The 52,453-nt window shown below is 72.6% G+C and carries 54 protein-coding genes and 2 pseudogenes (1 of these 56 running past the window's edge); 30 read left to right on the top strand and 26 right to left on the bottom strand.

The features are described 5' to 3' along the window. The first annotated feature begins 75 nt into the window (after positions 1–75). Positions 76–1,374, top strand: a complete 1,299-nt coding sequence (locus EAD98_RS09070) for a sensor histidine kinase (protein WP_121653600.1) — start codon at positions 76–78, stop codon at positions 1,372–1,374. A 58-nt stretch (positions 1,375–1,432) separates the two neighbouring features. Beyond that, the gene (locus EAD98_RS09065) at positions 1,433–2,086 is read left to right on the top strand and encodes a response regulator transcription factor (RefSeq protein WP_121653599.1); all 654 of its coding nucleotides are present in this window, start codon (positions 1,433–1,435) and stop codon (positions 2,084–2,086) included. Here the strand turns inward: EAD98_RS09065 and EAD98_RS09060 are convergent. The 3 genes from EAD98_RS09060 to EAD98_RS09050 are packed head-to-tail and all read right to left on the bottom strand — an operon-like array spanning position 2,067 to position 4,628. Next, positions 2,067–2,729, bottom strand: coding sequence for an HAD family hydrolase (locus tag EAD98_RS09060; protein WP_121653598.1), 663 nt, complete (start codon positions 2,727–2,729; stop codon positions 2,067–2,069). The genes EAD98_RS09065 and EAD98_RS09060 overlap by 20 nt on opposite strands. 20 nt (positions 2,730–2,749) lie before the next feature. Beyond that, on the bottom strand, positions 2,750–3,004 hold the full coding sequence (locus EAD98_RS09055) for a glutaredoxin family protein (RefSeq protein ID WP_121653597.1): 255 nt from the start codon (positions 3,002–3,004) through the stop codon (positions 2,750–2,752). Next, complete coding sequence (locus EAD98_RS09050) at positions 2,994–4,628, bottom strand: AMP-binding protein (protein WP_121653610.1); 1,635 nt, start codon at positions 4,626–4,628, stop codon at positions 2,994–2,996. The genes EAD98_RS09055 and EAD98_RS09050 overlap by 11 nt, the downstream gene beginning before the upstream one ends. A gap of 587 nt (positions 4,629–5,215) precedes the next feature. Between EAD98_RS09050 and EAD98_RS09045 the strand changes: the two genes are divergently transcribed. From EAD98_RS09045 to EAD98_RS09035, 3 genes are all read left to right on the top strand, one after another. Next, the gene (locus EAD98_RS09045) at positions 5,216–6,166 is read left to right on the top strand and encodes an ECF subfamily RNA polymerase sigma factor, BldN family (RefSeq protein ID WP_121653596.1); all 951 of its coding nucleotides are present in this window, start codon (positions 5,216–5,218) and stop codon (positions 6,164–6,166) included. Between the two features lie 287 nt (positions 6,167–6,453). Then, the gene (locus EAD98_RS09040; protein ID WP_121653595.1) at positions 6,454–7,332 is read left to right on the top strand and encodes a DUF5667 domain-containing protein; all 879 of its coding nucleotides are present in this window, start codon (positions 6,454–6,456) and stop codon (positions 7,330–7,332) included. Between the two features lie 150 nt (positions 7,333–7,482). Continuing rightward, positions 7,483–8,352, top strand: coding sequence for an HAD family phosphatase (locus EAD98_RS09035; RefSeq protein WP_121653594.1), 870 nt, complete (start codon positions 7,483–7,485; stop codon positions 8,350–8,352). 36 nt (positions 8,353–8,388) lie between these two features. Here EAD98_RS09035 and EAD98_RS09030 read toward each other — a convergent pair whose 3' ends face one another. The 10 genes from EAD98_RS09030 to EAD98_RS08985 form a co-directional block, all read right to left on the bottom strand. Then, entirely contained in the window at positions 8,389–9,198 is an 810-nt protein-coding gene (locus tag EAD98_RS09030) for a lysophospholipid acyltransferase family protein (RefSeq protein WP_233578480.1), read from the bottom strand. 302 nt (positions 9,199–9,500) lie between these two features. Next, on the bottom strand, positions 9,501–10,574 hold the full coding sequence (locus tag EAD98_RS09025; RefSeq protein WP_121653593.1) for an NAD-dependent epimerase/dehydratase family protein: 1,074 nt from the start codon (positions 10,572–10,574) through the stop codon (positions 9,501–9,503). Positions 10,575–10,695: 121 nt separating this feature from the next. After that, positions 10,696–10,797: an AURKAIP1/COX24 domain-containing protein gene (locus tag EAD98_RS09020; protein WP_007465623.1), complete on the bottom strand. Its 102-nt coding sequence runs from the start codon at positions 10,795–10,797 to the stop codon at positions 10,696–10,698. Between the two features lie 249 nt (positions 10,798–11,046). Continuing rightward, positions 11,047–11,256, bottom strand: a complete 210-nt coding sequence (locus EAD98_RS09015) for a helix-turn-helix domain-containing protein (protein WP_007465625.1) — start codon at positions 11,254–11,256, stop codon at positions 11,047–11,049. Between the two features lie 224 nt (positions 11,257–11,480). Further along, positions 11,481–12,665, bottom strand: a complete 1,185-nt coding sequence (locus EAD98_RS09010; RefSeq protein ID WP_121653592.1) for an ABC transporter permease — start codon at positions 12,663–12,665, stop codon at positions 11,481–11,483. After that, a complete protein-coding gene (locus EAD98_RS09005; RefSeq protein ID WP_233583762.1) occupies positions 12,662–13,591 on the bottom strand; it encodes an ABC transporter ATP-binding protein in 930 nt (309 codons plus the stop codon). The genes EAD98_RS09010 and EAD98_RS09005 overlap by 4 nt, the downstream gene beginning before the upstream one ends. Further along, on the bottom strand, positions 13,588–14,979 hold the full coding sequence (locus tag EAD98_RS09000; RefSeq protein WP_121653591.1) for an efflux RND transporter periplasmic adaptor subunit: 1,392 nt from the start codon (positions 14,977–14,979) through the stop codon (positions 13,588–13,590). The genes EAD98_RS09005 and EAD98_RS09000 overlap by 4 nt, the downstream gene beginning before the upstream one ends. A 61-nt stretch (positions 14,980–15,040) precedes the next feature. Further along, on the bottom strand, positions 15,041–16,330 hold the full coding sequence (locus EAD98_RS08995; protein WP_121653590.1) for a hypothetical protein: 1,290 nt from the start codon (positions 16,328–16,330) through the stop codon (positions 15,041–15,043). A gap of 59 nt (positions 16,331–16,389) precedes the next feature. Next, positions 16,390–17,187 (bottom strand): alpha/beta fold hydrolase, encoded by a 798-nt coding sequence (locus EAD98_RS08990; RefSeq protein ID WP_121653589.1) that lies wholly within the window; start codon positions 17,185–17,187, stop codon positions 16,390–16,392. A 35-nt stretch (positions 17,188–17,222) separates the two neighbouring features. Further along, a complete protein-coding gene (locus EAD98_RS08985; protein ID WP_121653588.1) occupies positions 17,223–18,143 on the bottom strand; it encodes a proline dehydrogenase family protein in 921 nt (306 codons plus the stop codon). Between the two features lie 159 nt (positions 18,144–18,302). Here EAD98_RS08985 and EAD98_RS08980 point away from each other — a divergent pair, with 159 nt between their 5' ends. Genes EAD98_RS08980 through EAD98_RS08970 form a run of 3 tightly spaced genes read left to right on the top strand, consistent with a single transcriptional unit; the run spans position 18,303 to position 20,347 of the window. Beyond that, entirely contained in the window at positions 18,303–18,572 is a 270-nt protein-coding gene (locus EAD98_RS08980) for a hypothetical protein (RefSeq protein WP_233583761.1), read from the top strand. Between the two features lies 1 nt (position 18,573). Further along, a complete protein-coding gene (locus EAD98_RS08975) occupies positions 18,574–19,740 on the top strand; it encodes a glutathionylspermidine synthase family protein (protein WP_121653587.1) in 1,167 nt (388 codons plus the stop codon). Positions 19,741–19,759: 19 nt separating this feature from the next. Further along, on the top strand, positions 19,760–20,347 hold the full coding sequence (locus EAD98_RS08970; protein WP_121653586.1) for a CGNR zinc finger domain-containing protein: 588 nt from the start codon (positions 19,760–19,762) through the stop codon (positions 20,345–20,347). 21 nt (positions 20,348–20,368) lie between these two features. Here the strand turns inward: EAD98_RS08970 and EAD98_RS08965 are convergent, their stop codons facing one another. Then, positions 20,369–21,175: a sugar phosphate isomerase/epimerase gene (locus EAD98_RS08965; RefSeq protein ID WP_121653585.1), complete on the bottom strand. Its 807-nt coding sequence runs from the start codon at positions 21,173–21,175 to the stop codon at positions 20,369–20,371. 76 nt (positions 21,176–21,251) lie between these two features. Then, complete coding sequence (locus tag EAD98_RS08960; RefSeq protein WP_121653584.1) at positions 21,252–22,196, bottom strand: Ppx/GppA phosphatase family protein; 945 nt, start codon at positions 22,194–22,196, stop codon at positions 21,252–21,254. An 80-nt stretch (positions 22,197–22,276) separates the two neighbouring features. Between EAD98_RS08960 and EAD98_RS08955 the strand changes: the two genes are divergently transcribed. The 3 genes from EAD98_RS08955 to EAD98_RS08945 are packed head-to-tail and all read left to right on the top strand — an operon-like array spanning position 22,277 to position 23,701. Next, positions 22,277–23,074: a hypothetical protein gene (locus EAD98_RS08955; RefSeq protein WP_121653583.1), complete on the top strand. Its 798-nt coding sequence runs from the start codon at positions 22,277–22,279 to the stop codon at positions 23,072–23,074. 43 nt (positions 23,075–23,117) lie between these two features. Further along, positions 23,118–23,318: a hypothetical protein gene (locus EAD98_RS08950; protein WP_074314830.1), complete on the top strand. Its 201-nt coding sequence runs from the start codon at positions 23,118–23,120 to the stop codon at positions 23,316–23,318. Next, a complete protein-coding gene (locus EAD98_RS08945) occupies positions 23,318–23,701 on the top strand; it encodes a type II toxin-antitoxin system death-on-curing family toxin (RefSeq protein ID WP_121653607.1) in 384 nt (127 codons plus the stop codon). Before EAD98_RS08950 ends, EAD98_RS08945 begins: the two co-directional genes overlap by 1 nt. A gap of 91 nt (positions 23,702–23,792) precedes the next feature. On the opposite strand, the gene EAD98_RS08940 is transcribed toward EAD98_RS08945, so the two are convergent. Together EAD98_RS08940 and EAD98_RS08935 are read right to left on the bottom strand one after the other, a co-directional pair. After that, the gene (locus EAD98_RS08940) at positions 23,793–24,476 is read right to left on the bottom strand and encodes a response regulator transcription factor (RefSeq protein WP_074314832.1); all 684 of its coding nucleotides are present in this window, start codon (positions 24,474–24,476) and stop codon (positions 23,793–23,795) included. A 23-nt stretch (positions 24,477–24,499) separates the two neighbouring features. Continuing rightward, positions 24,500–25,783, bottom strand: a complete 1,284-nt coding sequence (locus EAD98_RS08935) for a cell wall metabolism sensor histidine kinase WalK (RefSeq protein WP_121653582.1) — start codon at positions 25,781–25,783, stop codon at positions 24,500–24,502. A gap of 203 nt (positions 25,784–25,986) precedes the next feature. On the opposite strand from EAD98_RS08935, the gene phoU reads away from it, so the two are divergent. After that, positions 25,987–26,640: a phosphate signaling complex protein PhoU gene (phoU, locus tag EAD98_RS08930; RefSeq protein ID WP_121653606.1), complete on the top strand. Its 654-nt coding sequence runs from the start codon at positions 25,987–25,989 to the stop codon at positions 26,638–26,640. A gap of 59 nt (positions 26,641–26,699) precedes the next feature. Here phoU and EAD98_RS08925 read toward each other — a convergent pair whose 3' ends face one another. Beyond that, positions 26,700–27,467 carry a phosphoglyceromutase gene (locus EAD98_RS08925; RefSeq protein WP_074314836.1) on the bottom strand — a complete coding sequence of 256 codons (768 nt, stop codon included), beginning with the start codon at positions 27,465–27,467 and terminating at the stop codon, positions 26,700–26,702. A 152-nt stretch (positions 27,468–27,619) separates the two neighbouring features. Between EAD98_RS08925 and EAD98_RS08920 the strand changes: the two genes are divergently transcribed. After that, positions 27,620–28,915: an MFS transporter gene (locus EAD98_RS08920; protein WP_121653581.1), complete on the top strand. Its 1,296-nt coding sequence runs from the start codon at positions 27,620–27,622 to the stop codon at positions 28,913–28,915. A 117-nt stretch (positions 28,916–29,032) separates the two neighbouring features. Further along, complete coding sequence (locus EAD98_RS08915) at positions 29,033–30,313, top strand: MFS transporter (protein WP_121653580.1); 1,281 nt, start codon at positions 29,033–29,035, stop codon at positions 30,311–30,313. A 387-nt stretch (positions 30,314–30,700) separates the two neighbouring features. On the opposite strand, the pseudogene EAD98_RS31495 reads toward EAD98_RS08915, so the two are convergent. Then, positions 30,701–31,129: pseudogene (locus tag EAD98_RS31495) on the bottom strand (hypothetical protein); the annotation flags it as partial. 22 nt (positions 31,130–31,151) lie between these two features. Between EAD98_RS31495 and EAD98_RS31490 the strand changes: the two are divergent. Then, positions 31,152–31,754 carry a hypothetical protein gene (locus tag EAD98_RS31490; protein WP_233578474.1) on the top strand — a complete coding sequence of 201 codons (603 nt, stop codon included), beginning with the start codon at positions 31,152–31,154 and terminating at the stop codon, positions 31,752–31,754. Positions 31,755–32,040: 286 nt separating this feature from the next. Here EAD98_RS31490 and EAD98_RS08905 read toward each other — a convergent pair whose 3' ends face one another. Beyond that, positions 32,041–32,556 carry a YbjN domain-containing protein gene (locus EAD98_RS08905; RefSeq protein WP_121653605.1) on the bottom strand — a complete coding sequence of 172 codons (516 nt, stop codon included), beginning with the start codon at positions 32,554–32,556 and terminating at the stop codon, positions 32,041–32,043. Positions 32,557–32,615: 59 nt separating this feature from the next. Further along, complete coding sequence (mshA, locus tag EAD98_RS08900) at positions 32,616–33,980, bottom strand: D-inositol-3-phosphate glycosyltransferase (protein WP_121653578.1); 1,365 nt, start codon at positions 33,978–33,980, stop codon at positions 32,616–32,618. Between the two features lie 215 nt (positions 33,981–34,195). Here mshA and EAD98_RS08895 point away from each other — a divergent pair, with 215 nt between their 5' ends. Continuing rightward, on the top strand, positions 34,196–34,963 hold the full coding sequence (locus tag EAD98_RS08895; protein WP_121653577.1) for an SDR family oxidoreductase: 768 nt from the start codon (positions 34,196–34,198) through the stop codon (positions 34,961–34,963). A gap of 69 nt (positions 34,964–35,032) precedes the next feature. Beyond that, on the top strand, positions 35,033–35,833 hold the full coding sequence (locus EAD98_RS08890) for a class I SAM-dependent methyltransferase (RefSeq protein ID WP_121653576.1): 801 nt from the start codon (positions 35,033–35,035) through the stop codon (positions 35,831–35,833). 104 nt (positions 35,834–35,937) lie between these two features. Here the strand turns inward: EAD98_RS08890 and EAD98_RS08885 are convergent, their stop codons facing one another. Beyond that, positions 35,938–37,020: a UDP-N-acetylmuramate dehydrogenase gene (locus tag EAD98_RS08885; protein WP_121653575.1), complete on the bottom strand. Its 1,083-nt coding sequence runs from the start codon at positions 37,018–37,020 to the stop codon at positions 35,938–35,940. Positions 37,021–37,089: 69 nt separating this feature from the next. Between EAD98_RS08885 and EAD98_RS08880 the strand changes: the two genes are divergently transcribed. From EAD98_RS08880 to EAD98_RS08845, 8 genes are all read left to right on the top strand, one after another. Beyond that, positions 37,090–37,848: a maleylpyruvate isomerase family mycothiol-dependent enzyme gene (locus EAD98_RS08880; protein WP_121653574.1), complete on the top strand. Its 759-nt coding sequence runs from the start codon at positions 37,090–37,092 to the stop codon at positions 37,846–37,848. 209 nt (positions 37,849–38,057) lie between these two features. Further along, entirely contained in the window at positions 38,058–39,365 is a 1,308-nt protein-coding gene (locus tag EAD98_RS08875) for an ABC transporter substrate-binding protein (RefSeq protein WP_121653573.1), read from the top strand. Between the two features lie 70 nt (positions 39,366–39,435). Continuing rightward, positions 39,436–40,428 (top strand): carbohydrate ABC transporter permease, encoded by a 993-nt coding sequence (locus EAD98_RS08870; RefSeq protein ID WP_121653572.1) that lies wholly within the window; start codon positions 39,436–39,438, stop codon positions 40,426–40,428. Beyond that, positions 40,425–41,258, top strand: a complete 834-nt coding sequence (locus tag EAD98_RS08865; protein WP_121653571.1) for a carbohydrate ABC transporter permease — start codon at positions 40,425–40,427, stop codon at positions 41,256–41,258. Before EAD98_RS08870 ends, EAD98_RS08865 begins: the two co-directional genes overlap by 4 nt. Further along, positions 41,255–42,667 (top strand): GH1 family beta-glucosidase, encoded by a 1,413-nt coding sequence (locus tag EAD98_RS08860; RefSeq protein WP_121653570.1) that lies wholly within the window; start codon positions 41,255–41,257, stop codon positions 42,665–42,667. Before EAD98_RS08865 ends, EAD98_RS08860 begins: the two co-directional genes overlap by 4 nt. Before the next feature lie 19 nt (positions 42,668–42,686). Then, positions 42,687–43,694 carry a LacI family DNA-binding transcriptional regulator gene (locus tag EAD98_RS08855; protein ID WP_121653569.1) on the top strand — a complete coding sequence of 336 codons (1,008 nt, stop codon included), beginning with the start codon at positions 42,687–42,689 and terminating at the stop codon, positions 43,692–43,694. Positions 43,695–43,751: 57 nt separating this feature from the next. Continuing rightward, on the top strand, positions 43,752–44,165 hold the full coding sequence (locus EAD98_RS08850; RefSeq protein ID WP_121653568.1) for a RidA family protein: 414 nt from the start codon (positions 43,752–43,754) through the stop codon (positions 44,163–44,165). 1 nt (position 44,166) lies between these two features. After that, on the top strand, positions 44,167–45,063 hold the full coding sequence (locus tag EAD98_RS08845; protein ID WP_121653567.1) for a GNAT family N-acetyltransferase: 897 nt from the start codon (positions 44,167–44,169) through the stop codon (positions 45,061–45,063). A gap of 301 nt (positions 45,064–45,364) precedes the next feature. On the opposite strand, the gene EAD98_RS08840 is transcribed toward EAD98_RS08845, so the two are convergent. Both EAD98_RS08840 and EAD98_RS08835 read right to left on the bottom strand, forming a co-directional pair. Further along, positions 45,365–45,880, bottom strand: coding sequence for an O-acetyl-ADP-ribose deacetylase (locus tag EAD98_RS08840; RefSeq protein ID WP_121653566.1), 516 nt, complete (start codon positions 45,878–45,880; stop codon positions 45,365–45,367). Between the two features lies 1 nt (position 45,881). Next, a complete protein-coding gene (locus tag EAD98_RS08835; RefSeq protein WP_121653565.1) occupies positions 45,882–46,673 on the bottom strand; it encodes an EI24 domain-containing protein in 792 nt (263 codons plus the stop codon). 203 nt (positions 46,674–46,876) lie between these two features. Between EAD98_RS08835 and EAD98_RS08830 the strand changes: the two genes are divergently transcribed. The 5 genes and pseudogenes from EAD98_RS08830 to EAD98_RS08810 all read left to right on the top strand — a co-directional run bounded on the left by EAD98_RS08830 (position 46,877) and on the right by EAD98_RS08810 (position 51,442). Then, positions 46,877–47,785, top strand: a complete 909-nt coding sequence (locus EAD98_RS08830) for an ABC transporter ATP-binding protein (RefSeq protein WP_121653564.1) — start codon at positions 46,877–46,879, stop codon at positions 47,783–47,785. Between the two features lie 11 nt (positions 47,786–47,796). Next, complete coding sequence (locus tag EAD98_RS08825) at positions 47,797–48,531, top strand: ABC transporter permease (protein ID WP_121653563.1); 735 nt, start codon at positions 47,797–47,799, stop codon at positions 48,529–48,531. Between the two features lie 10 nt (positions 48,532–48,541). Beyond that, complete coding sequence (locus tag EAD98_RS08820) at positions 48,542–49,813, top strand: sensor histidine kinase (RefSeq protein WP_121653562.1); 1,272 nt, start codon at positions 48,542–48,544, stop codon at positions 49,811–49,813. After that, positions 49,810–50,451: a response regulator transcription factor gene (locus EAD98_RS08815; RefSeq protein ID WP_121653561.1), complete on the top strand. Its 642-nt coding sequence runs from the start codon at positions 49,810–49,812 to the stop codon at positions 50,449–50,451. The genes EAD98_RS08820 and EAD98_RS08815 overlap by 4 nt, the downstream gene beginning before the upstream one ends. 21 nt (positions 50,452–50,472) lie before the next feature. Further along, a pseudogene (locus tag EAD98_RS08810) lies at positions 50,473–51,442 on the top strand (helix-turn-helix transcriptional regulator). Here EAD98_RS08810 and EAD98_RS08805 read toward each other — a convergent pair. Together EAD98_RS08805 and EAD98_RS08800 are read right to left on the bottom strand one after the other, a co-directional pair. Continuing rightward, the gene (locus EAD98_RS08805; protein ID WP_121653560.1) at positions 51,433–52,347 is read right to left on the bottom strand and encodes an SDR family oxidoreductase; all 915 of its coding nucleotides are present in this window, start codon (positions 52,345–52,347) and stop codon (positions 51,433–51,435) included. The pseudogene EAD98_RS08810 and the gene EAD98_RS08805 overlap by 10 nt on opposite strands. A 73-nt stretch (positions 52,348–52,420) precedes the next feature. After that, on the bottom strand, positions 52,421–52,453 hold the final stretch of the coding sequence (locus tag EAD98_RS08800; RefSeq protein WP_121653559.1) for an alanyl-tRNA editing protein. Its footprint extends 705 nt past the window's final position; the window shows 33 of its 738 coding nt (coding positions 706–738); the start codon falls outside the window, past its right edge; it ends in the stop codon at positions 52,421–52,423.

The raw sequence follows: 52,453 nt of genomic DNA, 5'->3' as shown, positions 1-52,453 counted from the left end.
GGTAGGGACAGCACTACGGGGGAGAGGCAGGGCTTCGGGATGGGGTGGCGGACCCGCGCTGCCTAGCCTTTGGGCATGACCGCCGTTGCCGCCCCCAGCGATCAGCCGACGCTGGCACCGAGCATCCCCCGCCAGCTCTTCGTCGACTCCGGGTACGTGCTGCTCGGCCTCCCCCTGGCCCTGACCAGCTTCGTCGTCCTCGTCGTGGGCCTCGCGGTCGGCGTCGGGCTGGTCGTCACGGTGATCGGCCTGCCGATCATCAGCGGCACCCTGTACGCCGCCCGCGGGCTGGCCGACATCGAGCGCCTGCGGCTACCCGCGGTGCTCCGTCAGCCCCGGATCCGGCCGCACTACCGGCTGCCGGAGGCGGGGGCGAACGCCTGGCGGCGGATCTTCGTGCCGATGCGGGACGCCCAGTCCTGGCTCGACGTGGCACACGGCGTGCTGCGTCTGATCGTGTCGGTGATCACGTTCGTGGTGGCGCTGGTCTGGTGGGCCGCCGCCGTCACCGGCTCGCTCTACTGGGCGTACGACTGGACGCTGCCGCGCGGCGAGGGCGACAGCGACCTGGCCCAACTGCTCGGCCTGGGCGACTCCACCACCGCGCGGATCGGGCTGACCACCGCGATCGGGGTGTTCTTCCTGATCACCCTGCCGATCGTGGTCCGGGGCTGCGCGCTGCTCCAGGCCAGCTTCGCCCGGGCCATGCTGACCGGGGTGGCCGAGATGCGGGACCGGATCACCGTGCTGGAGGAGCAGAAACGCGCCGCCGTCTCCGCCGAGGCGTCCGCGCTGCGCCGGCTGGAACGCGACATTCACGACGGCCCCCAGCAGCGCCTGGTCCGGCTGGCGATGGACCTCAGCCGGGCCCGGCAGCAGTTGGCCACCGACCCGGAGGCGGCCGGGCGGACCATCGACGAGGCGGTCGCCCAGACCCGGGACACGTTGGCCGAGCTGCGGGCGTTGTCCCGGGGGATCGCCCCACCGGTCCTGGTCGACCGGGGGCTGCCCAGCGCCCTGGCCGCGCTCGCCGGCCGGGGGCTGATCCCGATCGAGCTCCAGGTGGACCCGCAGCTCGGCACGCCGGGCGGGCGGCTCGACCCCGCCGTGGAGAACACCGCGTACTTCATGGTGGCCGAGGCGTTGACCAACGTCGCCAAGCACAGCCGGGCCACCGAGGCCACCGTCGCCCTCACCCGGCAGGGCAACCATCTCCTCGTGCGGGTGGGCGACGACGGGCAGGGCGGCGCGCACCTTGCCAAGGGGCACGGGCTCGTCGGCATCGCCGACCGGGTACGGGCCGCCGGCGGTGAACTGGCCGTCGTCAGCCCGGTCGGCGGGCCCACCGAGATCCGCGCGGAGCTTCCGCTGTGAGCCGTTGGACGCCGCACCGAGGCCTACCGGCGGGCCGGACGTGGTAGACAACACAGCCATGCGCATCGTGATCGCCGACGACGCCGTCCTGCTCCGGGAGGGGCTGGTACGGCTGCTGACCGAGAGCGGGCACCAGGTGGTGGCCGCCGTGGGGGACGGCGACGCGCTGGTCGAGGCGGTGGTGAACCACCGGCCGGACGTGTCGATCGTCGACGTCCGGATGCCCCCGTCGCACACCGACGAGGGGCTGCGGGCGGCGGTGGAGGCCCGCCGGCTGGTGCCGCGTACCCCGATCCTGGTGTTGTCCCAGTACGTCGAGGTGTCGTACGCCGACGATCTGCTCGCCACCACCGGTGGCGCCGGCGGCGGGATCGGCTACCTGCTCAAGGACCGGGTGGCCGCGATCGACGAGTTCCTGGACGCGCTGCGCCGGGTGGCGGCCGGGGGCACGGTGCTCGACCCGGAGGTGGTCGGCCAGCTCTTCGCCCGACGCCGCCGGGACGACCCGCTGCGCGAGCTGACCCCGCGCGAACGCGAGGTGCTCGCCCTGATGGCCGAGGGGCGCTCGAACACCGCCATCGCCCGCGCCCTGGTGGTCAGCGACGGCGCGGTGGAGAAGCACGTGCGCAACATCTTCACCAAGCTCACCCTGCCACCGGACACCGAACAGCACCGGCGGGTGCTGGCCGTGCTCACCTACCTGCGGAACTGACCTCCCGCGCCAGGGTCACGGCGTCGGTGAGGGTGTCGGCGACCGGGTGGCCGGAGGCGCGCAGCCGGGTCGGGTCGGTGAAGCCGCCGGTGTAGAGCACCGCCCGACCACCCACCGCGAGCGCCGCGTCCGCGTCGTCGATGGAGTCGCCGATCAGCACCACCGAGTTGCCGTCCACGCCCAGCTCGGCCAGGTGCCGCTGGAGCGACTCGGCCTTGCGGTCGCCGCCCACCGCGGCACGCAACCCGTCCACCCGCGTGAAATGGCCGGTCAGCCCGTAGGTGTGCACGGTGGGCACCAGCTCCTCGTGGAACCACATGGAGAGCAGGCTCTGGCTGCCGGGCCACGCCGCCATCGCGGTCCGCGCGTCGGCGGCCAGCTCGCAGGTGGTCAACCCGCTGCGGTACGCGTCGTGAAAGATCCGGTCCAACCGGCCGAACTCATCGTCGTCCACGGCCTGACCGAGCACCTCGGCGTAGTACTCGGCGATCGGTCGGCGGAACCGCACCCGGTGCTCGTCCAGGGTGACCGCCGGCCCGCCCACGCTGGCGAACGCCGCGTTGGTGGCCGCGACCACCAGGCTGAGGTCGTTGAGCAGGGTGCCGTTCCAGTCCCACACGAGGTGGGGGCGCGCAGGGGTCATCAGAGCACCATAGGCACCGCTCAGAGCTGCGGCGTGGTCAGGTCCCGCAGCAGCCGCTCCTCCTCCACCCGCCAGTAGCCGTGCTCCTTGCCGTCGAGCAGCACCACCGGCAGCCGGTCCCCGTACTCCCGCTCCAGCCCCTCGTCGGCGGTGACGTCCCACTCGACCCACTTGTCCCCGGTGACCGCCACCACCCGGTCGAGCGCCGCCTTGGCGTCGTCGCACAGGTGGCAGCCGGGGCGGGTGATCAGGGCGAGCCGGGCGTCAGTGGACATCGGTTACCTCCGTGCGCGTGTCGGCGTTCGCCGGCGGGTCGGCCGGCGTCGCCGACCGGAGCTGGGTCTTGCGTACCTTGCCGATCGCCGAGTGCGGCAGGGCGTCGACGAAGTCGACCACGGTCGGGCACTTGAACCGGGCAAGGTTCCGCGCGCAATGGGCGAGCAGCTCCTCGCCGGTCACCTGCCGCCCCGGCGCCGGCACCACGTACGCCCGGACAGTCTCGCCGGTCCGGGGATGCGGCACACCCAGTACGGCCGACTCGGCCACCCCGGGGTGTCCGGAGAGCACCAGCTCGACCTCGCGCGGATAGACGTTGAACCCGTTGACCAGGATCAGCTCGCCGAGCCGGTCGACCAGGAAGAGGTCGCCGTCCTCGTCGGCGTACGCCACGTCGCCGGTCCCCCACCAGCCGTCGGCGTCCGGGCCGTCCCGGCCGTCGGGCCAGTAGCCGGTGAAGAGGTTGGGCCCGGCTACGACGATCTGCCCCGGGTCGGTGCCCGGCGCCACGTCGGAGATGTCCAGCTCATCCGGGTCCTCGTCGGGGACGGCCAGGCCGTCGCGCCACAGGTCCGTGCCGTCGGCGCCGACCAGGCGCAGCCGCAAACCGGGCAGCGGCCGGCCGATCGAGCCGGCCTTGGCCACGCCGCCGACCAGGGTGGAGGTGAGCACCGGCGCGGTCTCGGTGAGGCCGTACCCGACGTGCACCGGATGACCGGTCACCTCGGCGAAGCGCGCCGCGACCGCCGGCTCCAGCGGCGCCGCGCCGCAGACCGCCACCCGGACGGAAGCGGTCGCCGCCCGCAGCTCCGCCGCGCCGGCCCAGGCCAGGAACATCGACGGTACGCCGACCAGCACGGTGACCCGGTGCCGGGCTATCTCGTCGAGCCCCGCCGTCGGCCCCGGCTCGTCGAGCAGCACGCCGGTCGCGCCATGGTGGACGACCGCGCCGAGCCCCGAGTTGAGCCCGTACGCGTGGAACAGCGGCAGGGCCAGGAGCACGGTGTCCCCCGGGCCGACCACCGGCGGCTCGATCCGGTCGACCTGCTCGTGGTTCGCCAGCAGGGCGCGGTGCGAGAGCATCGCGCCCTTGGGACGGCCCTCGGTGCCTGAGGTGTAGAGCAGTACGGCCAGGTCTGCGCCACCCCGGCGCGGGCGCGTCGGCGGCTCGGGCGCGTCGACGGCGGACCGTGGGGGCGTGCCGTGCACGGCGGTGAGCGCGGGCAGCTCGGCGGCCACCTCGGCGACCAGGCCCCGGACCCGCTCGGTGCCGATCAGCACCGAGGCGCCGGAGTCGGCGAGCACGTGCCGCAGTTCCGGGGCGGTGAAGCCGGGGTTGACCGGCACCGCGACGAGTCCGGCGCGCAGGGCGCCGAGCCAGCTGACCACGAAGTCGATGGTGTTGGGCAGTGCGATCGCGACGCGTGGCGGCGTACCGCCCGGATCGTCGGGCGGCGCGGCGGCGGTCAGCGCGTACGCGGTGGAGGCCACCGCGGCGTCCAGTTCGGACCAGCTCAGGGTCCGGTCGCGCCAGTGCAGCGCGGCCCGATCGCCGTGGTCGAGAGCCGCCCGGTGGACCCGGTCGGCGAGGTTCGGCTCGGTGTTTGCCGATGCGTCCTGCACGGTGATCGAGTCTGGCACAGCGGGCGGCGCCAGGCCACGCCCGACGGTCGGGGCGGCGGACGGTCGGCGGCGCCCGGAAAGGTCCCGCCCACGGGACTGACCACTGTGCCACCGGCGATCCGATCACGTCCCGTCGATGGGACGGGCGACGCCACGCCCCGCCGGTTCGGCCGGGTCGCGCCGACCACCGGACGGGACGGGTCAGCCGAATGGGCAATGCGCCCTCGACCAGGGGTTCCACCCTGGATCACCGCGCCGCTCCAAAGTCAATCGCACACGACGGACAACCGGTCCGCCGACGGTGCGACGGAGGGGGAAATACTTCCGCCCTGTGTAACGGACTTGCCACGCGCGGGTGACGTTGGCCCTATCATCACTCGGGTCGGCTCACCCCATTTGCCGTGAGTCGACACCCCTCAGCCCGAGGAGGCCCCCGTGCCTGTGAGCGCATTGGACCAGCACCTCAAGGGGAACTGCCGCCCGTCGGCACACCCCGGAACCGTCCTGCCCGACCGGAAGCCCGGTCGGTCCGCACCGCCGACCCGCAGACCCGCCCGCCCGGCGACCGACGGGACGGGGGCGACGCGGTGACCACCTTCGGTTATGCGGAGCGCCCGGTCGGCCTGACCGGTCAGACGGCTCGCGCCCAGGTCAACGAGCGGCCAGCGGCCCGCGCCCCGATGGACGAACCGCACGGCGCCGCCGTGCGGGGCGACGGCACGGCGAAGCGGATTCGCAACCGGCCACACCACAACGAGCCGCCACCACGACCGGCGGTGCCCGGCGGAAACGCGAAGCCGGCCGGCGGCCGGGTCGCCGTACCGGCCCGACCGACCATGCCGGCCCAGGGCCGACGGGTCAGCGACACACCGACGGCGCCCGCCGACGCGTCCGCGGGCGAGACGGCGGTGATCCCGGCGGTACCGGCCGCCACCACCCCGACCGGCTTTCCGAGCCGACCGGACCCGTCCGACCCGGCCACCGAGGTCTGGACGCTGATCGAGCGGGCCCAGGCCGGCGAGTCCGAGGCGTTCGGCCTGATCTACGACCGGTACGTGGACACCGTGTTCCGGTTCGTCTACTTCCGGGTCGGCAACCGGCAGCTCGCCGAGGACCTCACCTCGGACACCTTCCTCCGCGCGCTCAAGCGGATCAGCAGCTTCACCTGGCAGGGCCGCGACCTCGGCGCCTGGCTGGTGACCATCGCCCGCAACCTGGTCGCGGACCACTTCAAGTCCGGCCGGTACCGGCTGGAGGTCACCACCGGCGACGTGCTCGACGCCGACCGGGAGGACCGGGGCCCGGAGGGCAGCCCGGAGGCGGCGGTGGTCGAGCACATCACCAACGTCGCCCTGCTCACCGCCGTGAAGCAGCTCAACCCGGAGCAGCAGGAGTGCATCGTGCTCCGGTTCCTCCAGGGCTTCTCGGTCGCCGAGACGGCACGGGCGATGGGCAAGAACGAGGGCGCCATCAAGGCCCTCCAGTACCGGGCGGTCCGCGCCCTGGCCCGGCTCCTGCCCGACGGCTTCCAGCCGTAGTTTCTTCCGGCGGGACCGATGGGCGTCGATCGGCGTCCCGGCAGCTCAGTCGGTCGCGCCTGGTGACGACGATCACTTTCTGTGATTTCCGGCCCGCCAGGCCCGTAACCCGTGCCCGGTCCACGGCGTTTCTCCGGGTGCGACCGGTGGTTGCCCCGGCAGGACCGGGTCAGCGAGGTTCGTCCGGCATGCCGGACCGGCCTCACCTCCGTGGCGTCACACTGCCGCCCGGTCGCTGGCAAGGACCGCGGCCGCCCGGCCGTGACCAGCGAGAGGAGGTGCCTGCGGTGGACAACATCCTCTTCTCCCGCCGGCGCGCGGAGCGCTTCGCGCAGCTTCTCGACGAGGCCAACGGCGGCCGACGGCACCACGTCCGGTCCCGTGCGGATGGCCAGCTCGCGCCGCTCGTCGCGGTGGGCCAGCGGCTCAGCGTCGATCCACCGGCGGTCGAGGTCGACCCCGACTTCCGGACCGGTCTGCGGGCGATGCTGCTCGCCACCGCCGTGCGGGAAGGGCTGGGCACCACACCGCCGGCCGGCGAACCGGCCACCGTGCGTCCCGCCGGCACCACCCGGGGTTCCCTGCTTCCGGCGGTCACCGCCCGCCGGGCCCGCGCCCGGGGCGCGATCCTGATCGGCATCGCGGCCGGCGCCATCGCCGTCTCCGGCATCTCCGCCGCCAGCGAGAACGCGGTCCCCGGCGACGCGCTCTACGGCATGAAGCGCTCGACCGAGCGGGCCCAGCTCGCCCTGGCCAGCTCGGACATCAGCCGCGGTCAGCTCTTCCTGGACTTCGCCCGGACCCGACTCGGGGAGGCCGCCGAGCTGCGCGGCGACCCGATCGGCTACAGCGCGGTCCTCGACGACATGGACGCCGACACCCGGCAGGGTGTCCGCCTGCTCAACGCCGCCGCCGTGCAGCGGGCCGAGCCGGCCAGCCTGGACACCGTCAACACCTTCGTCGCCGGTCAGCGGCGAGCGGTGGGCAACCTGCTCGACGGGGCCACCCGGGCCGACCGGGAGCGGACCCGGCGTTCGCTGGCGCTGCTGGACGGCATCCGGGACCGCTCGGACGCGCTGCGCGCGGCGATCGCCTGTGGCCTGCCGGCGCCGACGGCGAGCGACACGCTCGGCCCCGCCCCGTCCGCCTGCCCCGGCACCCGCTGACCCACCCGGGGCGCCCAGCCGCCCCGGCCACTCCCCTACCGCAGGTCCGGCCGGTTCTGCCACAGTTCGCTCGCTGCCCGGCCGGTCGACCGTGCTTGCCGGCTACCCTCGCTGGAGGCATCCGTCGTACCTGGCGAGGAAGGGAGACGCGTGGCGCGCAGCCGCAAGGTGACGGTCAGCACCGACGCCCATGGTCACACCGCCGGCTGGGCGGACACCGAACTGGCTCCGACGACCGCGCCAGACCCGACCGCAGCGGCCTTCTTCGACGTGGACAACACGATGATGCAGGGCGCCTCGATCTACTGGTTCGCCCGCGGCCTCGCCGCGCGGAACTACTTCACCACCGCCGACCTGGGCCGGTTCGCCTGGCAGCAGCTCCGGTTCCGGTTGCTCGCCCGGGAGCACGCCGGTGACATGTCCCAGGCCAAGGAGGCCGCGCTGGCCTTCGTCGAGGGCTGGCGGGTGGACGACGTGGAACGCCTCACCGAGGAGATCTTCGACGAGCTGATGGCTCCCCGGATCTGGGCCGGTACGCACCAGCTCGCGCAGCGCCACCTGGACGCCGGCCAGCGGGTCTGGCTGGTGAGCGCCGCCCCGGTGGAGATCGGTCGGGTGATCGCCACCCGGCTCGGCCTGACCGGCGCGATCGGCACGGTGGCCGAGGTGGTGGACGGGGCGTACACCGGGCGGCTGGTGGGCGACCTGATGCACGGGCCGGCGAAGGCCGAGGCGGTCACCCAGCTCGCCGCCGTGGAGCGCCTGGACCTGACCCGCTGCGCGGCCTACAGCGACTCGGCCAACGACCTGCCGCTGCTCTCCGCCGTGGGGCGGGCGGTGGCGGTCAATCCGGACGGGACCCTGCTGCGGCAGGCCCGGCAGCGCGGCTGGGAGGTACGGGACTTCCGTACCGGCCGCCGCGCGGTCAAGATCGCCGTGCCGTCGACCGCTGCGGCCGGGCTGGTCGCCGGCGCGGTCGCCGGTGGCCTGGCGTTGCAGCGTCGCCGCCGCAGCGGCTGAGCGGCGGGCTCAGGGGCCGAACGGGTCCGGCCGCACTCAGGGGCCGAACGGGTCCGGCCGTCGCTCCAGCAGCGTGTGCAGGGTCTGCTGGATGGTCTCCCGCACCTGGTCGGCGAGGTTGAAGACCACCAGCGGGTCGTCCGCCGAGTCGGTCAGGTGCGCGGTCGGGATCGGTGGGCAGAACTGGATCAGCCACTTGCTGGGCAGCGGCACCATCCCCAGCGGCCCGAGCCACGGGAAGGTCGGCGTGACCGGGAAATACGGCAGTTTGAGAAGCCGCGCGAGGGGCTTGATGTCGGCGAGCATCGGATAGATCTCCTCGCCACCGACGATGGCGACCGGCACGATCGGGGTGCCGGTGCGCAGCGCCGCCGAGACGAAGCCACCCCGGCCGAACCGTTGCAGCTTGTACCGGTCGGCGTAGAGCTTGCCGATGCCCTTGAAGCCCTCGGGGAAGACACCGACCAGGTCGCCGCCGCCGAGCAGCCGCTCGGCGTCCGGGTTGCAGGCCACCGTGCCACCGGTCTTGCGGGCGATCTCCGACACCACCGGCATCCGGAAGACGAGATCCGCACCGAGCAGGCGCAGGTAGCGATGCGCGGGGTGCTTGTCGTGCAGCGCCGCCGAGAGGATCAACGCGTCCAGCGCCACCGTGCCCGAGTGGTTGCCGACCACCAGGGCGGGCCCGTCGACGGGGACGTGCTCCACCCCGCTGACCTCGGTGCGGAACCAGTCCCGGTAGAGCAGCCGCAGCAGCGGATGGAAGACCGCGTCGGTCAGCTCCGGGTCGAAGCCGAACTCGTCGACCTCGTAGTCGCCGGAGAGCCGCCGGCGCAGGAACGCCAGGCCGTTCGCGACCTTCCGGTCCCAGTGGTCACCCGGCCGGTCCGCGACGGCCGGCTCGGTGCCACCCGTCTCGCCGCCGGTGGCCGGAGCGCGCCCGCCCGCCGGTTCGCCGGGAACCGGGCCGTCGACCGGCTCGTCGGTGGCCGCGGTGTCGACCTCGTCGGCCGGCGCCGGGGTCGGCGCCACCCGGGCCGCCGGTCGGTGTCCGTTGCGCCGCGCCGGGTCCGCGCCCGGCGCGGTCGGCCCCTGCGGTACGTCGAACCGCCCGATGCCCGCCGGGTCACGACCCTCCCCCGCCCCCGTCACGACCGCTCCCGGATCGAGGAGCGGACCTGCCGGATGCCGTCCAGGACGAGCTGCTCAGCGGCGGCCAGGTGGTCCCGGGTGACCACGACCCCTCCGTGGTGGGCGCGGATGAAGTCGTCGAAGGCCGCGGCGGTGGAACGCGGCGTGAAGCCGTACTCCCGCTCCAGCCGGGTCGTGTCGACGACCCGGCCGTGCACGAAGAGGTCGACCTGGTCCAGGCCGTAGCGGCCGAAGCCCATGCTGCGGGCCAGCGCGGCGGCGCCGGAGAGGCCCGGCTCCAGCACCGGGACGGCCACACGACCGGCGCGCCGGATCGCCTGGGACAGCGAGAGCACGCCCGGCCCGGCGACGTTGTAGGTGCCGGGATGATCCTCCACGATCGACCGGTGCAGCACCTCCAGCGCGTCGTCGATGTGCAGGAACTGCAGGCGGGGATCGCGGCCGAAGACGGTGGGCACCAGCGGCTGCGCGAAGTAGCGGGTCAACGTCGTGTCGGCGGTCGAGCCGATGAACGGCGCGAAGCGCAGCACCGTGGCGGTGACGTCGGATCGACGACGCCGGAAGCCGCGGACGTACCCCTCGACGTCGAGGATGTCCCGGCCGAAACCGCCACGCGGCACCTCGCGCGGCTCGGTCTCCTCGGTGAACACCGCCGGGTCCCGGAACGACACGCCGTAGGCGGCGGTCGACGAGCGGACCACCAGCTTGCGCAGCCGGGGCGCCCGTTGGCAGGCGGCGAGCAGTTGCATGGTGCCGATGACGTTCTGGTCCTTCATGGCCGACCGGCCGCCGTGCTGCGGGTCGGCAGAGCTGACCAGCGCGAGGTGCACCACCGCGTCGACGTCGAGGTCGGCGAGGAGCCCGCCGAGCGAGCCGGCGTCGACGCGGATCCGTTCGACGCGGTCCAGTACGTCGGTGAACTCGGCGCCGGGGTCCGGCGCGTCCACCCCGATGACCCGCTCGATACGCGGGTCGGCGGCCAGGCGGGCCGCCACGTGGGCGCCCAGGTAACGACCGACCCCGGTGACGACGACGACCCCCGGAGCACCTGAGGTGCTACCGGGGGTCATCTGACGCACCTACCCCGGCAGGAGTGATCGAGCCGGGACGACCACGGCCTGATCACCTGAGCCTCCGGAGGTCGACAGGTGGCAAGTGACGCCGGATGCCGGGCAGAGTGCCCGGCGGCGATCACTTGCCGAGACGGCGACGCTGGACGCGGGTCTTGCGCAGCAGCTTGCGGTGCTTCTTCTTAGCCATGCGCTTGCGGCGCTTCTTGACCACCGAGCCCATACGACAGCCTTTCGATACAACGTGCGGGGCGGACCGGATGACACCACGCAGGTGGCGACGGCGACCGCTTGCGGACAACGGACCGGACCAGTCTGGGCGGCGGGGCGCACCGGTGGGGTCTCGGTCGGGCTCCAGGGTAGCCGGAGAGCGTCAGCAGGACCAACGCGCCCCCGTCGATGCCGCTTTCCGGGCCTGACCGCGCGGCCCGCCAGCTCCCGCTACGTCGCGTTCGGCGGGCGCGGCGGTGGCTCAGGCGGTCTCCTGAAACGCACCCCGCAGATATTCGTGCACCGCGTGCTCAGGCACCCGGAACGACCGGCCGACCCGGACCGCGGTGAGCTCACCGCTGTGCACCAGGCGATAGACCGTCATCTTCGAGACCCGCATCACCGTCGCCACCTCGGCAACGGTGAGGAACTTGACCTCCGACAGCCGTCCGTCGGACTGCGACCCGGCCATGGCTTCACCGACCCATCCCATGCCCGGCGCGTGCCAACCCGACGGATGCTCCGGGCCGGGCCGGCGACGCGCGTGTTACCAGTACGGTAGCGGGGCGGCTGTGACCGGCGCGATCCCTTCGTACAACTGATCATGTTCGGGCCGCCGGTTCACCCGATCCGCGCTCCCGGTATCTCCCTGCCTGCGTCCGGCGTCCGGTTGGGGCGGCTCGGAACGGCGGTGGCTCACTCGGCGCGCAGCGCCACCACCGGGTCGAGCCGGCCGGCGCGCTGCGCGGGAACCACCCCGAAGACGATGCCCACCGCCGCCGACACGCCGAACGCGAGCGCCAACGACCACCAGGTGATCGCCGCCGGGATCGGGGACAGCGTGTCCACCAGCAGCGCGGTGCCCACGCCGAGCGCCATCCCGGTCAGCCCGCCGATCGTGGTGAGCAGCACCGCCTCCAGCAGGAACTGCACACCGATGTCCCGGGGGCGGGCGCCGACGGCCTTGCGCAGCCCGATCTCCCGCGTCCGCTCCCGCACGCTGACCAGCATGATGTTGGAGACGCCGACCCCGCCGACGAGCAGCGAGATGCCGGCGATGGCGGCCAGTACGCCGGTGAGCACACCGAGGATGTCGCCGAGCACGCCGAGGATCTGCTGCTGGGTGACCGCGCTGAACTCGGTGTCCGGGTGCCGGCGGTTGAGTTCGGCGACGATCCGCTCGCCCAGCTCGTCGATGCGCTCCCGGTCCGGCGCCTTCACCGCGATGCCGTCCACCCGCTGCGTGCCCCAGAGCCGCTGCGCGGCGGTCACCGGCACGTGCACCTCGTCGTCCCGGTCCACGCCGAGGCTCTGCCCGAGCGGCGCGAAGACGCCGATCACGCGGAACCGCACGCCGGCCAGCGTCACCTGCTGCCCGAGCGGGTCCCGGTCGGGGAAGAGAGCGCGGGCCACCTGGTCGCCGAGCACCGCCACCCGCCGGCTGGTGTCCACGTCCGTGCCGGTGAGGTAGCGGCCCCGGGCCAGCGACCGGGTGAACACCGCCGGGGTGGTCTCCAGTACGCCCTGCACGGTGGTGAAGTCGGTGCGGGCGCCGGCTCGCGCGGTCGCGCCGGAGGCGATGGTGACCGCCACCCGGTCGGGGTCCCCCACCACCCGGGTGACGGCGTCCACGTCCTTGAGGGTCAGCGGCGAGACCACCGGCGCGGTGCCCACCTCGATCCTGCCGGGCACGACCAGCAGCAGGTTGGAGCCGAGCCCCTCGACCTGCTGCTCCACCTTCTGTTTGGTGCCGGTGCCGATGGCCACCAGCAGCACCACCGAGGCCACGCCGATGATCACCCCGAGCATCGTCAGCGCGCTGCGCAGGCGATTGGCCCGCAACGCGTCCAGCGCCACCCGCCACGCCTCGGCGACCCTCACGAGTCGCTCCCGTCGCCGGTCGCCGCGTCGGCGTCCTCGGACCCCGGGCCGCGGTCCGGCGGGTGCGGAAGGCGCCCGGTGGCTCCGGCGGCGCCACCAGAGCCACCGGACGGGTGCCCCGGGCCGCTTCCGGACACGGACCGGGGCTCCGCGCTGGGAGCGGGGACCAGTGTCGCAGGTCGACCATGATCAACGGACAGCGGTCGATCATGCAGGTGGGTGGTGCCGTCGTCGGTCGCGCTGTCCGCCACCACCACGCCGTCGCGCATGGTGATCCGACGGCGGGCCCGGGCCGCGACCTCCTGGTCGTGGGTGACCATCACCAGCGCCACCCCGGACTCGACGTTCAGCCGCTCCAGCAGCTCCAGCACCGCCGCGCCGGTGACGCTGTCCAGGTTGCCGGTGGGTTCGTCGGCCAGCAGCACCGTCGGCTCGGTGACCAGCGCGCGGGCGATGGCGACCCGCTGCTGCTCGCCGCCGGACATCTGGTTGGGCCGGTGGCCCAACCGGTGCCCGAGGCCGACCCGGCCGAGCACCGCCGCCGCCCGCTCCCGGCGCTGGCGGGCCGGCACGCCCCGGTAGACCAGCGGCAACGCCACGTTCTCCACCGCCGAGGTACGCGGCAGCAGGTGGAACGCCTGGAAGACGAAGCCGATCGTCTCGTTGCGCAGGGTGGCCATCTCCGGTGGGGACAGGGCGTTGACGTCCCGACCGCCGATCACCAGCCGACCACCGGTGGGCCGGTCGAGCCCGCCGAGGAGATGCATGAGGGTGGACTTGCCCGACCCGGACGGCCCGACCAGCGCCACGTAATCACCCGGCTGCACGGTCAGCGACACGCCGCGCAGCGCCTCGACCGACACCCCGTCCAGCTGGTACGTCCGGGACACGTCCACCGCCTCGATCGCCGGCGGCGAGCCGGTCACCGCACCTCCTGGCCGTCGCGGACCTGGTCGGCGCCGCGGACCACGACCCGGTCGCCGGCCTGCACACCGTCGAGGATCTGCACCAGGTCCGAGCCCTGGACGCCGACGGTCACCGGCGCCCGGTCCGCCCTGCCGTCGCGCACGACCCAGACGGCGTCCCGGCCGTCGGTGGAGAACACCGCCGAGGCGGGGACGGTCACCGCGTCGGCGGCCTCACGCACCCGCAGGTGGACGATCGCGTTCATGCCGGGACGCGGCGTCGGCGCCGGCTCGTCCTCGGCCAGCTTTCCGGCGCCCAGCGCCAGGCGTACCCGGTAGGTGACCCCGCCCTGCGCGGAGCTGGTCGGCAGCACGTCCACCGAGCGGACCATGGCGTCGTAGCTGGCGCCGGTGACCGCGTCCAGCTCGACGGTGGCGGTCACGCCGGCCTTGACCAGCAGCACGTCGGTCTCGTCCACCTCAGCCAGCAGCCCCAACTGCCCGGTGTCGACCACGGTGAGCACCGGCGTGCCGGCGGTGACCCGGCCACCCACCGCCACCGCGTCGTCCACCCCCGCGGGTGGCCCGCCCTGGCTGGGAGCCAGCACCGACGGGTCGATCCCGGCCGCCTGGGCGCCGCCGGCCTGCTCCAGCAGCCCGGCGAGACCACCGGCCGGGCCACCGCCGGCCCGGGTGCCGCCCGGCTGCACCACCCCGCTGACCGGGGCGCGCAGGGTCAGCGCGTCGACGGTCGCCTTCGCCAGGTCGTACGCCTGCTGGGCCTGGAGCCGCTGAGCCGTGGAGAGCGCGCCGACCGCCGAGTTCAGCCCGCTGATCCCCCGCTGCAGCGCGCGGACGGCCTGGTCGGCGGTGCGCGCGGCGGCGGCGTACTGCCGCTGGGCGGACGTCACCTGGGTGCGCAGCGCGTCCCGCAGTTGCGGGTCGGCGATCTTCTCGGCGGCTGTGCGGGCGGCGTCGAACGCCTCGTCGGCGGCCCGGTCGGTGTCGCGCCGGCTGCCGGTCAGGCTGCCGGTGGAGACACCCCGGCCGGCACGCTTCGCGGCGGTGAGCGCCTCCTTCGCCTGGCGGAGCCGCTGCTGAGCGGAGGGCGAATCGACGACGGCGAGGACCTGACCGCGCTTCACCCGCTGTCCAGGCTGGACGCGCAGGCTGGCCAGGGTGCCGTCGGCGGGAGCGGTCAGGGTGGCGGCGGCCCGGGCGGTCACCGTCGCCGGCGCGTCGATCACCTCGGTGACCGGGTTGCGCGCGGCCGAGGCGAGCGCGAGGTCGGGGTCGTCGTCGCCGCACGAGGCGGCGGTGGTGGCGGTGAGGACGACGACGGCGGTCAGGGCGGTGAGCAGGCGGGGCCGCGTGGCGTGGACAGGCCGCGGCGACTGGGGGCGGCGCACCCATCGATGGTACGGCTCACCGCCCAGCTCACCACGGCGTGGCGGCCGCCCCTCGGTCGGGTCAGGCGGCGGCGGCGCGGACGTACGCCACGCACTCGTCGTGCAACGTCGACCACTGCTCGCCGAACGCCTCCTCGGCGGCGACCGCGAACGCCTTGCGCTCGTGCACCACGGCCTTGAAGAAGGCGAGCAGCCGCTGTGGCCCGTAACGGTCGACGAGATGCCGGACGGCGAGGTAGCCGACGCCGTAGCTGCCGCCGACCCGATCCGCGGGAGCGTCGTCGGCGGGGGTGATGCCCTCCAGCCGGCCGTCCCAGGCGCTCCGGACCAGCTTCCGCACCTGGGCGAGCCCCTCGTACCGGTCGACCGGCTGGCCACCGGCGCCCGCGTACTCGGCCAGCCCCTCCACCAGCCACCAGGTCGTCTTGCCCGGGTAGCCGCGTTCCGGCAGCGAGGCGGCGTGGGTCAGCTCGTGCCGGAGCAGATCGTCCGCACCGCTGCTGGGCAGCCCGTCGGCGTTGAGCACCACCTCGTGGTGGCCGCCGCCCACCGTCACCGCGTAGCCGCCGGTCCACTGTGGCCGGCCACCGCCGTACCAGCGCTGCCACTCGCCCCGCCCGGCGTAGAAGATCCGGTACCGGTCCGGTGGTGAGCCGGCCACCACGTACCCGTCGGCGACCGCGGCCGCCGCCTCGGCCTGCGCGAGCAGGCTGGGCAACTTGCCACGCAGTGCAGGGGTGGTGGCCACGATCGTCCGCGGGCCGATCGCCACGGCCAGGTCGCTGATCTCCCAGGGCCGGGTGCCGGTCTCCGCCGACTTGGATTCCTCCATGGCGACCAGCAGGGGCTGGGCGGCGTTCTCCCGCCAGCGGGTGCCGATCAGCACCGGGCTGGGGCGGCAGGCCGGGGCCACGAAGCAGTACTGGAAGCGCACCAGCAGCCGCCACTCACCCGGTTTGCCGACGACCGGCGCCGGCAGGCCGCTCGGCTCGGCGCGCCAGACGGTGACCTTGAGCGCGCGCAGCGCGGCGAAGCGGCGGCGCAGGTCGGCCTGCGCCGCGGGCGCGGCGACGGCGAGGAAGCCGGCCCGGTCGCCGCCGAGCAGCGCCGTGGACTGCCGCTGGAGTTGGGCGGTCATCCGGTCGCCCAGCCCTCGGGCGACCGCGGTGGCCGGGTCATCCGTCGCCGACGCTCCGATGCGTCCGACGGTGGCCTGGCTGCCGGCCTCCCGCACCACTCCCACCACCAGCAGCGCCGGCAGGCCGCAGCCCAGCAGCAGGACGAACACCACGAGCACCGTCCACAGCGGCCAGAGCCGCCGCGGCGCCAGCCGCTGCTCCCCGTCAATCACCCGCCGAAGGGTACGACCATTCCCTGGATCGGGCGAGGCCGCCCCAGGAGCGGAAAGCTCTAGCCGCCGCACACCGTCAGGAACCCGAGCAGTTCGTCGGCGGTGCGCTGCGGGCGGTCGGCGTGCGGGTAGTGCCCGGACTCCTCGATCATCCGAGCCTCGGCGGTGCGGAACAGCCGCCGGGCCGCCCGCGCCTCGGCACCCGGGTTGGGAAAGTCCGGGTCCTTGGCACCCATCAGCACCAGCACCGGTTGCCGGACCTGCGCGGCGCGGGCGGTCCAGTGCGGCTCGGCCGGCGCGACCACGCCGCGCACCGCGGCCATCCGGCCGGGCTCGCGCAGGGTGGCCACCATCGCCCGGCGGTACGACGCGTCGTCGGCGGGCCGGTGCACCGGGAACAGCGTCTTGTGGAACATCCCGAACAGCCGGGGGCTGCGCAGGACGGCCACCGACGTCATCCGCAGCAACGGGTTGAGCTTCGGCCGGCCGACGAACGCGCCGATCTGCACGATGCCGGTGACCAGGTCGGGCGCGCCGGTCGCGGCGAAGACCACCGCCGCCGCGCTCGATGAGCTGCCGACCAGCACGGCCGGGCCGGCGTCGATGTCGCGGACCACGGCCAGCAGGTCGGCGCCGACCTCCGCCGGGGCGTACGTGGGCCAGCCGACGCTGGACTCCCCGTGCCCCCGAACGTCGACCGAGGCGACCCGGTGGCCGGCCGCGACCAGCAGCGGCACCAGATGCCGGAAGCTCCCCCGGTTCTCGCCCATGCCGTGCGAGAGGACGACGAGGGGTCCCTCCCCGTGCACCTCGTACGCGATGCGTCCGCCGTCCCGCCGCACCTGGCTGGTTGTCATGGCCAGAAAGCCAACCCGTCGGCCGGTCCGGTCCGTTACTTCTTGGAGATCAGGGCACGGCCGAAGAAGACCAGGTTGGCCGGGCGCTCGGCGAGCCGGCGCATCAGGTAGCCGTACCACTCGTCGCCGTACGGGACGTAGGTGCGCACGGTGTAACCCTCGCCGGCCAGACGGGCCTGCTCCTCGGGGCGGATGCCGTAGAGCATCTGGAACTCGAAGCGCTCCGGCCCACGGTCGAACCAGCGGGCCCGGTCCTCGCCGATGGCGATCATCCGGGGGTCGTGGGTGGCCAGCATCGGGTAGCCGTCGCCGGACATCAGGATGTTCATGCAGCGGACGTAGGACTTGTCCACCTCACGGGCCGACTGGTACGCCACCGACTCCGGCTCCTTGTAGGCGCCCTTGCACAGCCGCACCCGCGACCCGGCCGAGGACAGCTCGCGGCAGTCCGACTCGGTGCGGCGCAGGTACGCCTGGAGCACCGCGCCCGTCGACGGGAAGTCCTTGCGCAGCTTCGCCAGCACCTCCAGCGTCGAGTCGGTGGTGGTGTGGTCCTCCATGTCCAGGGTGACCGTGGTGCCCACCGCGTCGGCGGCCGCGCAGATCGCCCGCGCGTTGTCGTACGCCAACTGCTCGTCGAACATCTGGCCGAGGGCGGAGAGCTTCACGCTCACCTCGGCGGCCGGGGTCAGCCCGGCGGCGCCGAGCATCTTCAGCAGCTTCAGATATTCGTCCCGGGTGGCGGTGGCCTGCGCGGGGGTGACGGTGTCCTCACCGAGGTGGTCGAGGGTGACCGCCAGACCGTCGTCGACGAGTCCGCGGGTCGCGCGCAACGCGTCGTCGGTGGCGGCGCCGGCGACGAACCGGCGAACGACGTCCCGGGTGAACGGGGCGGTCGCGACGAGCCGCTCGACCTGGGATGACCGGGAGGCGGCGAGGATGACGGAACGGAGCATGAGCCGAGCGTAACGCCCCTGCCAGGGCCCCCGCCGAGGGGCAGCCGGCCACCGGCCTGATGAGTCGGGAAGGGCGCCTTGTACAACAAAATCCGATCACAAGGGGCCCTTCCGCACCTCGGGGCGGCGGCGGTGGCGTGGATCGGCTACAACGATGCCGTGGACCAACGCCCCCGCCGCCTCCGGTCGGCCTCCGTGCAGCTCGGCGCGCTCACCGCTCTCGCGCTCGCCCTCTCCGGCTGCAACATGACCTCGGACGACGATGACGACGACGACTGCGCGCTCGGGCCGGTCGGCGGCGGCGACACGGTCGCCCTCGCGATGCGGGTCCCCGACCCGGCCGCCGGGCGCGCCGCCCCGGAGCCGACGGCCGCGGCCCTGCCCGAGCGCGGAGGGTTCGGCACCCACCTCGCCGCCTGCGGCGGCTGAGGTGCGCCGCGAGCGGGTCACGCCGCGCCCCGACTGGGACGCCACCATCCGGGCCCAAGGGCTGGTCTACGTCGACACCGAGCTGCCCGACGGCGGGATCATGTCGTACTGGGACGAGACCGCCGCGTACGCCTTCGACCTGGACGAGGTGCTGCGGCTGGAGGAGGCCACCGAGGAGCTGCACCGGATGTCGGTCGCCGCCGCCGAGCACGTGGTGGCCCACCGCCGGTACGCCGAGTTCGGCATCCCGGAGTGGGCGGCCGAGGCGGTGGCCCGGTCGCTGCGCGAGGCGCCACCCACCCTCTACGGGCGCTTCGACCTCGCCTACGACGGCACCTGGCCGCCGAAGATGTTGGAGTACAACGCGGACACCCCGACGGCGCTGGTCGAGGCGAGCATCATCCAGTGGTACTGGCTGGAGCAGACCCGGCCGGAGCTGGACCAGTGGAACAGCCTGCACGAGCGGCTGGTCGGCGCCTGGGCCAAGATCGGGTCAGGGCTGCACGACCCCCGGGTGCACGTGCTCTGGTCGAACGAGGAGGAGTCGGGCGAGGACCACATGACCGCCGGCTACCTCGCCGAGACCGCCCGGCAGGCCGGCCTGACCGTCGACCTGCTGCCGATCCAGGACATCGGCTGGGACGGCCGCCGCTTCGTCGACGCCGACGACCGCCCGGTGACCACCTGCTTCAAGCTCTACCCGTGGGAGTGGATGCTGGCCGAGCCGTACGGGCCGCCCGCGCTGGCCCCGGGCACCCCGACCACCTGGATCGAGCCGGCCTGGAAGCTGCTGCTGTCCAACAAGGCGCTGCTCGCGGTCCTGTGGGAGCTGTACCCCGGCCACGAGTACCTGCTGCCGGCGTACCTCGACTCGCCGCGTGGCATGCCGGAGTACGTGGCCAAGCCACTACTGGGCCGGGAGGGCGGCTCGGTACGCATCGTCACCGCCGAACAGGAGATCACCAACCCGGGGATCTACGGCGACGAGGGCTGGTGCTACCAGGAGTTCCGGGCGTTGCCGGAGTTCGACGGCAACCGGATGGTCCTGGGCAGCTGGATCGTCGACGGCGAATCGGCGGGGGTGGGGGTCCGGGAGAGCGCGAGTCTGATCACCGACGGTTACGCGCGGTTTCTGCCGCACTACATCGACGCGCCGCGCGCCCCGTGAGTCGTCTACCGTTGGGGGCGTGAACTTCGACGCGTACGCCCGGACCGGCGTTGACCTGGTCAACGCCCGCCTGGACGACCTCGACGACCTGCGGGCCCTCTTCCCCGACGAAAACGCCTGGATGCGCGACGAGGTCGCGGAACGGGATGTCGCGATTTTTCGGCGGGCACAGAAGCGGTTGCGCGACGTCTTCGAGTACGGCACTTCGGGGCGGGACGGCCAGGCGGTGACGGAGCTGAACGCGCTGCTCGAGGCGTTCCCGGTCCAGCCGCGCATCTCCGGGCACGACTCCAGCGACTGGCACATGCACGTGACCAGCCGCGGCGCGTCGGTCAGCGCCGAATACCTGGCCGGCGCGGTCTGGGGCCTGTCGGTCTGGCTCTGCGAGTACGGCAGCGCCCGGTTCGGCGTCTGCGCGGACGAGCGGTGCGGCAACGTCTACCTGGACACGTCGTCCAACTGCTGCCGGCGGTTCTGCTCCGAGCGCTGCGCGACCCGCTCGCACGTGGCGGCGCACCGGGCCCGTAAGCGGGCCGCGGTCGGCGAGCAGGTGACGGTGGCCGCACAGCCCACCAGCGGCGCCGACTCCCTCACCCCGGTCAGCTGACGCCACCGCCCGGTGGGCGGGTCAGGCGTCGACCGGGGACGGCGCGGTCAGGTGCTGACGGGCGAACTCCAACGCGGCGCGCAGGTCCGCCTCGCGCACCGCGCGGCTCTTCGCGCCCCGGGTCGCCACCTCCACCGCCACCGCACCGGTGAAGCCCCGCCCGGCCAGCGAGGAGAGCAGCTCCCCGCAGGGTTGGGTGCCGCGCCCGGGCACCAGGTGCTCGTCGCGGCCCTCGCCGGTGCCGTCGCCGAGGTGCACGTGGGCCAGCCCGGCGCCCATCCGGTCGGCCATCTCCAGCGGGTCGCTGTGCGAGGCCGCGCAGTGCGACAGATCCAGGGTGTACGACGGGTACCCGGTGTCGGTGGGATCCCAGCCGGGCACGTACGGAACGAACCGGCGGCCCGCCATCCGCACCGGGTACATGTTCTCCACCGCGAAGCGCAGCCCGGTGAACCGGTCCGCCACCGCGGCGAGCCCCTCGGTGAACCGGCGGGCGTAGTCGCGCTGCCAGGTGAACGGGGGGTGCACCACGACGGTCGGCGCCTCCAACGTCTCGGCCAGCTCGGCGGCCTTGCGCAGCCGCTCCCACGGGTCCGGGCTCCACACCCGCTGGGTGACCAGCAGGCAGGGCGCGTGCACCGAGAGCACCGGCACGTCGTAGTGCGTGGAGAGGCCGCGCAGCGCGCCCGCGTCCTGGCTGACCACGTCGGTCCAGACCATCACCTCGACGCCGTCGTAGCCGAGCGCCGCGGCCAGCTGGAACGCCGCCGCGGTCGGCTCGGGGAAGACCGACGAGCTGGACAGGAGCACCGGAACGCGGGAAGTCACATCAGCCAGGGTAGCCCGGCGCGGCCGACGCCATTGTGACGAGCGCCGGCAAACCACCCGTAACCACCCGCTCCGGTCACACCGGTTCGAGTTGATCGAGCCGCCGGAGGATGACCCCCTCCCGCAGCGCCCAGGGGCAGATGTCCAGCGACTCCAGATCCAGGCGGCGCATCACCGCCTCGGCGACCACCGCGCCGGCCAGCAACTGGTGCGCCCGGCCCGCGCTGACGCCTTCCAGCTCCATCAGCTGGGCCGGCGAGATGTGCCGGATGAAGCCGATGACCTGCCGCAACCCGGCGCGGGTCAGGCTGCGCCGCGCCCAGAGCCCGGCCCCGGACGGCGCCGCCCCGGCCAGCCGGGCCAGGGTGCGGAACGTCTTCGAGGTGCCCACCACCCGCTCCCAGCCGACCTCGGTCATCTGGTCGACCACCTTGGTCAGCCGGTCGTCGACGTACTCCCGCAGCTTGTCGACGGCCTCCGCGGACGGCGGCGCCGCGCTGGTCGGATCGATCCGCAGGCGCTCGCGGGTCAGCCGGCCGGCGCCGAGTGGCAGCGAGATCGCGGCGTCCGGGTCCTCGTCGATGCCGGCGGCGATCTCCAGCGAACCGCCCCCGATGTCCAGCACCAGCAGCCGTCCCGCCGACCAGCCGAACCAGCGCCGCACCGCCAGGAAGGTCATCCGCGCCTCGTCCGCGCCGGAGAGCACCGCCAGACGTACGCCGGTCTCGTCGCGGACCCGGGCCAGCACCTCGGCCGCGTTGGTGGCGTCGCGCACCGCGGAGGTGGCGAACGCGATCAGGTCGTCGGCCTCCAGCCCGGTGGCCGCCGCCTTCGCCATGCCGACCGCCTTGACCAGACCGTCCGCGCCCACGTCGGTCAGCGCTCCGTCGGGGCCGATCTGCTCGGCCAGGCGGAGCACCACCTTCTCCGAGTGCGCCGGCCACGGGTGCGCGCCGTGGTGCGCGTCCACCACCAGCAGGTGCACCGTGTTGGATCCGACGTCGAGGACACCCAGTCGCATGGTGAAGACCCTAGGTGCAAGTCGTTTGCGCGGCTCGCCGGCCTGCGGAGGGGACCGCGCGTACGCTGGGCCGGGTGACGATGGAGCTCCGCGTACTGGTGGACGATCCGGGTGACCCGCGCAGCCGCGAGGTGCCGCTGGACTTTCCCCGGGAGTGGATCGAGTTCGCCGACCCCGCGGACGAGACCCACCTGATCCGGGCCGACCTGACCTGGCTGCTCTCCCGCTGGACCTGCATCTTCGGCCGGGGCTGCCACGGCATCATCGCTGGCCGCTCCGCCGACGGCTGCTGCTCGCACGGAGCGTTCTTCACCGACTCGGACGACGAGAAGCGGGTCCGCAACGCCGTCAAACTGCTCACCCCGTCGACCTGGCAGCACTTCCGGCGCGGGGTCAAGAACTGGACCGACAACGACACCATCGACGGCAAGAACCCGGCCCGCCGGACCGCCACCCAGGGCGCCGACGGTCCGTGCGTCTTCCTCAACGACGCCGACTTCGCCGGCGGGGGTGGCTGCGCGCTGCACGCCCAGGCGCTGCGCGACGGGGTGCACCCCCTGGAGTACAAGCCGGACGTCTGCTGGCAACTGCCGATCCGACGGGATCAGGACTGGGTCAAGCGTCCGGACAACAGCAAGGTGCTGGTCTCCACCCTGTCGGAGTTCGACCGGCGGGGCTGGGGCGCCGGTGGGCACGACCTCGACTGGTGGTGCACCTCCTCGACGGACGCGCACGTCGGCACCGAGCCGATGTACCTCTCGTACGGGCCGGAGTTGACCGCGTTGATCGGCGCGGCCGCGTACGAGCGGCTGGCCGAGCTGTGCGCGGCCCGGACGAAGCAGGGCCTGGTCGCCCCGCACCCCGCCGACGAGGTCTGAGCACTTCCGCTGATCTTGGTAGCACTCTTGCTATCATTTCGGGATGGCCATGACGCTCCGACTTGATGACGAACGCGAACGGCGACTCCGTCTCGTCGCGGACGAGGAAGCGCGGTCGATGCACGCCGTCGTCGTCACGGCGATCGACGATTATCTGGCACGGCGGAACGCCAAGGAGTTCGGTGATCTCGCCGACGAGATCATTGAACGGCACGCCACGCTGCTCGCTCGCCTGGCGGAGTGATGACGGAGGTCCGTTACCCGACGCTTGCCGACGTGGCCGGCATCGCCCGTAAGCTCAGCGTCGGGATCAGGGACGCCGGTCTCGTGGAGTCGGCCGTCGCCCGACCGCAGACGAGTGTATTGGGGGAGGACGCGTACCCCGACCTGTGGACCAAGGCAGCGGCACTGCTGCACTCACTGGTCAGCAACCACCCGTTCGTGGACGGCAACAAGCGGATCGGCTGGATCGTGGCGGTCGCCTTCCTGCTTCAGAACCGTGCCGTCACCCTGGACCAGCTTGACGAGATGGACCAGGACGTGGCGTACGACCTGGTCATCAGCGTGACGGAGAGCCGGCTGACGGAGGTCGCCGAGATCAGCGCCGCGTTGCGCAAGCTGTTCTGACCGGGCCTGCCGGCCCGACGTCGTCAGCCGACCGAGCGTCGACATGCCGAAGGGGCCCACGTCAAGCGCGCGGGCCCCTCCGGTACGCCGATCACGGCTCGAACTTGTAGCCCAGGCCCCGGACGGTGACGATGAAGCGCGGCGCGGACGGCTCCGGCTCGATCTTGGAGCGCAGCCGCTTGACGTGTACGTCCAGCGTCTTCGTGTCACCGACGTAGTCGGCGCCCCAGACCCGGTCGATGAGCTGGCCGCGGGTCAGCACCCGCCCGGCGTTGCGGAGCAGCAGCTCCAGCAGCTCGAACTCCTTCAGCGGCAACTGCACGGCCCCGCCGTCGACGGTCACCACGTGCCGCTCGATGTCCATCCGCACCGGGCCGGCGGCCAGGGTCGGGGCGCCCGAGTCGGCCACCTCCGGGCTCTGCCGGCGCAGCACCGCCCGGATCCGGGCCACCAGCTCGCGGGGCGAGTACGGCTTGGTGACGTAGTCGTCGGCGCCGATCTCCAGGCCGACCACCTTGTCGATCTCGCTGTCCCGGGCGGTGACCATGATGATCGGGACGGCCGACCGCTGCCGGAGCTGCCGGCAGACCTCGGTCCCCGACATTTCGGGCAGCATCAGGTCGAGCAGCACGATGTCGGCGCCGGTTCGGTCGAACTCGGTGAGGGCGTCGGTGCCGGTCGCGGCGACCGAAACCTCAAAGCCCTCCTTACGGAGCATGTACGACAGGGCGTCGGAGAACGACTCCTCGTCCTCGACCACCAGAACGCGGCTCAACGGGGGTTTCCTTTCCATTGCTGTCAGACCTGCCGTAGCTCGGCCGGACCGGCCTCGATCCCAGCCGGCGGCAGTGTCGCCAGCAGGTCGTCCGGTGGACGGGCGGGCAGCCGGAGGGTGAACGTCGATCCACCACCAAGAGTGCTCGACACCTCCACCCGTCCGCCATGGTTGCTCGCGATGTGTTTGACGATGGCCAGGCCGAGCCCGGTGCCGCCGGTGGCACGCGAGCGGGCCTGGTCGGCCCGGTAGAACCGCTCGAAGATCCGGTCCACGTCCGTCGGGGCGATGCCGATGCCCTGGTCGGCGACGGCGATGTCGATGTGCTCGTCGTCACCGCGAAGGGTGACCCGGACCGTGGTGTCCGCACCCGAGTAGTTGATGGCGTTCTCCACCAGGTTCGCCACCGCGGTGGCGAGCTGGGTGTCGCTGCCGTACGCGGTGAGACCGCGCTGCCCGGTCACCGACACCTCGACGCCCCGGGCGGAGGCCGCGGTGCGGGTCCGGTCGACGACCTCGGCGATCACCCAGTCCAGCGCGACCGGCTCCGCCGGCGGCTGCGGCTCGGCGCCCTGCAACCGGGTCAGCTCCAGCAGCTCCTGCACCAGCCGACCCAGCCGGGTCGACTCGTGCTGGATCCGTTCGGCGAACCGGCGGGCGGCGACCAGGTCCTCGGAGAGGTCGGGCGCCGCGGCCTCGGCCGGCTCGGTGGCGTCGAGCAACGCCTCGGCGAGCAGCTGAAGCGCCCCGATCGGTGTCTTGAGCTCGTGGCTCACGTTGGCCACGAAGTCACGTCGCACGCGGGTCAGGCGGTGCGACTCGGTCACGTCGACCGCCTCCACGGCGATGAACCCGTTGCCGAGGCCCATGGCCCGCAGGTGCACGCCGAGCGGGTTCTCCCCCGCGCTGTCGCGACCCCGGGGCAGGTCCAGCTCGATCTCGCGCCGCACCCCGGTGCGCCGCACCTGGCCGGCGAGGGTACGGATCAGTGGGTGCGCGGCGATCGAGCCCGGGGTGCTGCCGGTGCGCAGCAGACCCATCGCACGGGCGGCCGGGTTGATCAGCACGGGCGTGTCGTCGTCGTCCAGCACCACGACACCGGCCCGGAGCGAGTCGATCGTCCGGCGACCGAGCCCGGTCTGCTGCTCGTCGGCTATCGCGGGCCTCCCCCTGCTCCAGCGGGAGTCTGCGCTCCCCGTCGACGTGGAGGGGCGCCTGCGCGCCGGAAGGAACCGGGGCAGCACGAAACCGGCGGCCAGCCCGGCCACCAACGCCACGGCCACCACGACCGCCACCGCCCACTCCACCCGGCGATCGTAGGGTCATTGTTAACCTGGCTACCACACAGAACAGGACGAACCACCCTCACTTTCGTAACTGTTCACCCCCACGTCCGGCGTCGTTCACCGGGGTTCATCAAGGGTCCGTCCGCGCCACCTACCGTTGGCGGCGCACCTGCTCCATCCCTGCGCCGGCACCCGTCGGCGGCGACCGACCACAGGACGTGATGATGCGCGACGAGTTCCGGGCCGACCTCCAGATCGTCAGCCAACTGCTGGTGGACATGGCGGAGGGCGTCCGCGCCGCCATGCGCCAGGCCACCCGGGCCCTGCTCACCGCCGACCGGCAAGCCGCCGAGACGGTCATCGAGCGGGACGCCGAGATCGACGACCTCTACCGGCACGTCGAGGAGCGGGTCTGTGACCTGCTCGCCCGGCAGGCGCCGGTCGCCTCCGACCTGCGGGCCATGATCACCGCGCTGCACGTGGCCGCCGACCTGGAGCGGATGGGTGACCTGGCCGACCACGTGGCGAAGACCGCGCTGCGCCGGCACCCCTCACCCGCCGTCCCGGCGGAGCTGCGGGCGATCTTCACCGAGATGGCGGACATCGCCGACCGGATGGCGGTGAAGATCGGTTCGGTGCTCGCGAAGCCCGACGCCGACCTCGCCGGCGAGCTGGACCGCGACGACGACGCGATGGACGAGCTGCACAAGAACCTGTTCGCGGTGCTGCTCGGCGAAGACTGGCCGTACGGGGTGGAGACCGCGATCGACGCCACCCTGCTCGGTCGCTTCTACGAGCGCTTCGCCGACCACGCGGTCAACGCCGGTGAGCACGTGGTCTACCTGATCACCGGGGAGACCTCCCCCACCGCCAGCTGACCTGCGGAAAAGGGCCCCTGGTCGTCGCCGAGCGACAACGAGGGGCCCTTTTCTGATGCCTAGCGGCCCTGGTTGGCCACCGCGGCGGCGGCCGCCTTGGCGGCGGTCGGGTCGAGGTAGGTGCCGCCCAGGGTGAGGGGGCGCAGCTGCGGGTCGAGGTCGTAGCGCAGCGGGATGCCGGTCGGGATGTTCAGCTTGGCGATCGCCTCGTCGGAGATCTGGTCGAGGTGCTTGACCAGGGCCCGCAGCGAGTTGCCGTGCGCGGCCACCAGCACCGTCCGGCCGGCCAGGATGTCCGGCACGATCGAGTCGTACCAGTAGGGCAGCATCCGCTCGACGACGTCCTTGAGGCACTCGGTACGCGGCATCAGCTCGGTCGGCAGCAGCGCGTACCGCGGATCGCCCACCTGCGACCACTCGTCGTCGTCGGCGATCGGCGGCGGCGGGGTGTCGTACGACCGGCGCCAGAGCATGAACTGCTCTTCGCCGTACTCGTCAAGGGTCTGCTTCTTGTTCTTGCCCTGCAGGGCGCCGTAGTGCCGCTCGTTGAGCCGCCACGACCGGCGCACCGCGATCCAGTGCCGGTCGGCGGCGTTCAGCGCCAGCTCGGCGGTGCGGATCGCCCGGCGCATCACGCTGGTGTGCACGACGTCCGGCAGCAGGCTGTGCTCGCGCATCAGCTCGCCGCCGCGCCGCGCCTCACCCTCGCCCTTCTCGGTCAGGTCGACGTCCACCCAGCCGGTGAAGAGGTTCTTGGCGTTCCAGTCGCTCTCGCCGTGCCGCAGCAGGACCAGCGTCCCGACGGTGGGCCCCTCGCTCGCAGTCATGCGGATCATCCTGCCTCAACCGCCGCCGGGACACGCGGGCACCCGTCGTGACGACCACCACGTGAAAATGCTGGTGACCAGCGACTCCGTCCCCGACTAGGTTGTAAGGCGCTCAAGTCACACCGGTCATTACTTGCAAGCGGGGGCGCCACGTGCGGACGATGCGGAGCTGGTTCCGGGAAACCACCGGCGGCCTGCCAACCACTTTCTGGTACCTGTGGACCGGCACGCTGATCAATCGGCTCGGCTCGTTCGTCCTCGTCTTCCTCGCCATCTACCTGACCCAGGAACGCGGCTTCTCCGCCTCCCAGGCCGGCCTGGTGCTCGGGCTGTGGGGCGTCGGCGGCGCGGTCGGCACCACCGCCGGCGGCACCCTGGCCGACCGGTGGGGCCGGCGACCGACGTTGCTCACCGCGCACGTGGGCGCGGCCGTGATGATGCTCGGCCTCGGGCTGGCCAAGGACCTCTGGGCCGTGGCGCTGGGCGCGCTGCTGCTCGGCCTGTTCGCCGAGGCGGCCCGGCCCGCGTTCGGGGCCATGATGATCGACGTGGTGCCGGCGAAGGACCGGTTGCGCGCCTTCTCGCTCAACTACTGGGCGATCAACCTGGGTTTCGCCTGCGCCGCCGTCCTCGCCGGCCTCGCGGCGCAGGCCGACTACCTGCTGCTGTTCGTGGTCGACGCGGCCACCATGCTGATCACCGCGCTGATCATCTTCACCCGCGTGCCGGAGACCCGGCAGAGCGGCCGTGCGGCCGCCGCGGCCGCTGCGGCGAAGGCCCCGCGCGGCGCCCTGCGGACGATCCTCACCGACCGGGTCTACCTCGGCTTCGTGGCGCTGAACCTGCTGGCCGCCCTGGTGTTCCTCCAGCACATCTCGATGCTGCCGATCGCCATGAGCGACGACGGCCTCAGCCCCGCCACCTACGGCTCGGTGATCGCGCTCAACGGCGTCCTGATCGTGATCGGTCAGCTCTTCGTGCCCCGGCTGATCCGGGGCCGGAGCCGCTCACACGTGCTCGCGCTGGCCGCCGTGGTGATGGGCGCCGGATTCGGCCTGACCGCGTTCGCCGGCACCGTCTGGCTCTACGGGCTGACCGTGCTGATCTGGACGGTCGGCGAGATGCTGAACTCGCCGTCCAACTCCACCCTGATCGCCGAGCTGTCCCCGGCCGAGCTGCGGGGGCGCTACCAGGGCGTGTTCTCCCTCTCGTGGCAGATCGCCGGCGCCTGTGCGCCGATCCTCGGCGGCCTGGTGCGTGAGCACGCCGGCAACGCCACGCTCTGGCTCGCCTGTGCCGCGATCGGCGTCGTGACCGCGGTGGCACACCTGGTGTCCGGCCCGGTCCGGGAGCGGCGCGCCACCGCCCTGCGGCGCTCAGGTGAGGCGCTGGCACCGGTCGGCGCCACCCCGCCGACGGCGGCACAGCCCGAGCCGGCGACTGCCTGACCGCGCCTCATCGCCGGATCGCAAGGGTTCATGATTAGGTATTCGAGTGGCGGGACCCCGGCCGGTTTCCTACGGTTCTCTGGAAACAGTTAGGAACCTGAAGTGTCGGGAGGTCGGGTGCAGTCCTTGCGGCGCTGGTGGCACGAGACCGCGGGTGGGCTTCCCGCCACCTTCTGGTACCTCTGGGCCGGCCTGCTCATCAACCGAGCGGGCGCGTTCGCCATGCTCTTCCTGTCGCTGTACCTCACCGACGCGCGAGGGGCCAGCGAGGCGCTGGCCGGCACCGTCGTCGGCGCGTACGGGGCCGGCGGGGCGGCCGGCGTGCTGCTGGGCGGGGTGCTGGCCGACCGGTGGGGCCGCCGGGCCACCCTGCTCGCCGCGCACCTGATCACCGCCGCCCTGATGGTGGCACTGGCCTTCAGCCGGCCCCTGCTGCTGATCGCGGTGCTCTCGGCGCTGGTCGGCGTGGTGCACTCCATGCCGAGCCCGGCCTTCGTCGCGGCGATCGTGGACGTGGTGCCCGCACAGCGCCGCTCACGCGCGTTCAACCTCCAGTTCTGGGCGTTCAACCTGGGCATGGCGGTCGCCTCGGTGCTCGCCGGGGTGCTGGCCGAGGCGAGCTTCACCGCGCTGTTCCTGGTCGACGCGGCGGCCACCCTCGCCGCCGCCGCCGTGATCGGCTGGAAGGTGCCGGAGACCCTGCGGCGGAGCGTCCCGCCGCCAGCGCCGCCGACGAAGGGCCCGATCCGCAGCCGGGGCCCGGGGCTGCACACCGCGCTCACCGACCGGACCTTCCTGGTCTTCGTCGGGCTCACGTTCGTGCTGGCCGTGCTCACCCTGCAGACCCAGACGATCATGCCGTTGGCCATGCGCGCGGACGGCCTGGGCCCGTCGGCGTACGGGCTGGTCGTGGCGCTCGGCGGGGCGCTGATCGTGCTCGGGCAACTGTTCGTGCCCCGGCTGATCGACCGGCACCGCAAGGACGTCGTGCTGGCGGCCTCGACCGCCCTGCTGGCGGTCGGCTTCGGCGCGCTGGCGGTCGCCGACGAGCTGGCCGTCTACCTGGGCGCCGCGGTGGTCTGGACGGTCGGCTCGATGCTCGCCGCACCGCCCAACGCGCAGATCAACGCGGACCTGGCACCGCCGCAGCTGCGCGCGCGGTACCAGTCGGTCTTCTACCTGACGTTCCCGGCCGCGGCGTTCGTCGCGCCCACGCTCGGCGGGGTGAGCCTCCAGTACCTCGGAGACCGCCACTGGCTCATCGTGGGCGGGCTGGGCCTGCTGGCCGCCCTCGGGCACCTGCTGGCCGGGCCGCCTCGGGAGCGGCACGTCGCCGCCCTTCGCCGGGCCGCCGACCGGGAGCCGACACCGCCCGGGGACCGCGTGCCGGCCGCCTGATCGCTCCGGCACCACGGGGTACGACATACGCAAAGCGCCCACCACGGCCAAAGGTCGTGGTGGGCGCTCGCCGGCGGGGCCGGCGGCGGCGGGCAACACTCACCCCCGTAAGCGTCGCCCGCTCGCGCCGCCGGTCCAAACAGGTGGGCACCGTCCCCCAACGGTTGATCCACCCGTCCCCTCGCGACTCGCTTGGTGCGCGGATCTGATCGATCCGCCGCTCCCCCGAACGTTTCCAAGCGGGACGCGGTGCAATAAAGTTAGTTCGCCCGGATTCTGGATTCAACCCAGACCGCTGTCTCGCCGGTCACAACTCGCGAGTATCCGCAGTTCGGGCCTCGGTCTGTGGCAACAGCCGCATACCCCTCGCGCATTCCCGCAAACACGTCAACCGTCCTCTCGATCGGGTGACTCGGTCCGGAAGAAGTTGCTCTGCCGGCCGTCGCGCATCTGCTCCTGATAGATCAGGTTCAGCCGACGGAGGTCGAAGGTGTGAAACCACTCATCCCAGGTGATCTCACGGATCCGGCTGCTCTCTCGGTAACCGGGGATGTTGAAGGTCAAAACCCCCGCCCGGCCCTCCCGTTCGGTGCCGGCGATGGTCGCCGGCTTCGCACCGCGCTCCCGTGCCCAGCGTTGGATGACCTCGTGATTCGCGGTGATCAGGCTTCGTCCCGGGCGCTCCGGTCGGTCCGCGATCGACGCGATCACCTGCGAACTGCGAACCGATCGTCCGGTGCCCCGACCGGTCCGGATCCCGCCGGCCGCCGGTTGGGTCGCCCCCGCGGGCTTTGCGGGCGCCGCCCGCTTCGCCGCCGACGGCCGCGCCGGCGCCTTCTTGGCCGGCGCCTTCCGCGCGGGCGCGGTCCGGGCCGTCGTCGTCTTGCGGGCCGTGGTCGTCTTGCGCGCAGCCGTCGTCTTGCGGGCGGCTGCTGTCGTCTTACGCGCGGCCGTCGTCTTACGCGCGGCCGCTGCCTTGAGGGCGGTCGTCGACTTCGCCGCTGTCGTCTTCTTCGCCGGCGCCGTCGTCTTCTTCGCGGCCGTGGTCCTCTTCGCCGGTGTCGTCTTCTTCGCGGCAGTCTTCTTTGCCGCTGTCGTCTTCTTCGCCGCCGGCGCCGTCGTCCTCTTCGCGGCCGTCGTCTTCCTGGCCGCCGCCGTCGTCCTCTTCGCGGCCGTCGTCTTCTTGGCCGCGGCCCGCTTCGCGGGGGCGCTCTTGTTCGCCGGTGCGGCCTTCGCACGGCTCGGCGCCGCGCGGGTCGCCGACTTCTTCGTGGCGGCGGCACGACCCGCCGACGCCCGGGTGCCGGTTGCCCGGCCGGCCGGACCGGTGCTGCGCCGGCCCGCGCCACCGCTCTCGGCGCGCAGCGAGCGCACCAGCTGTTTCACCAGGTCCGGTTTACGCAGCGCGGAGATCCCGGAGACCCCGCGTTTGCGCAGTTGACCGCGGATGTCGTCCACCCGCATCCCGGAGATCTCCGACTCGGAGATTCCGGGGGTGTTCGGCGTCTGGTTGCCGGTCTGTCGTTTCGTCCTGGTCGCAGTCCCGCCGCGACCTGAGCTGTTCCGCTGAGCCATGGGACGCTCACGCTCCTCGACACTCCGTCCTCGGCGCGCGGGGGTCCCTTTGCCGCACCGCGCGGTGCGGCATACCCGTCAGGACCGCTCCGAACCACCAGCCGACAAACCGGCTCGGGGCAGGGGCGGTCGGGCCGGGGTGCGACGGACGGTCAGGCCGGGCCGGGGCCGGAGCCGGAGGGCTCGAAGAGGTGCGCGAAGGCGGCCAGGTTGGCGGTCGACTCGCCGCGCTTGACCCGCCACTCGTACTCGCGCCGGATGGAGCTGCCGAAGCCGATCTCCAGCATGGTGTCGAAGGACTCGTCGGCGTACGTGAGCACCGCGCCGAGGAGCCGGTCCAACTCGTCGGCGTCGACCCCGGACGGGTTGACCCGTCCGGTCAGGTACACGTCGCCGACCGCGTCCGTGGAGAAGGAGACCCCGTACATCCGGGCGTTGCGCTGCAACAGCCAGGCCCACAGCTCCTCACGCCGCTCGTCCGGCTGGCGCATCACGAACGCCTCGATCCGCAGCGCGTGCTCGCCGACGATGAGGTTGCAGACCGTCTTGAGCTTGTGGGTGCCCGGCAGGGTCACCGCGTACGAGCCCGGCCCGGTCGACTCGCAGGCCAGCTCCCGCTCGGCACAGACGGACTCGATCAGGGTCGCAAGATCGCTCTGTGGGCTCACCGGACCCACTTTACGACCGGCCGGGCCGGACCACCGGGTGACGACCCCGCGCCTTGAGATCACCAGGAGCAGGAGAGCGCCGGGTTGCAGGCGAGGTCGGCGACGAGGCGGGCACGGTGCGCGGCGGTCGCCTCGCCGTAGACGGCGAGCAGGCCGGCGACCGTGCGGTCCCAGGAGAAGTGCCGGGCGTGCTGCTCGGCGCCTCGGGCCAGCGCCGCCCGCCGGGCCTGGTCCGGCAGCAGGCGGGCCAGCGCGAGAGCCCAGTCCGCCGGGTCGTGCCCGTCGATCAGCACCCCGCTCACCTGGTCCCGCACGGCGGTGACCAGACCGCCGACGGCGGCGGCCAGCACCGGCGTACCGCAGGCCTGGGCTTCCAGGGCGACCAGCCCGAAGGATTCGTTGTGCGACGGCACCGCGACCAGGTCGGCGGCCCGGTACAGCGCCGGCAGGTCGTCACCGGTGCGCGGCGGCAGGAAGCGCACCCGGTCGGCGACCCCGAGTGTGGCGGCCAGCTCGATGAGCGCGGTCGGCCGGTCGAGCCCGCTGCCGCTGGGCCCGCCGCAGATCGCCACGGTGACCTGGTCGGCCAGCGCCGGGTCGCGCTCCCGGAGCGCGGCGACCGCGCGGATCAGCACGTCGGGCGCCTTGAGCGGCTGGATCCGACCGACGAAGGCCACCAGGTACCCGTCGACCGGCAGCCCCAGCCGCTCGCGGGCGGCGCGGGCCGCCGCGTACCGGTCGCCCGGCGCGGGCCGGAACCGGTCCAGGTCGACGCCCGGCTGCACGACGGCGACGTGGTCGGGGTCGGCGTCGTACCGGTCGACGAGATCGCGGGCCTCGACCCGCGTGTTGGCGACCAGCCGGTCCGCCTCGGCGACCACCTGCTCCTCGCCGATCACCCGGGCCTTCGGCTCGGGCCGGTCACCGGCCGCGAGTTGGGCGTTCTTGACCTTCGCCAGGGTGTGCGCGGTGTGCACCAGCGGCACCCCCCAGCGTTCCTTGGCCAGCCAGCCGACCTGGCCGGAGAGCCAGTAGTGGGAGTGGATCAGGTCGTAGTGCCCGGGCGGGCGGGACGCCTCGGCGCGCAGCACGCCGGCGGTGAAGGCGCAGAGCTGGCCGGGCAACTCCTCCTTGGTCAGCCCCTCGAGCGGGCCGGAGGTGATGTGCCGGACCTGCACGCCGGGGGCCATCTCGACCACCGGGGGCAGGTCGCCGGAGGTGGCGCGGGTGAAGATCTCCACCTCGACGTTGGCCTCGGCGAGCCGCCGGGCGACCTCCAGGATGTAGACGTTCATCCCGCCGGCGTCGCCCGTGCCGGGCTGGTGCAGCGGAGAGGTGTGCACCGACAGGGTGGCGATGCGGCGGGGCCGGGGCCACGGCTGGGCACCTCGTTGACGACCGACACCGGTGTGCAGCTCCGCCACGTCCGCTCCTCTTGTCACGGTTGATGCCGTCTCGCACGACCGGCGCTTCTCGGACAACCTGTACGCCGGATGTCATCTTCCCCATCGGCCTACGGAAATTCGCCCGCGCGGCCCCCCGGCGTGACGGACCTCATGACCGCCCACCCTCCTGCCCGCTGACGGCGGGCCCCACGCCCGCCCGGACCGGGCCGGAGGGCCGGGGCGACAATGACGGGATGACCTCTGTCGCCATCGTGACCGGAGCCTCCAGCGGGATCGGCGCGGCCACCGCCCGCCGGCTCGCCGCCGAGGGTTTCCACGTGCTCGCCGCCGCCCGCCGCGCCGACCGGCTCACCCACCTGGTCGCCGAGATCGCCGCCTCCGGCGGGCAGGCCACCGCGGTGACCTGCGACGTCACCTCGGACGAGTCGGTGGCCGGGCTCGCCGAGGCCGCCGCGCGGGCGCCCGGGCCGGTAACCCTGCTGGTCAACAACGCTGGCGGCGCGCGCGGGCTGGACCCGGTGGAGTCCGGTTCGATCGACGACTGGCAGTGGATGTACGACGTCAACGTGCTCGGCACGCTGCGGGTGACCCAGGCCCTGCTGCCGGCGCTGGAGGCGTCCGGCGCGGGCACGATCGTGGTGGTCTCCTCCACCGCCGGCCTGACCGTGTACGAGGGCGGGGGCGGCTACACCGCGGCGAAGCACGCGCAGACCGCCATCGCCGGCACGCTCCGGCTGGAGTTGTGCGGGCGACCGCTGCGGGTGATCGAGATCGACCCGGGCATGGTGAAGACCGACGAGTTCGGGCTGGTCCGCTTCGACGGCGACGCGGATCGGGCCGCCGCCGTGTACGCCGGCGTCCCCGGGCCACTGGTCGCCGAGGACGTGGCGGACTGCATCGCCTGGTGCGCCACCCGCCCCGAGCACGTCAACGTGGACCGGCTGGTGGTCCGGCCGCGGGCGCAGGCCGCCCAGCACAAGGTGCACCGGGTCGGCCAGTGAAGCGCGAGGAGTGAGCCGGTTTTGCGAGCCCCGCAGTCGCGAACCGACAAGTCCAGTGAAGCGCGAGGAGTGAGCGGCGCGGCGCGGCGTCGGCCGCTCGGGGTGGTCACCCGGGGCACGACCAACCCGAACCGGCTCCGACGCGTGGACAACTGGATCGTCGCGACCTGCGGCGACCGGCTACGCGCGGCGGCCGATCCGCTGGTGGTCGACCTCGGCTACGGCGCCACCCCGGTGACGGCGGTGGAGTTGCGGGCCCGGCTGGCCGCCGGGGTCCGTCGGGACGTACGGCTGGTCGGGCTGGAGATCGATCCGGCCCGGGTGGCAGCTGCGGAGCCGGCCGCCGACCCACCCGGGCTGACCTTCGCCCGGGGCGGCTTCGAGTTGGCCGGGCTCCGGCCGGTGCTGGTCCGCGCGTTCAACGTGCTGCGTCAGTACGACGAGCGCGACGTGCCGGACGCCTGGCGGACCATGACCGCCGCGCTGGCTCCCGGCGGGGTGCTCGTCGAGGGCACCTGTGACGAGCTGGGCCGTCTCGCCGGCTGGCTGCTGATCGACGCCGACGGCCCCCGGACGCTGACCCTGGCCGCGAAGCTCACCACGCTGGACAGCCCTGCCGAGCTGGCCGAACGGCTTCCCAAGGCGCTGATCCACCACAACGTCCCCGGCGAGCCGGTGCACGACCTGATCCGCGCGCTGGACGACGCCTGGCTGACCGCCGCCCCGTACGCCACGTTCGGCCCCCGCCAACGCTGGCTGCGAGCCGTAACCCACCTGAAGGAAACCGGCTGGCCCGTCCTAGACCGCCCCCACCGCTGGCGCCAGGGCGAGCTGACCCTCCCCTGGCCCACCGTGGCCCCCGGCGTCTGACCCCGGCCGAACCACGTCGATCATGGAGTAGTGGTGGGCGCTTCAGCCCCGATTGCGCTGTTCGTCCCCCACCACAACTCCATGATCGACCCCCTGACGGGGGCCTAGAGGGCGCAGTTGATTAGGACGGGTTCGGGGTGCAGGGTCACGCCGAAGCGGGCGTGCACGGTGTCGCGGATGTCGCCGGCGAGGGTGAGCAGGTCGGCCGTGCTCGCCGTACCGCTGCGGTTGGTGAGGGCCAGGGTGTGCTTGCCGGAGATCGCCACGCCGTCCGGGCCGGGGTGGCCCTTGGTGAAGCCGGCCTTGTCGATCAGCCAGGCCGCGCTCACCTTGACCGTGTCGTCGTGCCCGGGCCAGGATGGCGGCTCGCCCAGCTCGGCGGCGCGCTCCCGGAGCTGCTCGTACGCCGCCCGGTCGAGCACCGGGTTGGTGAAGAAGGAGCCGACCGAGCGAGTGTCCGGGTCGGTGGGGTCGAGCACCATGCCCTTGCCGGCGCGCAGCCGCAGCACCGCCGCTCGGGCAGCGGCCAGCGACACCCGCTCGCCCACCTCGACACCGAGCGCCCGAGCCAGTTCGGCGTAGCGCACCGGGCCGGAGAGCGGGGACCGGGCGAGCCGGAAGTCCACGGACAGCACCACCATCCGGTCCCGGTACTTGAAGATGCTGCCCCGGTAGGCGAACCCGCAGTCGGCGGCGGGGACGAACTGGCGGATGTCCTCGACCCGGTCGTACACCTCGACGCCGGTGATGGTCTCGGCGACCTCCTGGCCGTACGCGCCGACGTTCTGGATCGGGGTGGCACCGGTCGAGCCGGGGATGCCGGAGAGGCACTCCAGCCCGGCCCAGCCGTTGGCCACCGTCGTGGCGACGAGGTCGTCCCAGGGCTCACCGGCCTCGACCCGTACCGTGACCGAATCGGCGTCCTCGGCGACGATCCGCAGGCCGCGGGAGCGCACCAGGACGACCGTTCCGGGGAAGCCGACGTCGCCGATCACCACGTTGCTGCCGCCCGCCAGGATCAGAAGTGGGTCTTCCGTGGCGCGAATGGCCCGAACGATCTCGTCGGCACTGCCGGCAGCCATGATCCGCCGGGCCGGCCCACCCATCCGCAGCGTGGTGTAGCTGGCCAGTGGACCAGGGATGGCACGATCGGCTTCGGTTGTCGGCTGGGCGTAGGCGTCTGACACGTCTTTCACCTTAGGCTGAGGGGCAGCCGTGGCACCCACTGGTGGCCCGGCACCCCCGGGAGGATGGCGATGAGCAGACTGCAGGGCAGCAAGGATTTCTGGATCGGCGCGCTCCGGACGGAGGGTCCGGCCTTCGCCTCGGCGGTGGCGGAAGCGCCGCCGGAGACACCGGTCCTGTCCTGTCCGGGCTGGACGGTCAATGATCTCACGCTGCACCTCGCCGGCATCTACCACTGGGTTTCTTCGTTTGTCGGCTCCGGTCTGACCACCGCGCCGGCCCGCCGGGAGCGGTTCGAAGCGGACCCGGGCCGGAGTCCCCTCCAGCTCTGGCAGCAGGGGTACGACCAGCTGATGACCCTCTTCGACGGGCTCGACGCGGAGGCCCCGGCGTGGAACTGGGCCCCGCAGCCGAAGAAGGCCGGTTTCTGGCCGCGCCGGATGGCACACGAGACGGCGGTGCACCGCTGGGACGCGCAGCTCGCCATCGCCGCCGGTGAGCCGGTGGAGGCGAAGCTCGCGGCCGACGGGGTGAGCGAGGTGCTGGACACCTGGCTGCCCGCGGGCCGGCGGCGCGAGCAGGGCGAGTGGCACGGCGTGGTGCAGCTCTCCGCGACCGACGCCGCCCAGGAGTGGTATCTGCGGCTGCGCGGGGAGGGGGTGGCGCTGCTGGACACCGCGACCATCTTCGACCACGACGACCACCACGCGCGGGCGCAGGTCAGCGGCACCGCGAGCGACCTGCTGCTGGCGCTCTGGGGCCGGATCAGCTTCGACACGCTGGACGTCGCCGGCGACCGCAACCTGCTCGACGGCCTGCGCACCCGCTGACCGCTGCCCGGGATCGGCCCGGGACGACACGACGAGGGCGTCACTCCTCCGGGGTGGCGCCCTCGGTCGTGCCGGCGTCCCAGGGTCACAATCCGCATCGATGAGAGAGCGCTCTCTTGACAGCGCGCGGGTGACCCACCAACCTGTCGTGAGAGCGCTCTCTTGGCCATCCACCACCATCCGACCACCTTGAGAGAGGTCCGAATCCCATGGCTGTCTTCCCGCGCCGCCGCCTCGCCGCGGTGGCCCTCGCCGCCGCCACCGCCCTGCTCGTCACCGCCGGCTGCGGTGGCGGTGACGAGGCGGACGGGGACGGGCCGGTCACGCTGACCGTCGACGTCTTCGGCCAGTTCGGCTATGAGCAGCTCTACCAGGAGTACATGGCCGCGCACCCCGACGTGAAGATCGTCGAGCGCGGCACCGGCACCAACCTCGACGAGTACTCGCCGAAGCTGACCCAGTGGCTCGCCGCCGGCCGAGGCGCCGGCGACGTGGTGGCCATCGAGGAAGGTCTGATGGTCGAGTACAAGGCGAACCCCGGCAACTTCGTCAACCTGCTGGACCACGGCGCCGCCGACCTCAAGGGCAACTTCCTCGAATGGAAGTGGAACGCCGGGCTGACCGCCGACGGCAAGCAGCTGATCGGCCTCGGCACCGACGTCGGCGGCATCGCCATCTGCTACCGCAAGGACCTCTTCGCCAAGGCCGGCCTGCCCACCGAGCGGGACGCGGTGTCCCAGCTCTGGCCCACCTGGCAGGACTACATCGCCACCGGTGAACGGTTCGTCGCGGCGAAGACCGGGGCTTCCTTCCTCGACGCGGCGACCAACACCTTCAACACCATCCTGCTGCAGACCGCCGGCAACACGAACGGCTACAGCTACTACGACACGAGCGGCAACCTGGTCGTCGACAGCAACCCGGCCGTACGGCAGGCCTGGGACACCACCATGGACATGATCGACTCGGGCCTCTCCGGAAAGTACGGCTCCTGGTCCGAGGAGTGGGTCTCCGCGTTCAAGCAGTCGAAGTTCGCCACCATCGCCTGCCCCGCCTGGATGACCGGGGTCATCGAGGGCAACGCCGGCCCGGCCGCCAAGGGCAAGTGGGACATCGCCAAGGTTCCCGGCAACGGCGGCAACTGGGGTGGATCGCACCTCGCGGTGCCCAAGCAGAGCAAGCACCAGGCCGAGGCGATCGAGCTGGCCAAGTTCCTGACCAGCGCCAAGGGCCAGATCGGGGCGTTCAAGGCCAAGGGCCCGCTGCCCTCCTCGCCGCAGGCCCTCGACGATGTGGCGATCACCGGAGCGACCAACGCGTACTTCTCCGGCGCCCCGGTCGGCACGATCTTCGGCACCGGCGCGAAGAGCCTGAAGCCGGTCTACATGGGTCCCAAGAACCAGGCCGTCCGCACCGAGGTGGAGAACGCCGTACGGACCGTGGAGCTCGGCCAGCGGAACCCCGAACAGGGCTGGACGGACGCGGTGACCAACGCGAAGAAGGCCGCCGCCAAGTAGCCCGAACCAGCGTGCGGGCGGGCTCCGGCGACCGGAGTCCCGCCCGCACGGCGGAAAGGAGTTCCCGGGCATGACCGTCCAGCTCGACGCCCGCCCGCCGGTCGCACCGGCAGCGGGCAACCACCGCCAATCGTCGGGCCGGCTCAGCCGCCTCGACACCCGACTCTCGCCGTACCTCTACATCGCCCCGTTCTTCCTGCTCTTCGCGGTCTTCGGGGCGTACCCGCTGGTGTACACGTTCTGGGTCTCACTGCACGACTGGGATCTGCTGGGCACCGACCATCCGTTCGTGGGCGCGGAGAACTACACCCAGCTGCTGGCCGACGTCGACTTCTGGCACGCGGTGGTCAACACGCTGGGCATCTTCGTCATCTCCACCGTCCCGCAACTGCTCGCCGCGCTCTGGCTGGCCAACCTGCTCAACCGGGGGCTGCGGGCGCGCACCGGCTGGCGGATGGCGGTGCTCGTCCCGAACGTGACGTCCACGGCCGCCGTGGCGATCGTGTTCGGGGTGCTCTTCGGCCGCGAATTCGGAATGATCAACTGGCTGCTGGACCTGGTCGGGCTCGACCCGATCGCCTGGAAATCCGACCGGGTGGCCTCCTGGGTGGCCATCTCCGCCATGGTCGACTGGCGCTGGACCGGCTACAACGCGCTGATCCTCCTGGCCGCGATGCAGGCCATCCCCCGCGACCTGTACGAGGCGGCGGCGATCGACGGCGCCAACCGGGTACGGCAGTTCTGGTCGATCACCGTGCCACTGCTCAAGCCGACGATCATCTTCTGCGTCATCGTCGCCACCATCGGCGGGTTGCAGCTCTTCACCGAACCACGGCTGTTTCATTCCGGCACCAACCCGATCCGGGGCGGACCGCTGCGCGAGTCACAGACCGTGACCATGTACATGTTCGAGAACGCCTTCGCGCCGCACTACAACTTCGGGTGCGGCTCGGCGGTGGCCTGGCTGCTCTTCGCGCTCATCGCCATCGTCGCCGCGGTCAACGTCCTGGTCCTGCGCCGGCTGGGCGGCGGACCGGGCACCAAGAAGGGAGCGGCCCGATGAGCCGGCTCTGGCGGGCCAGCCCGCTCACCTACCTGGCCCTGGTGGCCGCCGCCGGGATGTCGATCTTCCCGATCTGGTGGATGTTCGTGGTGGCCAGCCGGTCCAGCGACGCGATGGGGCAACTTCCGCCGCCGATCACCCCGGGTGGCAACCTGGGCGCCAACATCTCCCGCCTGTTCGACAACACCGACGCGTACTTCCTGACCGGCCTGATCAACTCGACGATCGTGGCCGGCACGGTGACCGTCTCGGTGGTGTTCTTCGCCAGCCTGGCCGGCTTCGCCTTCGCGAAACTGCGGTTCCGCGGCCGCAACGCGCTGCTGCTCGTGGTCATCGCGACCATGATGGTGCCGACGCAGCTCGGTGTGATCCCGCTGTACATGCTGATGACCCGGCTCAACTGGAACGACCGTCTGCCGGCGGTGATCGTGCCGGCGCTGGTCACCGGGTTCGGCGTGTTCATGATGCGGCAGTACGCCGGCCAGGCGGTCAGCGACGAGCTGATCGAGGCCGCCCGAATGGACGGCTGCGGCACCGCCCGGACGTTCCTGCACGTGGTGCTGCCCGCGCTGCGTCCGGCCGCCGCCGTGCTCGGCCTGCTCACGTTCATGACCACCTGGAACGACTTCCTGTGGCCGTACGCTGTGCTGAACGACCCGGCGAACCCGACCGTGCAGCTCTCCCTGCGGGCGCTGTCGGACGGGTACTACCAGGACATGTCGCAGGTCTTCACCGGGACGGCCATCGCGACGCTGCCTCTGCTGCTGGTCTTCGTGCTGTTCGGCCGGCAGATCATCGGCGGGATCATGGAAGGTGCGGTCAAGGCGTGAGCGAGCGAACCAGCAGGCGCAGCAGCGAGGCGGCTGAAATCCGGTTTCCCGAGCACTTCCTCTGGGGCGCGGCCACCGCCGCGTACCAGATCGAGGGCGCGGCCCGGGACGACGGACGCGGCCCGTCCATCTGGGACACCTTCAGCCGCACACCGGGCAAGGTGTACCAGGGCCACACCGGCGACGTCGCCTGCGACCACTACCACCGGTACGCCGACGACGTGGCGCTGATGGCCGAGCTGGGGTTGCGGGCGTACCGGTTCTCGGTCGCCTGGCCCCGGATCCAGCCGGACGGCACGGGCCCGGCCAATCCGCGCGGGCTGGACTTCTACGACCGGCTCACCGACAAGTTGCTCGCACAGGGGATCGACCCGATCGTCACCCTCTACCACTGGGACCTGCCGCAGACGCTGGACGACCGGGGCGGCTGGACCAACCGGGACACCGCCGAGCACTTCGCCACGTACGCCACGGCGGTGTACGCCCGCCTCGGCGACCGGGTGGACGTCTGGACCACGCTCAACGAGCCCTGGTGCTCGGCGTACCTCGGCTACGGCAACGGGGTGCACGCCCCGGGCGAGCAGGACCCGGCGGCGGCCTTCACCGCCGTACACCATCTGCTGCTCGGGCACGGCCTGGCGGCGCGGGCGCTGCGCGCGGCCGGCGCGCGCAGCGTGGGCATCACCCTCAACCCCGCCGATGTACGGCCGGCCGACCCGCAGAGCGCGGCCGACGCCGCCGCGGTCCGCCTGGTCGACGGCCTGCACAACCGGATCTTCCTCGATCCGCTGTTGGCCGGCGGCTACCCGGACGACGTGCGGGAGCACGTGGCGCGCATCGTCGAGCCGACGTTCATCCGGGACGGCGACGAGAAGCTGATCGCCGCCCCGATCGACCTGCTCGGAATCAACTACTACTCGCCGAGTTACGTCGCCGGTCGGCCCGACGGCGCGGGCAACGGCGCGTACCCGGGCACCGAGGGCGCGGTGCACTTCCTGCCGGCGGCCGGGCCACTCACCGACATGGGTTGGATGATCGAGCCCGCAGGGCTGACCCGACTTTTGGAGCGGATCGCCACCGACTACCCCGGTGTGCCGCTGCTGATCACCGAGAACGGCGCGGCGTTCCCCGACAAGCCCGGCGGCGACTCGCCCGACGGACCGGGGCAGGTGATCGACACCGACCGGATCGCCTACCTCGACGGACACCTGCGGGCCGCGCACGAGGCGATCTCCCGGGGCGTGGACCTGCGCGGCTATCTCGTATGGTCGTTCCTGGACAACTTCGAGTGGGCGGAGGGCTACCGCAAGCGGTTCGGGATCGTGCACGTCGACTACCTGACCCAGCGGCGCACACCGAAGGCCAGCGCCCGGTGGTACCAGGAGGTGATCTCCCGGAACGGGCTGTGACGAGCGGGGGGAAGTCGCGATGACGACGGCGCAACGGCCGACGCTCGAGGCGGTGGCGGCGCGGGCCGGGGTTTCCCGGGCCACCGTCTCCCGCGTGGTCAACGGCTCCACCACCGTCGCTCAGCCCATCCGGGAGGCGGTCAACCGGGCGGTCGCCGAGCTGGGGTACGTGCCCAACCTGGCCGCCCGCAGCCTGGTCACCCAGCGCACCGACTCGATCGCCCTGGTCATGCCGGAGGCGGCCACGCGCGTGTTCTCCGACGACCAGGTCTTCCCCGGCATCATCCGCGGGGTCAGTCAGGAGCTGGAGGCGGCCGACAAGCAGCTGGTGCTGATGCTGGCCGGCTCGCCGGCCGGGCACCAGCGGGTCGAGCGGTTCACCACCGGACGGCACGTCGACGGCGTGCTCTTCGCCTCTCTGCACGGCGCCGACCCGCTGCCCGGCACGCTCGCCCGGCTCGGCATCCCGGTGGTGTGCAGCGGTCGGCCGCTCGGCGACGTGCCCGTGCCGTACGTCGACGTCGACCACGTCGGCGGGGTGACCGCGGCGGTCCGACACCTGATCGACGGCGGTCGCCGCCGGATCGCCACCATCGCCGGGCCGCAGGACATGGTCGCCGGGATCGAACGGCTCACCGGCTACCGCACCACGGTCGCCGCCGCCGGGCTGCCCGAGCTGATCGCCGTCGGCGACTTCACCCGGGAGTCCGGTGCGGCGGCGATGCATCGCCTGCTCACCGAGCACCCCGACCTGGACGCGCTCTTCGCCGCCTCCGACCTGATGGCGCACGCCGCTCTGCGGACGCTGCGCGAAGCCGGCCGGCGGGTGCCGGAGGACGTGGCGGTGGTCGGCTTCGACGACATCGAGACCGCCGCGTACACCGAGCCTCCGCTGACCACCGTCCGGCAGCCGATCGTGGAGATCGGCCGGCGGATGACCCGACAGCTGCTCCGGCTGGCCGCCGGCGAGACCATCGAGCCGGCGGTCATGCTCCCCACCGAACTGATCCGGCGCGCGTCGGCCTGACCGCTCGCCGCGGTTAATGCGTCGCCTCGGCACCCCATCGTCGTTAGCCTCGCCGGCATGCCGGATCCCGTCGCGTTGCTGCACGTGCCCGCCCTCTCCGATGTCGCCGAGTACGCGTACGCGGCCACCGTCGAGCCGCCCGCCCGGCTGGTGTTCACCGCCGGCGCGTGCCCGCTCGACGCGGAGGGTCGGACCGTGGCCCCCGGCGACCACGCCGCGCAGGCCCGGCAGGTGATGGCGAACCTGGAGACCGCACTCGCCGCCGCCAGCGCCCGGCTGACCGACGTGGTCAAGACCACGGTGTACGTCGCGTCGTCCGAGCAGGCGGATCTCGTGAAGGCCTGGGAGGTCGTCCGGGACTCCTTCGGCGACCACGACCCGCCCAGCACCCTGCTCGGCGTGGCCGTGCTCGGCTACACCGACCAGCTCGTCGAGGTCGAGGCCGTCGCCGCCGTACGGATGGGGGCCTGAGATGCGTATTCGTGTCGCGCGGCCCGACGACGCCCCGGCCGTGGTGGCGCTGCGGGCAATGGTCTACCCGTACCTGGTGCGCGGGGTGGAGTCGACCCGAAAGATGATCACCGAACCACCACCGGAGGACGGCTGGGCCGCCTTCGTGGCCGAGGTGGACACCCAGGTGGTCGGCTGGGTGTCCGCCCAGCGCCCCGGTTGGACGTCGACGCCCGGCTTCGGTGACATCGCGCTGCTGCACGTCCACCCGGAGCACCGGCGACGCGGAATCGGCACGGCGCTGCTGACGGCCGCGACCGAGCATCTCACCCCGCTGGGGGTCCGCCAGGTCCGCGGTTGGGCGCAGCCGGACGCGTTGCCCTTCGCGCGGCGGCACGGTTTCCAACCCAGCCGCGAGCTTCGCTACTCCGCGCTCAGCCTGGATCCGGCGCCCGCGCTACCCGATCCGCCGCCGGGCGTACGACTGCGCCCCATCGCCGAACTGGACCCGTACCTGCTGTACCAGGCCAACGCCGCCGCGTCGGTCGCCGAGCCCAGCGACGTGCCGATCGACGCGGTCAGCTATGCGAGCTGGCAGTACGACGTCTGGGAGAACCTCGGCCTGGACAAAACAGCCAGCACTGCCGTCGAGGTCGACGGGGAGGTGGCCGCGTTCAGCCTCGTGAAGCGGGACGGGGACCGGATGTGGTCGGACTACACCGGAACCATCCCGGCGTACCGGGGTCGGGGGCTGGCCCGGCTGGCCAAGACGGCCGCGCTGCACCGGGCCGCCGCAGGTGGCGTCCGCGTCGCCTACACGTCGAACGACGAGGCCAACGCGCCGATGCTGGCGATCAACGCACGGCTGGGGTATCGGGCGGTCGCGGCCCAGTGGTCCTGCCTGGCCGAGCTGACCTGATCGCCGGTCCCTATCGACGCGGCCCGACGGCTCCACCGACAACCCCACGGCGAGCGGCCCGACCAGGTCACACGTCCGTGGCCGGGCCAGGCGACCTCACCGGACCACACGCCCCAATGAGCTCGATACCTGTGAGTCATATTTATGACTCACAGGTATCGAGCTCTTCAGTACATGTCCGGCCGCGACCTACTTCTCATCACCCGATCGAGGCGGAGCGGCCGAGCGGCCGAGCGGCGGAGCGGCGGAGCGGCCGACCGGCGGACAGGCGGACAGGCGGACAGGCCGGCGACGGGAACGGTCAGGTGGCGTCGAAGACCTGGCGGGCTACCGCGAGGGTGTCGGCGCCGAACAGCACCAGGCGGGCCTCGGTAACGGTGACCGGCTCTGCCGAGCGCAGCACCGACAGCGCCTGGCGGACGGCGTCGTCGACGGGCCAGCCGTAGATGCCGGCGGAGATCAGCGGGAACGCCACGGTGGTCGCGCCCAGCTCGTCGGCCACCCGCAGGCTGTTGGCGTAGCAGTCACGCAGCAGCGCGGAGCGGTCCTCGGTGGCCGACCAGACCGGTCCGACGGTGTGGATCACCCAGCGGGCCGGCAGCTCCCCGGCCGTGGTCGACACCGCCTGTCCGGTGGGCAGGCCCCGGCCGTACCGGGACGCCCGCAGCGCCCGGCACTCGGCCAGGATGGCGGGACCGCCGCGGCGGTGGATGGCGCCGTCGACGCCGCCGCCCCCGAGCAGGGACGAGTTCGCGGCGTTCACGATGGCGTCCACCCGCTGGGTGGTGATGTCCCCCTCGACGAGGGTTATCTGCATGTCAGCGCTCCTCGATGGGCTGGCCGAGCGAGCGACGGGCCAGCAGGGTGGCGCCGGCGACCGCGGCCGGCATGATCAGCACGGCACCGAGCGGGATCAGGAAGCAGAGGAAGACCGCCACTCCGAAGCCGAGCGCGGTGGATCGGTCGGCCTTGAGGATCGACCGGCGCTGCGGGAGCCGCATCCCGCGCCGGTAGAACGGCGCGCCGACCAACTCCACGGCGAGGAACCAGCCACCCACCGCCGCCCCGATCACCGGTACGACCGTCTGGCCGATCACCGGGATGAAGCCGGCGAGGAAGAGCGGGATGCCGACCAGCGCCGTGAGGGCCACCAGTCGTACGGAGTCGGCGAGGCTACGACGCAGCGACGACCAGAAGGGCACGTCCACCGACCCCGGCGTGCCGCCGTACCGCTCCTCCACCCGCTCGGAGATCTTCTCGTAGAACGGGTCGCCGATGACCAGGGTGACGGCCGTGAAGCTGACCACGGCGAGCAGGCCGCCGAGGCCCAGGAACGCCAGCCCGGCGATCACCCGGACCAGGCCGCGGGCGGTGCTCGACCAGTCGTCGGCGAACGGGGTGACCAGGGCGGCGATCTCGTCCACGAAGTACACGAGGGTGGCGAACGCGGCCACGAACAGCACACCGGAGATCAGCGCCGGCACCATGCCGAGCAGCATCAGTTTCGGGCTGCGCACGTAGAGGCCGAGCCCGCGTAGGAGCAATCCGACACCGGTGAAGAAGCTTCCGACGTTGCCCGTCACCGGACTGGCGATTCTGCTGGCGTCCACGACCGAGCAGCCTAGCGATCAGTACGGACCGCCGCCGGGCGGCGCGTTGACAAGAGGCCCTTCCCCGCACATCAACCGGTTGGTGGATCTTCGGGGTCAACCGCCGTCCCGGCAGATCACCAACGGCTGGTCGATCCGCCGCCGGGCTGCCGCCGCCAGTCTGGACAGGCACAGGGACAGGTACAACGGCGGAAGGCGGCGCGATGCCGGTCATTGAGGTGACCAGTCTGCACAAGCGGTACGGCGACCTGGTGGCCGTGGACGACGTGTCGTTCACGGTGGCGGCCGGGGAGATCTTCGGGGTCCTCGGCCCGAACGGCGCCGGCAAGACCACCACGGTGGAGTGTGTCGCCGGGCTCCGCGTCCCCGACAGGGGTGGGGTGTCGGTCCTCGGGCTCGACCCCCGCAGGGACGCGGCCCAACTCCGCCAGCGGGTTGGCGTACAGCTCCAGGAGAGCCAACTGCCGGACCAGCTGCGCGTCGCCGAGGCGCTGGAGCTGTACGCCTCGTTCTACCGCGACCCGGCCGATCCGGCTGGCCTGCTGGACAGGCTGGGTCTGGGTGACAAGCGGAACACCCCGTACAAGAAGCTCTCCGGCGGTCAGAAGCAGCGGCTGTCGATCGCGCTGGCGCTGGTCGGCAACCCGAGCGTCGCGATCCTGGACGAGTTGACCACCGGGCTGGACCCGCAGTCCCGGCGGGACACCTGGGCTCTCATCGAGCAGATCCGGGACAGCGGCGTGACGATCGTTCTGGTCACCCACTTCATGGAGGAGGCCGAGCGACTCTGCGACCGGGTGGCCGTGATCGACCGTGGACGGGTCGTCGCACTGGACAGCCCGGCCAGCCTGGTGTCGGCGGTGCTCCCGGAGCAGCGGGTCCGGTTCCGGCCGTCCGCCCCGGTGGACGACCGGCTTCTCACGGACCTGCCCGAGGTCATCGCCGTACACCGCACCGGAGGTCAGCTGGTGGTGACCGGCACCGGTGACGTGCTGCACTCGGTCACCTCGGTGCTCGCCCGCAACCAGATCATCGCCGCGGACCTGCGGCTGGAGCAGTCCACCCTCGACGACGCGTTCGTCGAGCTGACCGGGCGTCGGCCCGCCGTCTGAGGGAGAACGACATGCACGCCTTCGGGCAGATTCTCAAGATCGAGACACGACTCTTCCTACGGGACTTCGGCTCGCCGGTGACGACCGTCGCTCTGCCACTGGCGCTGCTGCTGGTGTTCGGGCTGATCCCGGCGCTGCGCGAGTCGGATCCGCAGTTCGGCGACCTTTCCTTCATCCAGTACTTCGCACCCTCGCTGCTGGTGATCACGCTCGCCATGTCGGCGGTGAACATCCTGCCCACGGTCCTGGCGACCTACCGGGAACGTGGAGTGCTGCGCCGGCTGGCCACCACCCCGGCCGGCCCGGCCGCGCTGCTGGCCGCCCAACTGGTCATCTCGCTCGCCACCATCCTGGTCAGCGCCGTACTGCTCATCGGGGTCGGCCGGTTGGCCTTCGACGTACCGCTGCCCCGGCGTCCGCTGGGCTTCGCGCTGGCCCTCGTCCTCGGTACGGCGGCCCTGCTGGCGCTGGGCCTGCTGGTGGCGGCGGTGGCGCGGACGACCAAATCGGCGCAGGCACTTGCGGTGCCGTTGTTCATGGCGGTCATGTTCTTCGGCGGCGTCTACCTGCCCCGGTTCCTCCTGCCGGACTTCCTGGTCCGGATCGGCGACTACACGCCGCCCGGGGTGCAGGCGCTGCTCGACGCCTGGACGGGGACGTCGCCACACCCGCTGCACCTGGGGATAATGGCGGTGGTCGCGGTGGCCGCCGGCGCGACCGCCGCGAAACTCTTCCGCTGGGAGTGAGCAACAACCGATGACCAGCACCGCGGAACAGGTTGACCGGCTTGCCGTGTGGGAGGCGCGCGAGGCGAGCGTCTACCGGGTCGTGCCCTTCCTCGGGCTGCTCGTCGGGACCGTGCTGGCGCGCTTCGCGCCGGCCCCGGGCAGCCTGCCGTTCCCGCCGACCCTGGGCGTCGCCCTGGCGGCCGGCTGCTGGGTCGCCTGGTTCATCACCCTGCACCCGCAGTGGATCACCCGGCGGGCGCTGATGGCGGCCTATTACGTCGGGCTGCTCGCCTTCAGCGCCGTCCTGGTGGTGGCCAGCCCGTGGTACGGCTTCTTCGCCTGGGTCGGCTTCGTGCACGCGTTCGTCGCGCTTTCCGGTAGGTGGCGGTTCGCCGGGGTGGCGGTGACCGGCGTGCTGGTCGCCACCGCGCAGAGCGCAGGTCCACCCGACTCGGCGGCGCACTGGCTGCTCTGGTCGGTGCTGGTGCTGTTCAACGCCGGGGCGGCCGGTGCGGTGAGCTGGTTCGGCACCGTCACCGAGCGGCAGAACGCCAACCGCAAACTCCTGGTGGAGGAGCTGGCCGGGGCGAACCGGAGGCTCGCCGACACGGCCCGGGAGAACGCGGGGCTGCACGCCCAACTGCTCACCCAGGCCAGGGAGGCCGGCATGCTGGACGAGCGCCAGCGGATGGCCCGGGAGATCCACGACACCCTGGCCCAGGGATTGACCGGCATCATCACCCAACTTGAGGCGGCCGAGCAGACCCGCGACCGCTCCGCCGACTGGCGTCGCCACGTGGACAACGCCCTCGCCCTGGCCCGGGAGAGCCTCACCGAGGCCCGCCGCTCGGTGCGGGCGGTCCGCCCGGAGCCGCTGGAGACGGCCCGGCTGCCGGACGCCCTCGCCGAGTTGGGCAGGCGCTGGTCGGCCCTCAACGGGGTGCGAGCGGAGGTCGCCACCACCGGCACGCCTCGCCCGCTGCATCCGGAGGTCGAGGTGACCCTGCTGCGGGCCGCCCAGGAGGCGTTGGCCAACGTGGCCCGGCATGCCGCCGCGTCGCGGGTCGGGCTGACCCTGTCGTACATGGAGGACATGGTCACCCTGGACGTCCGTGACGACGGGACCGGATTCGACGTCACCAACCAGCCGACACCCCGGGAGCCGGGCGGCGGGTACGGGTTGACCGCCATGCGGCAGCGGGTGGTCCGGGTCGGCGGCGAGTTGGCCGTCGAGTCCGAGCCGGGCGTCGGCACCGCGATCTCGGCCTCCGTGCCCGCCCTCGCCGGGAGTGCCGGATGACCGGACCGGTCCGGCTGCTGATCGTCGACGACCATCCGGTGGTGCGGGACGGGCTGCGCGGCATGTTCACCGGCGACCCGGGGTTCGACGTGGTGGGCGAGGCCGCGGACGGGGCCGAGGCGCTGGCCCTGGTCGCGACGCTGCGTCCGGACGTGGTGCTGATGGACCTGCGGATGCCCGGCATGGACGGGGTGACCGCCATCGGACGATTGGCCCGCTCCGGCAGCGCCGCCCGGGTGCTGGTGCTCACCACGTACGACACGGACGCGGACGTGCTGCCGGCGATCGAGGCGGGCGCGACCGGATACCTGCTGAAGGACGCGCCCCGCGAGGACCTCGTCCGAGCGGTACGGTCCGCCGCCCGGGGCGAGTCCGTTCTCTCGCCCAGCGTGGCGGGCCGGCTGATGGGTCGGCTGCGCGCCCCGGCCGAGGAGCCGCTCAGCCAGCGCGAGCTGGAGGTGCTCGTCCTGGTGGCCCGGGGCGCTTCCAACCGGGAGGCGGCGGCGCGGCTGTTCATCAGCGAAGCCACCGTCAAGACGCACCTGCTGCACGTCTACGCCAAGCTCGGGGTCAACGACCGGGCGGCGGCGGTCGCCACCGCGTACGACCGGGGGCTGCTGACGCCCGGCGGACGGTGACCGGCCGGGCAGGATGGGCGGGTGCGCGCCTCTCGACTGATCTCGTTGCTGTTGCTGTTGCAGGCCCGCGGGTCGATGACCGCGGGCGAGCTGGCACGGGAGTTGGAGGTCTCCGAGCGGACCGTCTACCGGGACGTGCTGGCGCTTTCCGCCGCCGGGGTGCCGGTCTACGCGGACCGGGGTCGGGCCGGCGGGTACCCGGCTGCTCGGCGGCTACCGGACCCGGCTGACCGGGCTGACCCGGGACGAGGCGGAGGCGCTCTTCCTCGCCGGTCTGCCCGGGCCGGCCGGCGACATGGGCCTTGCCGACGCGGTCGCCGCCGCCGAGCTCAAGGTCCTCGCCGCGCTGCCGCCCGCCCTGCGGGATGCCCCGGCCCGCGCCGGGCAGCGATTCCACCTGGACGTGCCGGGCTGGTTCCGGGAGACCGAACCGCCGCCGCTGCTCACCGAACTGGCCCGGGCGGTCTGGCGGGACCGGGTGGTCCAACTGCGCTACCGGCGTGGTGACCGGGAGGTGACGCGCCGGGTGCGACCGTACGGTCTGGTGCTCAAGAGCGGTGTCTGGTACCTGGTCGGAGGGGTTGGCGACGACACGCGCACCTACCGGGTGGACCGGGTGACCGGGGTCGAGGTGGGCGAGGAGAGCTTCGAGCGGGACGAGGGCTTCGACCTGGCGGGGTACTGGCGCGAGCAGGCCGGGTCGTTCCTGCGGACGATGCTGCGGGCCGAGGTCACCGTCCGGCTCAGCCCGGCCGGCCTGCGCCAGCTCCGGCACCTGGTCGATGCCCCTTTCGTGTACGACGAGGTGGTCGCCGGCGCCGACGGGCCCGACCGGCAGGGCTGGGTGAGGGCGCGGCTGCCGGTCGAATCCGTCGGGGTGGCGTACCACCAACTGCTCGGGCTCGGCCCCGAGGTCGAGGCCCTCGATCCGCCCGAGCTGCGGGAGCTGTTCGCCGAGGCCGCCGACCGGTTGCGCGCGCTCTACCGGTAGCCGGTGACGTCGGCCGGCTTACCGGCGTCGACCACCTCGGTGATGTACCGGAACGCTTCCGGCTGGCTGCCGTCGACGTCGGTGAACCCGTACACCTTCGAGAGCGTGCCGGCGTCGACGGACATGCCGTTCCAGCGGGCCTTCTCCTCGTCTGCGGCGAGCGCGGCCACCGCGCGCCCGACGAAGGCCGGCGTCTCGGAGATGAGGAAGTGCGGGTCGGTGGCCGCCCCGTCGCGCCAGTTCTCCTCGGTCACGCCGAAGTGCTCCAGCATGGCCTCCGAGCGGATCCAGCCGGGGGTGAGCGCGACGGCGGTGCAGTCGTGCGGCTTCAACTCGTGTGCCTGGCTGAAGCCGAGCCGGTTGACCGAGGTCTTGGCGAGGTCGTAGAAGACCGACAGCCGGTAGTTCTCGTCGTTGTACGCCTTGGTGCCGTCGCTGATCTCCACCACCAGGCCACCGGGCTTGCGGATCAGCAACGGCAGCGCGAAATGGCTGGTGATGATGTGCGTGTCGACGGCCAGCCGCAGGGTGCGGAACCCGGCCTCCAGTGGTTGCTCCCAGACCGGCTTCTCCCAGGTGACCAGCGGGTCGCCACCCCAGATGTCGTTCACCAGCACGTCGAGGCGGCCCTGCTCGGCGTCGATCCGGGCGACCAGGTCGCGGACCTGCTCCGGCACCAGGTGATCGACCTGAACGCCGATGCCGGTGCCGCCGGCCGCGCTGACCAGCTCGGCGGTCTCCTCGATGGTCTCCGGTCGGTCCATCTCGGAGCGGCCGGCCCGGGTGCTGCGACCGGTGGCGTAGACCGTGGCACCGGCCGCGCCGAGCTGAACGGCGATCTGCCGCCCGGCGCCACGGGTGGCACCGGCGACGAGCGCGATCTTTCCTGTGAGCGGTTGTGTCATGCCTGCGACGCTGTCAGGAATACCTGACAGCCGCCGTCCGAATTCTTGAAAGAACTGGTGGACGGTGGGGCGGTCAGTCCACGAGCCGGACGCGGACCCGGCGGTT

The sequence above is a fragment of the Micromonospora sp. CV4 genome (genome assembly GCF_003667455.1).
In the GTDB taxonomy this organism is placed as follows: domain Bacteria; phylum Actinomycetota; class Actinomycetes; order Mycobacteriales; family Micromonosporaceae; genus Micromonospora.
This window is presented reverse-complemented; position numbering and strand designations above follow the sequence as displayed.

Coding starts and splice junctions, on each gene's coding strand:
- EAD98_RS09070 (WP_121653600.1), top strand. CDS start 76: ATGACCGCCGTTGCCGCCCCCAGCGATCAGCCGACGCTGGCACCGAGC.
- EAD98_RS09065 (WP_121653599.1), top strand. CDS start 1,433: ATGCGCATCGTGATCGCCGACGACGCCGTCCTGCTCCGGGAGGGGCTG.
- EAD98_RS09060 (WP_121653598.1), bottom strand. CDS start 2,729: ATGACCCCTGCGCGCCCCCACCTCGTGTGGGACTGGAACGGCACCCTG.
- EAD98_RS09055 (WP_121653597.1), bottom strand. CDS start 3,004: ATGTCCACTGACGCCCGGCTCGCCCTGATCACCCGCCCCGGCTGCCAC.
- EAD98_RS09025 (WP_121653593.1), bottom strand. CDS start 10,574: ATGACCCCCGGTAGCACCTCAGGTGCTCCGGGGGTCGTCGTCGTCACC.
- EAD98_RS09020 (WP_007465623.1), bottom strand. CDS start 10,797: ATGGGCTCGGTGGTCAAGAAGCGCCGCAAGCGCATGGCTAAGAAGAAG.
- EAD98_RS09015 (WP_007465625.1), bottom strand. CDS start 11,256: ATGGCCGGGTCGCAGTCCGACGGACGGCTGTCGGAGGTCAAGTTCCTC.
- EAD98_RS08990 (WP_121653589.1), bottom strand. CDS start 17,187: ATGACAACCAGCCAGGTGCGGCGGGACGGCGGACGCATCGCGTACGAG.
- EAD98_RS08985 (WP_121653588.1), bottom strand. CDS start 18,143: ATGCTCCGTTCCGTCATCCTCGCCGCCTCCCGGTCATCCCAGGTCGAG.
- EAD98_RS08960 (WP_121653584.1), bottom strand. CDS start 22,196: ATGCGACTGGGTGTCCTCGACGTCGGATCCAACACGGTGCACCTGCTG.
- EAD98_RS08955 (WP_121653583.1), top strand. CDS start 22,277: ATGGAGCTCCGCGTACTGGTGGACGATCCGGGTGACCCGCGCAGCCGC.
- EAD98_RS08950 (WP_074314830.1), top strand. CDS start 23,118: ATGGCCATGACGCTCCGACTTGATGACGAACGCGAACGGCGACTCCGT.
- EAD98_RS08945 (WP_121653607.1), top strand. CDS start 23,318: ATGACGGAGGTCCGTTACCCGACGCTTGCCGACGTGGCCGGCATCGCC.
- phoU (WP_121653606.1), top strand. CDS start 25,987: ATGCGCGACGAGTTCCGGGCCGACCTCCAGATCGTCAGCCAACTGCTG.
- EAD98_RS08925 (WP_074314836.1), bottom strand. CDS start 27,467: ATGACTGCGAGCGAGGGGCCCACCGTCGGGACGCTGGTCCTGCTGCGG.
- EAD98_RS08895 (WP_121653577.1), top strand. CDS start 34,196: ATGACCTCTGTCGCCATCGTGACCGGAGCCTCCAGCGGGATCGGCGCG.
- EAD98_RS08880 (WP_121653574.1), top strand. CDS start 37,090: ATGAGCAGACTGCAGGGCAGCAAGGATTTCTGGATCGGCGCGCTCCGG.
- EAD98_RS08875 (WP_121653573.1), top strand. CDS start 38,058: ATGGCTGTCTTCCCGCGCCGCCGCCTCGCCGCGGTGGCCCTCGCCGCC.
- EAD98_RS08870 (WP_121653572.1), top strand. CDS start 39,436: ATGACCGTCCAGCTCGACGCCCGCCCGCCGGTCGCACCGGCAGCGGGC.
- EAD98_RS08865 (WP_121653571.1), top strand. CDS start 40,425: ATGAGCCGGCTCTGGCGGGCCAGCCCGCTCACCTACCTGGCCCTGGTG.
- EAD98_RS08855 (WP_121653569.1), top strand. CDS start 42,687: ATGACGACGGCGCAACGGCCGACGCTCGAGGCGGTGGCGGCGCGGGCC.
- EAD98_RS08850 (WP_121653568.1), top strand. CDS start 43,752: ATGCCGGATCCCGTCGCGTTGCTGCACGTGCCCGCCCTCTCCGATGTC.
- EAD98_RS08845 (WP_121653567.1), top strand. CDS start 44,167: ATGCGTATTCGTGTCGCGCGGCCCGACGACGCCCCGGCCGTGGTGGCG.
- EAD98_RS08840 (WP_121653566.1), bottom strand. CDS start 45,880: ATGCAGATAACCCTCGTCGAGGGGGACATCACCACCCAGCGGGTGGAC.
- EAD98_RS08830 (WP_121653564.1), top strand. CDS start 46,877: ATGCCGGTCATTGAGGTGACCAGTCTGCACAAGCGGTACGGCGACCTG.
- EAD98_RS08825 (WP_121653563.1), top strand. CDS start 47,797: ATGCACGCCTTCGGGCAGATTCTCAAGATCGAGACACGACTCTTCCTA.
- EAD98_RS08820 (WP_121653562.1), top strand. CDS start 48,542: ATGACCAGCACCGCGGAACAGGTTGACCGGCTTGCCGTGTGGGAGGCG.
- EAD98_RS08815 (WP_121653561.1), top strand. CDS start 49,810: ATGACCGGACCGGTCCGGCTGCTGATCGTCGACGACCATCCGGTGGTG.
- EAD98_RS08805 (WP_121653560.1), bottom strand. CDS start 52,347: ATGACACAACCGCTCACAGGAAAGATCGCGCTCGTCGCCGGTGCCACC.